This is a genomic window from Brevibacillus sp. Leaf182 (genome assembly GCF_001423865.2).
GTDB classification, from domain to species: domain Bacteria; phylum Bacillota; class Bacilli; order Brevibacillales; family Brevibacillaceae; genus Brevibacillus; species Brevibacillus brevis_C.
On sequence record NZ_LMPN02000020.1, the window covers coordinates 170352 to 227478 of the forward strand.

Annotated in this window: 58 protein-coding genes, 1 pseudogene and 2 riboswitches (2 of these 61 only partly in view); of the genes and pseudogenes, 17 read left to right on the plus strand and 42 right to left on the minus strand. The window is 48.0% G+C overall.

Annotated elements, in window-relative coordinates:
- The 3 genes and pseudogenes from thiO to ASG16_RS11335 form a co-directional block, all read right to left on the minus strand.
- Nucleotides 1-713, minus strand: the 5' portion of a protein-coding gene (thiO, locus tag ASG16_RS11325; protein WP_056490484.1) for a glycine oxidase ThiO. It extends 391 nt beyond the left edge of the window; the window shows 713 of its 1104 coding nt (coding positions 1-713); its start codon is at nucleotides 711-713; the stop codon falls past the left edge of the window.
- Between the two features lie 622 nt (nucleotides 714-1335).
- Nucleotides 1336-1452, minus strand: a riboswitch (TPP riboswitch).
- Nucleotides 1453-1515: 63 nt separating this feature from the next.
- Entirely contained in the window at nucleotides 1516-1761 is a 246-nt protein-coding gene (locus ASG16_RS31625; protein ID WP_370444396.1) for an excisionase family DNA-binding protein, read from the minus strand.
- Nucleotides 1756-3105, minus strand: a pseudogene (locus tag ASG16_RS11335) (glucose-6-phosphate isomerase); the annotation flags it as partial. The gene ASG16_RS31625 and the pseudogene ASG16_RS11335, both read right to left, overlap by 6 nt.
- A gap of 210 nt (nucleotides 3106-3315) precedes the next feature.
- On the opposite strand from ASG16_RS11335, the gene ASG16_RS11340 reads away from it, so the two are divergent.
- The 3 genes from ASG16_RS11340 to ASG16_RS11350 are packed head-to-tail and all read left to right on the plus strand — an operon-like array spanning nucleotide 3316 to nucleotide 6523.
- Nucleotides 3316-4593: an efflux RND transporter periplasmic adaptor subunit gene (locus ASG16_RS11340; protein WP_056490492.1), complete on the plus strand. Its 1278-nt coding sequence runs from the start codon at nucleotides 3316-3318 to the stop codon at nucleotides 4591-4593.
- Between the two features lie 26 nt (nucleotides 4594-4619).
- The gene (locus ASG16_RS11345) at nucleotides 4620-5339 is read left to right on the plus strand and encodes an ABC transporter ATP-binding protein (protein WP_007724719.1); all 720 of its coding nucleotides are present in this window, start codon (nucleotides 4620-4622) and stop codon (nucleotides 5337-5339) included.
- Nucleotides 5336-6523 carry an ABC transporter permease gene (locus ASG16_RS11350; RefSeq protein WP_056490495.1) on the plus strand — a complete coding sequence of 396 codons (1188 nt, stop codon included), beginning with the start codon at nucleotides 5336-5338 and terminating at the stop codon, nucleotides 6521-6523. The genes ASG16_RS11345 and ASG16_RS11350 overlap by 4 nt, the downstream gene beginning before the upstream one ends.
- 95 nt (nucleotides 6524-6618) lie before the next feature.
- Here ASG16_RS11350 and ASG16_RS30890 read toward each other — a convergent pair whose 3' ends face one another.
- Genes ASG16_RS30890 through ASG16_RS11355 form a run of 3 tightly spaced genes read right to left on the minus strand, consistent with a single transcriptional unit; the run spans nucleotide 6619 to nucleotide 7262 of the window.
- Nucleotides 6619-6795, minus strand: coding sequence for a hypothetical protein (locus ASG16_RS30890; protein ID WP_173628144.1), 177 nt, complete (start codon nucleotides 6793-6795; stop codon nucleotides 6619-6621).
- 48 nt (nucleotides 6796-6843) lie between these two features.
- Nucleotides 6844-6990 carry a hypothetical protein gene (locus ASG16_RS30895; RefSeq protein ID WP_007724729.1) on the minus strand — a complete coding sequence of 49 codons (147 nt, stop codon included), beginning with the start codon at nucleotides 6988-6990 and terminating at the stop codon, nucleotides 6844-6846.
- A complete protein-coding gene (locus ASG16_RS11355) occupies nucleotides 6990-7262 on the minus strand; it encodes a DUF3886 domain-containing protein (RefSeq protein ID WP_056490498.1) in 273 nt (90 codons plus the stop codon). The genes ASG16_RS30895 and ASG16_RS11355 overlap by 1 nt, the downstream gene beginning before the upstream one ends.
- A gap of 97 nt (nucleotides 7263-7359) precedes the next feature.
- Here ASG16_RS11355 and sspK point away from each other — a divergent pair, with 97 nt between their 5' ends.
- Complete coding sequence (sspK, locus tag ASG16_RS11360; RefSeq protein ID WP_007724732.1) at nucleotides 7360-7491, plus strand: small acid-soluble spore protein K; 132 nt, start codon at nucleotides 7360-7362, stop codon at nucleotides 7489-7491.
- Between the two features lie 22 nt (nucleotides 7492-7513).
- Here the strand turns inward: sspK and ASG16_RS11365 are convergent, their stop codons facing one another.
- Nucleotides 7514-8350: a glycosyltransferase family 2 protein gene (locus tag ASG16_RS11365; protein ID WP_056490501.1), complete on the minus strand. Its 837-nt coding sequence runs from the start codon at nucleotides 8348-8350 to the stop codon at nucleotides 7514-7516.
- Nucleotides 8351-8476: 126 nt separating this feature from the next.
- Between ASG16_RS11365 and ASG16_RS11370 the strand changes: the two genes are divergently transcribed.
- The 4 genes from ASG16_RS11370 (at nucleotide 8477) to ASG16_RS11385 (ending at nucleotide 12014) form a co-directional block, all read left to right on the plus strand.
- Nucleotides 8477-8833: a DUF3905 domain-containing protein gene (locus ASG16_RS11370; protein WP_056490504.1), complete on the plus strand. Its 357-nt coding sequence runs from the start codon at nucleotides 8477-8479 to the stop codon at nucleotides 8831-8833.
- Between the two features lie 142 nt (nucleotides 8834-8975).
- Nucleotides 8976-9278, plus strand: a complete 303-nt coding sequence (locus ASG16_RS11375) for an iron-sulfur cluster biosynthesis family protein (RefSeq protein WP_048031301.1) — start codon at nucleotides 8976-8978, stop codon at nucleotides 9276-9278.
- A 68-nt stretch (nucleotides 9279-9346) separates the two neighbouring features.
- On the plus strand, nucleotides 9347-10459 hold the full coding sequence (locus ASG16_RS11380; protein WP_056490508.1) for a site-2 protease family protein: 1113 nt from the start codon (nucleotides 9347-9349) through the stop codon (nucleotides 10457-10459).
- A 217-nt stretch (nucleotides 10460-10676) separates the two neighbouring features.
- Nucleotides 10677-12014, plus strand: a complete 1338-nt coding sequence (locus ASG16_RS11385) for a hemolysin family protein (protein ID WP_048031299.1) — start codon at nucleotides 10677-10679, stop codon at nucleotides 12012-12014.
- A 97-nt stretch (nucleotides 12015-12111) separates the two neighbouring features.
- Here ASG16_RS11385 and ASG16_RS11390 read toward each other — a convergent pair whose 3' ends face one another.
- From ASG16_RS11390 to atoS, 6 genes are all read right to left on the minus strand, one after another.
- Nucleotides 12112-13089, minus strand: a complete 978-nt coding sequence (locus ASG16_RS11390; protein WP_056490511.1) for a cation diffusion facilitator family transporter — start codon at nucleotides 13087-13089, stop codon at nucleotides 12112-12114.
- 146 nt (nucleotides 13090-13235) lie between these two features.
- Nucleotides 13236-13550 carry a DMT family transporter gene (locus ASG16_RS11395; protein ID WP_056490514.1) on the minus strand — a complete coding sequence of 105 codons (315 nt, stop codon included), beginning with the start codon at nucleotides 13548-13550 and terminating at the stop codon, nucleotides 13236-13238.
- Entirely contained in the window at nucleotides 13547-13900 is a 354-nt protein-coding gene (locus ASG16_RS11400; protein WP_048031296.1) for a DMT family transporter, read from the minus strand. Before ASG16_RS11400 ends, ASG16_RS11395 begins: the two co-directional genes overlap by 4 nt.
- Before the next feature lie 144 nt (nucleotides 13901-14044).
- Nucleotides 14045-14147, minus strand: a riboswitch (guanidine-I (ykkC/yxkD leader).
- 78 nt (nucleotides 14148-14225) lie between these two features.
- A complete protein-coding gene (locus ASG16_RS11405; protein ID WP_082517242.1) occupies nucleotides 14226-15548 on the minus strand; it encodes a short-chain fatty acid transporter in 1323 nt (440 codons plus the stop codon).
- Nucleotides 15549-15713: 165 nt separating this feature from the next.
- Complete coding sequence (locus ASG16_RS11410) at nucleotides 15714-17117, minus strand: sigma-54-dependent transcriptional regulator (protein ID WP_056490521.1); 1404 nt, start codon at nucleotides 17115-17117, stop codon at nucleotides 15714-15716.
- A complete protein-coding gene (gene atoS, locus ASG16_RS11415) occupies nucleotides 17117-18940 on the minus strand; it encodes a two-component system sensor histidine kinase AtoS (RefSeq protein ID WP_056490524.1) in 1824 nt (607 codons plus the stop codon). The genes ASG16_RS11410 and atoS overlap by 1 nt, the downstream gene beginning before the upstream one ends.
- 68 nt (nucleotides 18941-19008) lie before the next feature.
- Here atoS and ASG16_RS11420 point away from each other — a divergent pair, with 68 nt between their 5' ends.
- A complete protein-coding gene (locus ASG16_RS11420; RefSeq protein WP_056490526.1) occupies nucleotides 19009-19479 on the plus strand; it encodes a low molecular weight protein-tyrosine-phosphatase in 471 nt (156 codons plus the stop codon).
- Between the two features lie 26 nt (nucleotides 19480-19505).
- On the opposite strand, the gene ASG16_RS11425 is transcribed toward ASG16_RS11420, so the two are convergent.
- From ASG16_RS11425 to ASG16_RS11435, 3 genes are all read right to left on the minus strand, one after another.
- Complete coding sequence (locus tag ASG16_RS11425; protein WP_056490529.1) at nucleotides 19506-20324, minus strand: alpha/beta hydrolase family protein; 819 nt, start codon at nucleotides 20322-20324, stop codon at nucleotides 19506-19508.
- A gap of 106 nt (nucleotides 20325-20430) precedes the next feature.
- Entirely contained in the window at nucleotides 20431-20742 is a 312-nt protein-coding gene (locus ASG16_RS11430; protein WP_056490531.1) for a hypothetical protein, read from the minus strand.
- A gap of 16 nt (nucleotides 20743-20758) precedes the next feature.
- Nucleotides 20759-23092, minus strand: a complete 2334-nt coding sequence (locus ASG16_RS11435) for a hypothetical protein (protein ID WP_056490534.1) — start codon at nucleotides 23090-23092, stop codon at nucleotides 20759-20761.
- Nucleotides 23093-23381: 289 nt separating this feature from the next.
- On the opposite strand from ASG16_RS11435, the gene ASG16_RS11440 reads away from it, so the two are divergent.
- The gene (locus ASG16_RS11440) at nucleotides 23382-23762 is read left to right on the plus strand and encodes a winged helix-turn-helix transcriptional regulator (RefSeq protein WP_056490537.1); all 381 of its coding nucleotides are present in this window, start codon (nucleotides 23382-23384) and stop codon (nucleotides 23760-23762) included.
- A gap of 571 nt (nucleotides 23763-24333) precedes the next feature.
- On the opposite strand, the gene motB is transcribed toward ASG16_RS11440, so the two are convergent.
- The 9 genes from motB to ASG16_RS11490 all read right to left on the minus strand — a co-directional run bounded on the left by motB (nucleotide 24334) and on the right by ASG16_RS11490 (nucleotide 33283).
- Nucleotides 24334-25143 carry a flagellar motor protein MotB gene (gene motB, locus ASG16_RS11450; protein WP_048031288.1) on the minus strand — a complete coding sequence of 270 codons (810 nt, stop codon included), beginning with the start codon at nucleotides 25141-25143 and terminating at the stop codon, nucleotides 24334-24336.
- Nucleotides 25136-25951, minus strand: coding sequence for a flagellar motor stator protein MotA (gene motA / locus ASG16_RS11455; RefSeq protein ID WP_056490543.1), 816 nt, complete (start codon nucleotides 25949-25951; stop codon nucleotides 25136-25138). The genes motB and motA overlap by 8 nt, the downstream gene beginning before the upstream one ends.
- A gap of 91 nt (nucleotides 25952-26042) precedes the next feature.
- The gene (locus ASG16_RS11460) at nucleotides 26043-26774 is read right to left on the minus strand and encodes a ZIP family metal transporter (protein ID WP_048031286.1); all 732 of its coding nucleotides are present in this window, start codon (nucleotides 26772-26774) and stop codon (nucleotides 26043-26045) included.
- A 124-nt stretch (nucleotides 26775-26898) separates the two neighbouring features.
- Nucleotides 26899-27414, minus strand: a complete 516-nt coding sequence (gene def / locus ASG16_RS11465; RefSeq protein ID WP_056490545.1) for a peptide deformylase — start codon at nucleotides 27412-27414, stop codon at nucleotides 26899-26901.
- Nucleotides 27415-27418: 4 nt separating this feature from the next.
- Nucleotides 27419-27661, minus strand: a complete 243-nt coding sequence (locus tag ASG16_RS11470) for a helix-turn-helix domain-containing protein (RefSeq protein WP_048031284.1) — start codon at nucleotides 27659-27661, stop codon at nucleotides 27419-27421.
- Between the two features lie 114 nt (nucleotides 27662-27775).
- Nucleotides 27776-28378: a flavin reductase family protein gene (locus ASG16_RS11475; protein WP_056490548.1), complete on the minus strand. Its 603-nt coding sequence runs from the start codon at nucleotides 28376-28378 to the stop codon at nucleotides 27776-27778.
- Nucleotides 28379-28481: 103 nt separating this feature from the next.
- Entirely contained in the window at nucleotides 28482-29264 is a 783-nt protein-coding gene (locus ASG16_RS11480) for an ankyrin repeat domain-containing protein (protein ID WP_056490551.1), read from the minus strand.
- A 95-nt stretch (nucleotides 29265-29359) separates the two neighbouring features.
- Entirely contained in the window at nucleotides 29360-31378 is a 2019-nt protein-coding gene (locus ASG16_RS11485; protein ID WP_056490554.1) for a hypothetical protein, read from the minus strand.
- Between the two features lie 177 nt (nucleotides 31379-31555).
- The gene (locus ASG16_RS11490) at nucleotides 31556-33283 is read right to left on the minus strand and encodes a methyl-accepting chemotaxis protein (RefSeq protein WP_056490557.1); all 1728 of its coding nucleotides are present in this window, start codon (nucleotides 33281-33283) and stop codon (nucleotides 31556-31558) included.
- Between the two features lie 176 nt (nucleotides 33284-33459).
- On the opposite strand from ASG16_RS11490, the gene solA reads away from it, so the two are divergent.
- Entirely contained in the window at nucleotides 33460-34602 is a 1143-nt protein-coding gene (gene solA, locus ASG16_RS11495; RefSeq protein WP_056490560.1) for an N-methyl-L-tryptophan oxidase, read from the plus strand.
- Between the two features lie 47 nt (nucleotides 34603-34649).
- Here solA and ASG16_RS11500 read toward each other — a convergent pair whose 3' ends face one another.
- The 11 genes from ASG16_RS11500 to ASG16_RS11555 form a co-directional block, all read right to left on the minus strand.
- Nucleotides 34650-35480, minus strand: coding sequence for a protein-glutamine gamma-glutamyltransferase (locus ASG16_RS11500; protein WP_056490563.1), 831 nt, complete (start codon nucleotides 35478-35480; stop codon nucleotides 34650-34652).
- Nucleotides 35481-35863: 383 nt separating this feature from the next.
- Nucleotides 35864-36775 (minus strand): DMT family transporter, encoded by a 912-nt coding sequence (locus tag ASG16_RS11510; RefSeq protein ID WP_056490566.1) that lies wholly within the window; start codon nucleotides 36773-36775, stop codon nucleotides 35864-35866.
- Between the two features lie 98 nt (nucleotides 36776-36873).
- The gene (locus ASG16_RS11515) at nucleotides 36874-37299 is read right to left on the minus strand and encodes a GNAT family acetyltransferase (RefSeq protein WP_056490569.1); all 426 of its coding nucleotides are present in this window, start codon (nucleotides 37297-37299) and stop codon (nucleotides 36874-36876) included.
- Between the two features lie 94 nt (nucleotides 37300-37393).
- Nucleotides 37394-38092 (minus strand): LrgB family protein, encoded by a 699-nt coding sequence (locus ASG16_RS11520; RefSeq protein WP_056490572.1) that lies wholly within the window; start codon nucleotides 38090-38092, stop codon nucleotides 37394-37396.
- A complete protein-coding gene (locus ASG16_RS11525; RefSeq protein ID WP_056490575.1) occupies nucleotides 38070-38459 on the minus strand; it encodes a CidA/LrgA family protein in 390 nt (129 codons plus the stop codon). The genes ASG16_RS11520 and ASG16_RS11525 overlap by 23 nt, the downstream gene beginning before the upstream one ends.
- Nucleotides 38460-38573: 114 nt before the next feature.
- Complete coding sequence (locus ASG16_RS11530) at nucleotides 38574-39470, minus strand: LysR family transcriptional regulator (RefSeq protein WP_056490578.1); 897 nt, start codon at nucleotides 39468-39470, stop codon at nucleotides 38574-38576.
- A 111-nt stretch (nucleotides 39471-39581) separates the two neighbouring features.
- Entirely contained in the window at nucleotides 39582-40694 is a 1113-nt protein-coding gene (locus ASG16_RS11535) for an Ig-like domain-containing protein (protein ID WP_056490581.1), read from the minus strand.
- A 92-nt stretch (nucleotides 40695-40786) separates the two neighbouring features.
- Complete coding sequence (locus tag ASG16_RS11540; RefSeq protein ID WP_235617617.1) at nucleotides 40787-41977, minus strand: ROK family transcriptional regulator; 1191 nt, start codon at nucleotides 41975-41977, stop codon at nucleotides 40787-40789.
- Nucleotides 41978-42109: 132 nt separating this feature from the next.
- On the minus strand, nucleotides 42110-43030 hold the full coding sequence (gene metA / locus ASG16_RS11545) for a homoserine O-acetyltransferase MetA (protein WP_048031272.1): 921 nt from the start codon (nucleotides 43028-43030) through the stop codon (nucleotides 42110-42112).
- A 142-nt stretch (nucleotides 43031-43172) separates the two neighbouring features.
- Nucleotides 43173-44432, minus strand: coding sequence for a Glu/Leu/Phe/Val family dehydrogenase (locus ASG16_RS11550; RefSeq protein WP_056490584.1), 1260 nt, complete (start codon nucleotides 44430-44432; stop codon nucleotides 43173-43175).
- Nucleotides 44433-44630: 198 nt separating this feature from the next.
- The gene (locus tag ASG16_RS11555; protein WP_056490587.1) at nucleotides 44631-46079 is read right to left on the minus strand and encodes a nicotinate phosphoribosyltransferase; all 1449 of its coding nucleotides are present in this window, start codon (nucleotides 46077-46079) and stop codon (nucleotides 44631-44633) included.
- Nucleotides 46080-46224: 145 nt separating this feature from the next.
- Here ASG16_RS11555 and ASG16_RS11560 point away from each other — a divergent pair, with 145 nt between their 5' ends.
- From ASG16_RS11560 to ASG16_RS11575, 4 genes are all read left to right on the plus strand, one after another.
- On the plus strand, nucleotides 46225-46875 hold the full coding sequence (locus ASG16_RS11560; protein ID WP_056490824.1) for an MOSC domain-containing protein: 651 nt from the start codon (nucleotides 46225-46227) through the stop codon (nucleotides 46873-46875).
- Between the two features lie 15 nt (nucleotides 46876-46890).
- A complete protein-coding gene (rluF, locus tag ASG16_RS11565; RefSeq protein WP_056490591.1) occupies nucleotides 46891-47577 on the plus strand; it encodes a 23S rRNA pseudouridine(2604) synthase RluF in 687 nt (228 codons plus the stop codon).
- Nucleotides 47578-47766: 189 nt separating this feature from the next.
- Nucleotides 47767-49035: a threonine synthase gene (thrC, locus tag ASG16_RS11570; protein ID WP_048031268.1), complete on the plus strand. Its 1269-nt coding sequence runs from the start codon at nucleotides 47767-47769 to the stop codon at nucleotides 49033-49035.
- 187 nt (nucleotides 49036-49222) lie between these two features.
- Complete coding sequence (locus ASG16_RS11575) at nucleotides 49223-49423, plus strand: cold-shock protein (protein WP_048031267.1); 201 nt, start codon at nucleotides 49223-49225, stop codon at nucleotides 49421-49423.
- 185 nt (nucleotides 49424-49608) lie between these two features.
- Here ASG16_RS11575 and ASG16_RS11580 read toward each other — a convergent pair whose 3' ends face one another.
- Nucleotides 49609-50268, minus strand: coding sequence for a Crp/Fnr family transcriptional regulator (locus tag ASG16_RS11580; RefSeq protein WP_056490594.1), 660 nt, complete (start codon nucleotides 50266-50268; stop codon nucleotides 49609-49611).
- A gap of 179 nt (nucleotides 50269-50447) precedes the next feature.
- On the opposite strand from ASG16_RS11580, the gene ASG16_RS11585 reads away from it, so the two are divergent.
- The gene (locus ASG16_RS11585) at nucleotides 50448-51161 is read left to right on the plus strand and encodes an alpha/beta fold hydrolase (protein WP_056490597.1); all 714 of its coding nucleotides are present in this window, start codon (nucleotides 50448-50450) and stop codon (nucleotides 51159-51161) included.
- Nucleotides 51162-51210: 49 nt separating this feature from the next.
- Here ASG16_RS11585 and ASG16_RS11590 read toward each other — a convergent pair whose 3' ends face one another.
- Nucleotides 51211-52638, minus strand: a complete 1428-nt coding sequence (locus tag ASG16_RS11590; RefSeq protein WP_056490600.1) for an aminotransferase-like domain-containing protein — start codon at nucleotides 52636-52638, stop codon at nucleotides 51211-51213.
- 111 nt (nucleotides 52639-52749) lie between these two features.
- Here ASG16_RS11590 and ASG16_RS11595 point away from each other — a divergent pair, with 111 nt between their 5' ends.
- Nucleotides 52750-53676, plus strand: coding sequence for a DMT family transporter (locus tag ASG16_RS11595; RefSeq protein WP_056490602.1), 927 nt, complete (start codon nucleotides 52750-52752; stop codon nucleotides 53674-53676).
- A 64-nt stretch (nucleotides 53677-53740) separates the two neighbouring features.
- On the opposite strand, the gene ASG16_RS11600 is transcribed toward ASG16_RS11595, so the two are convergent.
- The 4 genes from ASG16_RS11600 to ASG16_RS11615 form a co-directional block, all read right to left on the minus strand.
- A complete protein-coding gene (locus ASG16_RS11600; RefSeq protein ID WP_056490603.1) occupies nucleotides 53741-54733 on the minus strand; it encodes a hypothetical protein in 993 nt (330 codons plus the stop codon).
- Nucleotides 54714-55286 (minus strand): RNA polymerase sigma factor, encoded by a 573-nt coding sequence (locus ASG16_RS11605; protein WP_056490606.1) that lies wholly within the window; start codon nucleotides 55284-55286, stop codon nucleotides 54714-54716. The genes ASG16_RS11600 and ASG16_RS11605 overlap by 20 nt, the downstream gene beginning before the upstream one ends.
- Before the next feature lie 249 nt (nucleotides 55287-55535).
- On the minus strand, nucleotides 55536-55862 hold the full coding sequence (locus tag ASG16_RS11610) for a DUF1904 family protein (protein ID WP_056490607.1): 327 nt from the start codon (nucleotides 55860-55862) through the stop codon (nucleotides 55536-55538).
- A 73-nt stretch (nucleotides 55863-55935) separates the two neighbouring features.
- Nucleotides 55936-57127: the 3' portion of an ABC transporter ATP-binding protein gene (locus ASG16_RS11615; RefSeq protein ID WP_056490610.1), read on the minus strand. The gene runs 866 nt beyond the window's last position; 1192 of the gene's 2058 nt are visible here — the last part of the coding sequence; the start codon falls outside the window, past its right edge; its stop codon occupies nucleotides 55936-55938.

Sequence of the window (57127 nt, forward strand, 5' to 3'; positions counted from 1 at the left end):
ATACCTACGGACGAGACGGCCGCGATCTGTCCGCGTACAGGGCGAATCGGCACGGAAACACCCAGCATCTCAAGCATCATTCCAACCCACGCTCCCGAGGAAATCACCGTCTGTGTGGCACGCAGTGACCCTGAAGAGGTCTCGATCCCGATCACTTTTCCGCTTTTCACCGCAATGCCGCTCACCACACAGCCAGACAACAGCTTCACTCCTTGCAATTGGCAAGCAGTAGCCAAGGCGCGAAGAAGCATTCGATTGTTGATGTGTCCTTCGTACGGCGAATAGATAGCGGCTTGCACTTGATCGGTCAGAAGCGGCTCTACCTCTTTCACTTGCGCTGTATTCGAGAGCCATTGCACAGCATGTCCCGCTTCTTTTTGCCAACGGTACTTGTCGGCGAGCTGTTGGACTTCCTCCTCATTTAAAGCGACGGTTAGTAACCCCTCCAGGCTTAGCTGTACATCTCCACCAGTCAATTCCTCCAGCTCTGCTACCCATTCCGGGTAAAGCGCAAGTGACTCCATGCCCAAATCGAGCATCGGTCCAGGTGCCGTGAATTCCTTCAAAGGAGCGAGCATTCCGGCTGCGGCCGAAGACGCCTGACCTCCCCATTCACCCTGCTCGACCAAGGTCACGCTCACCCCACGCCGTGACAGCTCGTATGCCAAGCTCAATCCGATAATTCCTCCACCCACTACCAGACAATCACTCATCTTTGTTCTCTCCTCACCATGTTGACTAAAAATGTCTTGTACGTTGCTGTTGTGGCGTGGAGGAAACAGGAGAAAACGCTCAGCTTCTAGGTCCACCCCCTGGGGGATTGACTGCACGACTCCATGCAAAAAGCGAAACCGCGTCCAAAGTAGTCTTTTCAGGATGTGTTTCAGAGGTGGACGCTTAAGTGCGTGTTTCGCTTTTTGCATTGCGTCTCGGTCGGTGTCCCTAAGATCTTCGCTTTTTTCTCCTGTTTCCTCTACGAGCTTTCCGTGTTATCCGATCTTTTAAAACTTTAAAAATGATGAAGAATGCCATCAGTTACGCCAGAGTTTCCAGACGTAGCGACTTGTGGAGTCCTACCGAGCGGAGAAGGGATTCGCGGGCAACAGAAACGCAACCGTGCCCGGGCTACGAAGCGGCTACCACTTTTGCGTTTCCCCGCGAATCCCTTCGGAGCGGGCAGCCTTAGCCCTCAGCAGGACGGAGCCTGGAGCCTAGACTGGAAATATTCTTCTCTTCCACTACAGCCACATGTCCACTTCATAACAAAAAGCCCACCAGTTCCCGAGCAGGAAAAGGTGGGCTACATACGCATAGGTAACAATCAAGCAAAAAAGCGCTGTCTGCCGGCAACCGTATCCCTGCGCCGGCATGATCCGGATCAGGTGCAATGGGTCGATGGTCGATTGCTTCCATCCTCTCAGCCCCGCATGAAGGACTCCCCAAGTTGCTTGTTCATTATGATATTCCTTTGTAAGTATAGTCCTGTTTGCAACCATCTGACAAGCACGTCGCTGGTTAATCCTCATCCTTCACATCGTAGCTCTCCGGAATCGGCTCATGACGCGCGGCCTCCTCGAACTCCTGGAGCTTGCGAATTTCCTCCAGATGATGATTGAATTGCTCTTTGTTGATGATGTATTCATTGCCGTCATGGACAGCACGGATGCGCCCCTGCTTGATTTTTTCCATAATAAACGACTCGGGAAGCTCCAAATAGGCAGCAGTCTCCTCGACGGTCAAATACGTCTTATTCTCGCGCAATCTAGCCTCCAGTTCCGCTTTCTGCCGCTCGTAGCCCGGCTTGCCCAGCAAGGCAAACATATTGGCCTTGTACGCCTCCACCCCTGGCTGATCAAACGGATTGACGCCTAGCAAATAGCCGCTGATTCCGCATGCCTTTTCAAAAAAGTAAATCAGTCCACCGAGATAGTAAGCTGTCGCCTCCGGTATTTCTACAAGCAAATTCGGTACGCCGCCATCCACATGGGCCAGCACCGTTCCCTCGAAAGCTTTTTTATTGACATACCCCATTCGTTTGCCAGTCAAAAAGTTCAATCCATCGACGTCAGCGGGGTCCTCCTGAACAGTCAAATCCACAGTGGGCTTCGTCACAGACACAACGGTCTCGAACAAATGCCTCATGCCGTCCTGTATGTATTGGCCCAACGAATGCAAGTCCGTTGAAAACTCGGCAGAAGCCGGAAAAATCCCTTTGCCATCCTTGCCCTCCGATTCCCCGAAGAGCTGCTTCCACCACTCCGCAAAGTAGCGAAACTGCGGTTCATAGCTGACCAACAGCTCCACTGTCTTGCCTTTTCGATAGAGTACATTGCGAATCGCCGCATACTGATAGCACGGATTATCGCGCAAATCCATGACCATGTAGCGTTCGCGTGCATCTCTGGCCCCCTGCATGAGAGCATCCATGTTCGCCCCGCTTACAGCGATCGGCAACAATCCAACCGCGGTCAGGACTGAATATCGCCCACCGATATCATCTGGAATGACAAAGCACTCATAGCCCTCGTCATCCGCCAGTTTTTTCAGGGCTCCCCGCTGTTTATCGGTCGTAATGTAAATTCGTTTTTTGGCCTCTTCACGTCCGTATTTCTTTTCCAGCCATTCCCGAAAAAGTCGAAACGCGATAGCGGGCTCAGTCGTCGTGCCCGATTTTGAGATGACGTTGATGGACACATTTTTTCCTTCTATTACGTCCATCAGATGAGAGATATAAATCGGACTAATATTGTTGCCCACAAAATAAATCTCCGGAGAATGTCGCTTGGACTTCGGCAGCAAATTGTAGAAGCTGTGGCCTAAAATGTCAAGCACCGCTTTTGCCCCCAGATACGAGCCTCCGATACCAATCACCAAAAGCACATCCGAGCTCGATTGAATCCGGGCTGACGCTTGGCGAATTCGTTCATACTCGTCCCGGTCGTATTGTTCCGGCCAATCGACCCAACCAAGATAATCCTTGCCGGGCCCAGTCCTTGAATGAAGCATTTGATGCGCAATTTCGATCGCTGGAGAAAGCTGCTCCCACTCATGCTGTTTGACAAAGGCTCGAGCGTTGGCGTAATCAAAGCGAATCGTTTTGTTCATAGCTCCCCTCCGAGGAACGTCATCTCATCTTTATCTATGATATCACGGCAATTGGCGGCAAAGAACTTTCCGATAAAACGTATCAAAATGCGTTTAAATATGTCCAAAATGTGAACATTCGGCGTTTTATGTTACCTTTTTCCAGCACTACCGTAAAACCCTTTCGAGCAATGAAATAATATGGTTCTTACCAAAGCAAGGAGAATGAACATGAAAAAACGATGGTGGATCATCGGTTCCGTCGTAGTCCTCCTGGGCATCGGGGGCGTTGCGTTTTCCATGATGGGATCGCAACAAGCTATGGGAATGCCTGTCAACATCGGCGCACCAACGAAATCAGCTTTGGAAAGCAAGGTTTTGACATCAGGACTCGTCACCGTAGAAGACAAGCTCAAACAGTACGCCAACGTCACCGGAACCTTACGTGAGTTTGTCGTCAAAGAAGGCGACAAGGTGAAAAAGGGACAAGTGATCGCAAAAATTGACACGTCTGATGTCGATAGCCGAATCCTCGAGCTGGAAGCGCAAATGGAATTGGCCAAAGCCAACCTCGCCAAGGCACAAATCGGCAACGAGCCGGAAGAAGTCGCACAAGACCAAGAACGCGTTTCCCAAGCCCAGCGTGAATACGATGCGGCCAAGCGAGAATATGATCGGATGAATCAACTATTTACTTCTGGCGCTTCTACTCAGCAAGAGCTGGACAAGTTGAAATCACAAATGGATAGCGCTCTATCTACACTGAATGTCGCCAAGCAACAGCTCGCTCTCAAGCAAAAGGGTCCACGCAAGGAAGACATTGCCGCTCAGCAAGCCCAAATCAACAAGCTGAATGTAGAAAAAGCACAACTGAATAAAGAACGTGTCCAAAGCGTCGTCGTAGCACCTATGGATGGAACCGTCATAGGCGTTGCAGCCGATAACGGTCAATATGTCAACAAGGGGACAGAAATCTTGACCCTTGCCAATCTGAACAATCTGTTGATTGAAGCAGATATTAACGAATCCGATGTCAACAAGCTCAAAATCGGACAGTCTGCCACGATTGAAGGCGTGACACTCGGAAAGAAAAAGCTGAATGCGGAAGTAGCTCGCATCTCTCCAACCGCGACCACTACTGCCACCAAGTCGGGGCAAGGTGAAAAAACACGCGTCAAAGTCACCCTCAAGCCATCTGGAGATCTATCTGCTTTGAAGCCTGGCTTCCATGTGGACATCAACATCTCCGTCGAAAAAATCGATAATGCCATGCAAGTACCAATCGAAGCTATTCAGCAAGATGCTGACGGCAGTACCTTTGTCTGGGTATCTGCTAATGGTGTTGCGAAGAAGCAGAAGGTCGAAACCGGTATGGAAAATGAGTTGTTCACTCACGTCAAGTCTGGACTTAACGGTGATGAGCAAGTGATTTTAGGCCCTGTCGAATCCCTGACTGAAGGGGCACCTGTGATGCCGATGAGTGGCGGCGGCGCACCAATGGGTATGTAACACGTAAAGAAGGAGGTCAGCCGACGATGCTTCATGTAGAAGGCTTGACGAAAGCATACAAGACGGGTGATACCGTACTGCCCATCTTAAAAGGTGTCTCCCTGCTGGTGGAACAAGGCGAATTCGTTGCCATCATGGGGCCATCAGGATCAGGGAAATCGACGTTTATGAACATGCTGGGCTGCCTGGATCGTCCTGATTCGGGTTCGTACATGCTAGACGGCATTGAGGTTAGCAGTCTGAAGGATACGGAGCTCGCTGTTGTTCGCAACCAAAAGATCGGCTTTGTGTTCCAATCGTTTAATCTACTCGCCCGCTCTTCCTCCTTGCACAATGTAGAGCTACCGATGATGTACGCGAATGTCAGCCGCTCAGAACGGCGCAAACGGGCAACAGAAGCACTCAAGCGAGTGGGATTGGCTGAGCGCATGGACCATAAACCAACCCAGCTATCCGGTGGTCAAAAACAGCGTGTAGCGATTGCCAGAGCACTGGTCAATAAGCCAGCCATCCTGTTGGCAGACGAACCGACGGGAAATCTGGACAGCCGCTCCGGAGTAGAAATCATGGCCATGTTTCAGGAGCTGCATGCGCAGGGCGTTACGATCATTCTCGTTACCCACGAATTGGATATCGCGCAGCACGCTGAGCGGATTGTGACTTTCAAGGATGGCGTAATCATTCGCGATGAAAAGGTTACGGAGCGAATATTCTCCAAGCCGTCTGACGAGGTGATTGTCACATGAATTTTATGGAAAGCTTTAACACCGCCGTGGAGGGTATCTGGGCGAACAAAATGCGCTCGATCTTGACCATGCTCGGGATCATCATCGGGATTACCTCCGTCATTGTCGTCACGGCACTGGGTGAAGGCGGACAGAAAGCCATCAACGAAGAGATGGAAAAGTTCGGGCAAAATACGTTTAACGTCTTCATCAATTGGGAGACAAAAGAAGAGATCGCCTCAGAAGATATGACCGTGGAAGATACCGAGGTCCTCGGCAGGATTAGTCCTGCCATCGAATACATCGTACCTTACAACTCCAGCACGATTGATTTGAAGGGACCGAAAAAAGAAGAGCGCGTCAACCTCACTGCCTCCACCGCTGATTATTTTTCGATGCAATCAACCTTGAAGGTGGCAAAAGGGCGACTTTTCAACGAAATCGATGACAAAGAACAACGCGCTGTCATCGTCCTGGAAGAAGCTCTTGCTCAAAAGCTGTTCGGGCAAATGAGCCCGATTGGTCAGCGTGTTCGCTGGGGAAATCAATCTCTCGTCGTAATCGGGACGTACACAGAAGAGAAGTTCAAGTTTGATATGGCAACGAGCTATGGAGCGATTATTCCCATCCGTTACGAAATGAGCTTGCAGGAAGAGCCTTCTGTTCAAATGCTCATGGGAAAAGCGATCGACAAAGCCTCTGTCGACCCAGCCATGCAGCAGGTCAAACAATACTTGAGCCGCAAGCATCAAAAGGAAGACCATTACAGAGTTCGCAGTATGCAAGAATCAATGGATCAGTTTAATCAAATGACGGGCACCTTGACGCTGATCTTCAGTATCATCGCAGGTATCTCCCTCGTGGTGGGCGGCGTCGGCGTTATGAACATCATGCTCGTATCCGTTACAGAGCGTACTCGCGAAATCGGGATTCGCAAAGCCTTAGGGGCACGCCGACGAGATATTTTGATTCAGTTTTTGATTGAATCGGTCATCGTCTGCTTGATCGGTGGATTGATCGGGGTGTTGTTCGGCCTTGGTATTGCTTCGATTATTGCCTATTTTGCACAGTTGCCACCGCTTATGTCCTGGAACAGCGTGTTTATCGCATTCGGCTTCTCCAGTGCCATCGGTATTTTCTTCGGCCTCTATCCGGCCAACAAGGCAGCCAAGCTCGATCCAATTGAAGCACTGCGTTACGAATAATGAAAAATGGCTAGCCATTTTTTCTTTTCTTGAATGGACGTGTAGCCTTTTTAAAAAAACAAGCACCTGTAAGCTCTCTGGCTACAGGTGCTTGTTTATGTTGGCAACGTATCAGTTACCAGCTTCAAAAGAAAAAAAACCGCAATCCCCACGCTCGCGACTGTCCACCAGAGCGGCTTGCTGTCAGCCTTTTGGGCCTTGTAGATCCCGATTAACTTCCAGGTACCCACCGCCACGCACAAGAGGCTAAACAGGAGCAGGATTGTCCCCATGACCTCCCTCCCCTCACTCCTAGCTATATGGGAATGAGAGAGAAAAAATCACTTCTTCGGGTCCTTTTTGCCCAATCGACCGAGGACCATCCGGCCCCGTTCCTTGATGGACTCGTCCTTGATATCTTGTTGGCGCTTTTTCATCAAACCGTTTTTGGAAGTATCCGGTCGGTCCGTTTGCCGTCCATCTCGCATTAGCTGTACTTGCCTCCGGTTTTTTTCTCGTAATCGTCCAAAAGCTCAGCAAAGCTCTTGTTGCGCTCGCGTTCTTCCTGCTCTCGGCGCTTTTGTTCGGCTGCTTCCTTCTCTTTGCGCTCGCCTTCTGTCTTCATGTCTTTTTCAAGCTGCTTGAGTGCTCCAAGCGCATCTGCATTTAGCATATCCTTCAAACTGTTCAATCCGCTTTTCGCGTCTGTCGTAGTTGTTGTCGCTGCTTGACGTTGTGGTTTTCGTTGTTTTTTTGCCATTTGAATTGCCACCCTTTCCCTATCCTCATTCTGTCCTCATTCTCTGGCCCCATCCGGGTCATACTATCTTCATCTTTCACAAAGAGGAGGACATCACATGGTTCGTAACAAAGAAAAAGATTTTGGAAAAACCGCTGAAATCCGAGGACCCAAAGCCCAATCTGAGGCTGTCCGTTCTGACGGCTCCATTAATAGTGAACCACAAGAAAGGCTAAAAGAAAACCGCTAACAAAAAAACCGCCGGGCAGCCATTATGCTCGGCGATTTTTACTGGGTGGCGGGTTTGGATGGCTTACTTTTCGAGTGGCACGCTCCTGCTTCAGCAAGGTGAGCTTCTCGTCAAATTGGAACGAACAGCCGATTTTTAACAATCGTTTGGCAAAGTCTCGCTCCATTTCGATCCGCGGCAACTCCCGAAATGCTCCTGCTCTCCTGGCATCCTCGCGCAGCAGGGAAACATGCTGCGTGGAAAACATCGTCCAGGGCGAACGGTATCGCTCGAGCTTTGCCCCGTATTTTTCCCTGATGCTCATTCGCTTCTGGGTGACGGGACAAGGCAAGCTAATAGGCGCGAACTGTCCGTTTGCAATTTGATTTTCTTCCAGTAATGGTATCGTTTTGACCAACGTATGCGGTCGCTTTATATGTGGATTTTGTTCCAGCCATTTTTGACATTCGATATGCTGACTGGCGCTAAACGGAGGTTCGTACACGGAGTAAATCCTCCTCGTACAAAGCCCCAGCAAAATCATATTCTGTACCCGCTCGTGCGCCTGCTGGTGTACACCGATAAACTCGCGGGGAACCATCATATTACACGCTACAAATACGAGCAATTCACCTTTCGCCTGCTGGATTCCCTTGTTAAACAGGCGGGCGAGCGAAACACGTCTGCGAAAACGTACCACTTGCAAAGAATAATGAGCGGTAAAGCCAGCCAGCTTCTCTGCCAGCCCATCCGTGGAGCCATTATCCAGCACAATCACTTCATATTTTTCAAAATCGGCAAACTGCAAGTTCAGGCTAAACAAGGTATACAGAAGCTGATGAGCTGCATCTCTGACGGGAATGATCACACTCGTTCGCATCCGATCTTCCCCCTTTTTTTAGCATATGCGGCTGGGTCTCATTTGGGCTGGGCGCGAGCTCCCCTCCGAATCGGAATAAGGGGTCAGTGACTGATGCATGCTATGGGATAAAAGGAGGTCCAGATGATGGATAACGATCAGAAAAAGAACGACAAGACGAAGGATATTTCCCTCGATGGGACGCTGCCGCATCAAATCAGTGCTCCTGACTTCAAAAACTCGTCCCGTACGATTCAAAAGCCATTCGTCAATGAGTTCGGAGTCGTCATCGGTGACAGCTTGTACGAGTCCAAGGAATCTCCCTTACACAACTGGAACACAGAAACCGATCCCTCCATCATGGCAGGGGACCAGTGGGTACATCCGACCAATGACATTGGCTGGAACTCGATAGAAAATCGTGAGCTCCTCGAGGATCAAGAAGAACAAGCTGGAGCGCGTTTTATGCACCCGACCTTCGATGTGAGCAAAGGCAAGGACTAATGCCAGCTTTTTCATGCAGCCCGTTCGGCAGAGACATTTCTGACCGGACGGGTGTTTTTGGATTGCGCTTGCACCTTGAGCTTCGGGACACTACTCTGACTTGTGTTACAATGGGAGACAAGTAGCAGAAAGGAGCTAGTCCATGAGTATCACACTTATGATAGAGCCAGCGTTTTCCCTTGCCTATCAACGTTATGCCGGCTTTGTACCGGGAGATACGCTTCGATTGTATGTACGAACAAGCGGCCCCGGGACCGGTGGTATGTTTTATGCAATTGAAAAAGATGAGGCCCTCACCGACGATGCTGTGTTTGAAGTAGAGGGGTTGCGATTTGTCATTCGTCCAACTGATTTCTGGTATTTCGACGGGGGACATCTGAGCTACAATCCGCTCTATGGCGAGTACGGCTTTCACTTCACCAATCCTCGTCTGGATGGCAACTAGAACAGAAACTTCTTTTGGCTTGATTCGTAAGAAGGAATATCTGCCTATATCTTCTGGGAGGAAAAACGATGAAAAAAAGCCGTTCAGTCCTTTTGGCGATCGGTGCTTTCTTACTTGCCAATTTAAAATGGATACTTAGCATACTGAAGTTTTCGAAATTCGGGACCACGATTATATCCATGGGGATTACCTTGTGGGCGTATGCCGTTTTTTACGGATGGAAATTCGCCGTGGCGCTCGTCTATCTGATTTTCGTCCACGAAATGGGCCATGTGATCGCCGCCAAGCGAAAAGGGATCGCGACCTCACCCGCTGTCTTTATTCCTTTTGCAGGAGCCTTCATTGCCATGAAAGACATGCCGCGTGACGCAAAAACAGAGGCGTACTTAGCCTACGGTGGGCCCTTGGCGGGGATGATTGCGTTCTTGCCTGCCCTCCCGCTGTATTGGTATACGCAGGACCCTTTCTGGGGGTTGGTTATCTACCTTGGTGCCATGCTCAATTTATTTAACCTGCTGCCTATCTCCCCGCTGGATGGCGGCCGCATCGTTTCCGTCTTGTCGACGAAAATTTGGTTTTTCGGGTTAGTCGGGCTAGGTGTTATGCTGTTCGCCAACCCTGGACCGATTACTGTGTTCATTTTCATCATCGGCTTGATTACGTGGTACAACCGCCTACGTGGCAGCTATCAGCAAAAGCTCCTACAATATGAGCGCGAAAAGATTGCAGACTTCCAGCAAAGTATAGCCAAATGGCCCGAGCTGGAATCGACATGGGATATTCGCACACAAATGAATGCCGAGGTAAATGCGATCAATCAGGAAGATTTAAAGAAATTTTACGTGCCATTTTTGCAGGACAAACAACGTCTTCAGCGTGATTTCAAGCGCCTCGATAAAGTGTATGTGAACAGAAAATGGGAACTGTTCAGACTGTGGGAACGAGAGCCTGTTTTGTATTACGATTCCGACCCGAACCGACCGATCCCATCGGATACACTTCGTGATGGAGAACGTGCGGCGCAGGAGAGATTAGCCGAACTGGATGAGCAAATGCACCAGCTCACTACGTACTACGATGCACCTGCCTCTACGAAGTGGAAAGTGTTAGCTGCCTATCTCGGTCTAGCTGCTGTACTGTCAGCGTTTTTCGTCTACGCCCAACAAATTCTGCACAGGTAACCGCTTGCACTTTGCGTCGCTTGACAGAAACGGATGCCTATCTGCGGCCTTCTCCGAGCGCAAAAACGTGCGCTACGGTTATCTGAGGGTCGCTCTTTCCGACCAAAAGGGCGTAAAACGCCCCCTACGGTGGTATATCGCTTTTGTGCGTTCCACCCAATCAGAGTAAAATAGAAAATAGTACTTTCATAAAATTCCAGAGAGGATGACTTTTTACTTGGACACCGTCCCGATAGTGCTCAACCTACTGCTTGTTATATTTCTTGTTTTTCTCAACGGCTTTTTCGTAGCCGCAGAGTTCTCACTCGTGAAGGTGCGGCAAACGCGCCTGACACAGATGGTGAATGAAGGTAACAGACGCGCAGTCTATGCCCAAAAAGTAACGCATAAGCTAGACGCCTATCTATCTGCCTGCCAGGTCGGGATTACGCTCGCCTCGCTAGGACTGGGTTGGGTCGGGGAACCGGCCATTGCCCATATGATTGTGGAGCCTTTGCTTGGATCTTCAGGATTGCCTGAGTATGCGATCTCCGCGATTTCTTTTGGTGTAGCCTTTGCGATTATTACATTCCTCCACATTGTCTTGGGTGAGTTGGCTCCGAAATCATTGGCCATTCAAAAAGCAGAAATGACCTCGTTGTGGGTTGCCGCGCCATTGATGTTTTTCTATAAATTGCTTTACCCGGCTATCTGGTTCTTGAACGGAACAGCCAACGCTCTCATGAGACGACTTGGACTCGAAGCCATCTCCGAACATGAAGCAGCGCATACAGAAGAAGAAATTCGTCTTCTGGTTAACCAAAGTCACCAAAGTGGCCATATCGACCAAACCGAATTGGCTCTTGTGGAACAAGTTTTTGACTTCTCCGAAACCGTTGCTCGGGAAACAATGATCCCGCGCATTGATATGGTTTGCTTATATACGACGAATACCTTTGAAGAAAACCTGGAGATTATCCGCTCGCAGCGCCACACGCGTTTTCCGGTTGCAGCCGAGGACAAGGACAACATCATTGGTTTTGTCCATGCGACAGACTTCTACCTTTCTGCGTTACAAGACGGAAGCGTAGAGCTGGACTCGTTGGTTCGCCCTGTCCTGACCGTACCGGAAACCATGGAAATCAGTACGGTATTGCGCCTGATGCAGAAAAACCGTTCGCAGCTCGCGATTGTCATCGACGAATACGGCGGAACAGCCGGTCTCGTAACGATGGAGGATATTCTGGAAGAAATCGTTGGGGATATCCAAGATGAGTTTGACGAGGAAAGACCAGAGATTGAGAAGCTGGACAATGGCCTCTCCGTATCCGGTATGCTCGTGTTGGCTGACTTGAATGACCATCTTCCATTCGAACTCGAATCCGAAGATGTGGACACAATCGGCGGTTGGTTGTACAGCCAGCTAGAAGAAGATATCGCTGTTGGTGCGACAGTAGAATGGGAAAACCACCTGTTCACCGTGAAGCAGATGGATCACCACCGTGTCACACGCGTTCTGATTACGCGTTTGGAAAAAGATGAATCGGAGCAACAAGAACTGTTGACCGTCTCCTAATCATCACACCTTAGCACAAACCAAAGCCCTACACCTGCTTACTTGGCTGGTGCGGGGCTTTTCTGTTTCGCAAGTGAGTTTCTTCGCTCTCGTTCGTCTACGTGGTTCCCTGGCCCGTGAGCTCCTTCCAGTCGTCCACGCCGTTGTCCTCCAAAATTCCCATCGTCACATCGCTAATATCCGGGTCGGTAAGCAAGCTGTCACGAATGCGGTATTTAATATCGTCTGCCACAGCAAGACTCAGTCCTGTCCGCAATTCTACATAACTCTCCACATGGTAAAAACGACCTTCCTGTACAATCCGCATCAGGTTGATGTCCGTCACATCCGGGTCAGCAAAAATGACTTTGGCTACCCGATCCTCGATTTCTTTGGGAGCTGCAATACCAATCAAACCGACCATGTTGTCGTACCCTACCTTGAATGCCACACCTACCATGAGAATTCCGATCAGGATGGTGGCAATCCCGTCCAGCAAGGCAAAGGAAGTAAACGTAGTGACGATAACGGCAATCAGGGCCAGTAACGCACCGAGCGTTGCCACGATGTCTTCGTAAAAGACAAGCCGTGTCGGTGGAGCCGCACGTCCTACATTCCGAAAAGCGGCAGGGATGACAGCAAAGCCCTTCGCTTCCACCCGAGCTTCATGAACGATTTCGAACATGACTTTTACCAGCACGTACCCATCCACGATAACCGCCAGAGACAAAATGATGAAATTCAACCAAAAATGGCTGGATTCTGCGGGTTCGGAAATAAGGTGGAAGCCTTTGATAATGGTTTCGTAGGCCATGATAGTTACAACGATCACCGCGACCATACAGACAATGTTAATGACACGACCAAAGCCTGTTGGGAACCTCGCTGTCGGTTTTTTCTCTGCGAGTACGCTGCCAAAGAAAACGAAGAACTGGTTGACTGCATCGGCTACCGAATGCATTGCCGATGCAAACATGGCTCCACTCCCACTATAGACAGCCGCAAAGCCTTTTGCGATAGCAAGCCCAGTGTTCCCCAAAGCCGCTGTCGCCGAGGACGTATTTCCCTTTTTTAGCGTTGCCCAGAAAGAGCTCATGGTGATGCCATTCCCTCCTTGAACGAGACGATTTTCTTTACTATTCCCTATTCGCAAAGAGTGTTCCTTATGAGAAATGGAACATATACACAAAGAAAAGGCAGACATCCGAAGTGGAATATCTGCCTTTTCTTATAACTGCTACCTTATGCTACTAATTTCAATCCTGCTACTGCTATAATCACCAAGGCGATGCACAAGATTCGCAGCTTGTCTTTCGCTTCCCCATAAAACATCATCCCGACAAGGGCGCTACCTACTGTACCAATCCCTGTCCAAACCGCATAGGCTGTTCCCATCGGGATTTCTCTCATGGCGAAGGACAGGAGGAAGAAGCTGAGGGAAAAACCGCCGATCAGTACCGCAAAGGAACGGAACGAAGGTTTTTGGTTGACCTGTGTGATCCCCATCACGCCTACAACCTCAAACAACCCTGCAAAAATTAAGGATAACCATGTCATGCCACTTCACCCTCCCTCTTCGGCTTCTCTTCATGATCCGGTGTGACCAGCTTCAACCCAAGGATTCCCCCCAGAAGAAGCGCGATCAAGCCCACTTTCGTCCAACTGAACGGTTCTCCAAACAGGACCATTTCGCTAATAACGGTACCAGCCGTACCCAAACCGACGAAGATCGCATAAACCGTACTCGTCGGCAGCTTTTTCCCTGAATAGATCAAAACACCAAAGCTGATAATAATCGCTATGATGGTCAACGCCCATGACCAAAAGCTGTCGGCGTGCTTCAAGCCCGCTACCCACATGACTTCAAATACTGCTGCTACGACAACCATCAACCAATACTTCCCCATGTTCTGGCTCCCTCCTCTTTCTTTTACACGCATGGTAACGGACGTATCCGTTTTTATCGTTCCCCAAAATACATACTCATTCAAGATGGCTCAGGCTTTTTTCCGAATGCAAAAAAAGCCTCGGGTGAATACCATCACAGATATTCCTCCCGGGCTTTTATCCCTCCGTGTACACGACCGTGGTCGTGGGTTTTCTCTCGGTCCTGACCGGTCAGTGACTGACCGCGGAACCCTAGAAAACTCAGTACATATGCAGTTCTTTTCTTGGGGTAACTGTTCTTATCATATCAAAAATCACCGCGTTTGGCAATGACCGTGCGCATCGCTAAAAAAGCAAGAAACCCAAGCTGATAATGGTGCCTGTCACGATTAACATCATCAAGCAGTAGCCCATAATATCCCTCGCACCCAATCCAGCAAGAGCCAGCACAGGTAATGCCCAGAATGGCTGAATCAAGTTCGTCCACGCATCCCCCCAAGCAATGGCCATCGCTACTTTTGCATGGGAAACGCCCAGCTCAGTGGCGACAGGCAGCATAATTGGCCCCTGTACTGCCCATTGCCCTCCACCAGAAGGAATGAAAATGTTCAATAAGCCTGCACTCCAAAACGTGAACAGCGGGAAGGTAGTAGGCGTCGAAATGCTGATAAACCATTGAGAGATACTCGCTGCCAGTCCTGAAGCCGTCATCATCCCGATGATACCTGCATAAAACGGGAACTGGACGACGATCCCTGTCGTGGTTTTCACTGCTTCATTCATGGCATCCAAAAACTTGCGCGGTGTCCCATGAAGGAGTATACCCAGAAACAAGAAGCCCATGATAACGACATCCAAATTCAACTTAAAGCCTTTATCTGCAAAATAGAAAACCAAATAGATAATTCCGAGTGCTGAGACAAGAACCGAGACTAAACGGCTGTTTTCCAGTTTGGAAGCAGGAGTATTGTCGACTGCATAATCAGTTGCAGCCATTTCTTGTTGCGCGATCCCTTCGCCCGCAAATACAATCGTATCTTTTTCAGCAGGCATCATGAATCTGTTCACAATCGGGAGGACAATCATGATTACAGCCACAATGGTCAGATTCATCGGCGAAAACATCGTTTCCGTGGTAGGAATGACACCGATGATATTTTCTAAGCTGTGCTTTTCCGTAGCGATCGTCAAAGGTACAGAGCCAGCAAGCCCTCCGTGCCAGACGACAAATCCGCCATACGCACTGGCGACAAGTAATCGGTAGTCTACCTTTTCCACTTGATTGGCAAGAACGCGTGCCAATAGCGCACTGATCACAAGCCCAAATCCCCAATTGATCCAGATCGCCACACAGGAAACTAATGTGACGAGTACAATCGCTTGACCTGGTGTTTTTGCCAGTGATCCCAAGGCATTCAAGCCACGCTTACAAATATTCGTACTGGCTAGCGTATGACCCGTAATCAGGATCAAGACCATTTGCATCGTAAAGCTCAGCAAGCTCCAGAAGCCGCCTCCCCAATAGTTGACCATTTCCATCGGCGTTTTGCCATTGATGAAGATCCCGGCAACAAACACGAGGAAGGTTAAAATGACTGCAAATAAAAAGGCGTCTGGCAAATAGCGTTGCACCATGCGGACTGAAGCATTCGTTAAGGCTTGAAACACATTTTCATCCCCTTTTCCAAAAGTATTCATGTACTTGTGCTTTTTGATATAGCAAGAGGGATGCCAATCTGTTTTTCAAGGGAAATGAATGCGCTTTCAAAGAATTACTTCGTTATGCTGACTACTTTTTGCACAGTATGTCACTTGTTTGCGCACACCGGGCGATTAGTCTCTTTCATCCACTGCCGAATCCAATCCGTACATTTGCAGCTTGTAGAGCAGTGCCCGCCGTGATATGCCCAGTCTTTTCGCTGTCTGTAGCTTGTTGCCGCGTTCTTTTCGCAAGGCATGGGCAATGGCTTCCTGCTCGACTTGGGCAATGATTTCCCGCATAGTTCGTCCTTCATAGCTGATTTTGCCAAGGCCTTTGGTCTGTTCACTTACCGTGTTTTCCTGAATGGGGGATAAGACATGCTCTTGGCCGATAACTGCTCCTCTGGTCAAAACAACAGCCCGTTCGATCGTATTTTCAAGCTGACGCACATTGCCTGGCCAGTGATAGGCGATCAGAGCTTCTGTGGCAGCAGCGGATAAGCAGAGGTCATGCTTCCCTGCTTCTTTTCCATATTTGGTGAGAAAGTGACGGATAAGCAGTGGAATGTCCTCTTTTCGCTCTCGAAGCGGCGGCATGCGAATCGGAACGACATTGAGCCGGTAGTATAAATCTTCGCGGAAGAGCTCCTGGCGAATTCTTTCCTGCAAGTCACGGTTGGTGGCAGCAATCACGCGAACGTCAACCGATACCGCCTCAATGCCCCCTACCCGAATAAATACGCGATCCTGCAAAAACCGCAGCAGTTTTACCTGCAAAGAAAGGCTCAACTCTCCTACTTCGTCAAGGAACAACGTACCTCCATTCGCAAGCTCCAACAGTCCTTGCTTGCGATGAACGGCACCTGTAAATGCACCTCGTTCATATCCAAATAACTCGCTCTCCAGCAAATTTTCAGGAATCGCTCCGCAATTGACAGGAATGAGCGGTTTATCCGCCCGCAGGCTATTGGCATGGATCGCTCTTGCAATGAGCTCTTTGCCTGTGCCGCTCTCCCCTTCAAGCAAAACAGTGGCTTTAGACATCGCTACTTTTCCTACCAGCTTGTACACGTTTTGCATAGCCGGACTCAGGCCAATCAAGCTGGTTCCGCTTGGATTTGCTTGCTCTTCCTGTATGCCTTGCCCGAATTCGCCTTGCTCAAGCAGCTCTCCCTGTGTAAGTGCATGAGCAACGACTTGTTTGACCTGACCCAAGTCGAATGGCTTTTGCACATAATCAAACGCTCCCAGCTTTATTGCCTCCATGACATCACTGGCCGAACCATAGGCAGTCATCATCACGACTCTCGGGAGTCTTCCCTTTCTCTCGTTCAGACGGCGCAACGTATCCATACCATCTAAATGGGGCATACGCAGATCCAGAAGCATGACTTGCGGGCAAAAGCGTTCGACCTGCTCCAAAGCCTCTACTCCACTGCCAGCCTCCAGGAGCTCGTATCCCATTTTGCGCAGCGTAGTCGACAATGCCTTTCTCACATTGGCCTCGTCGTCTACGATCAGCACTCTGCTCGTCATCACAATCCTCCTTTTACCCGAATCGGCAGTACGACAGTGAAACAGACGCCTTCGGGGGTGTTTTGAGCAAAAATATGTCCGCCATACGCTTGCACGATCCTTTGGGAGATCGCCAGTCCAAGTCCCGTACCTGTTTGCTTCGTCGTGAAAAATGGTTCGAATACAGCCAGTAGGTTTTCTTCCGCGATAGGTGGACCGTCATTCGTTACCTGAACGTGCACATCATTGTCTATATTTTTGACTTCAATTTGGATACGACCTTCCATTGGTTTTGCTTGCAGTGCATTGTGCAGTATATTTAAAAATACCTGTTTTAATAACTCCGGTGAGGACATCACGACCGGAATATCCTCGTCACATACGAGCTGTACAATCCCCCTGCTATAGCCCTCGACATGTTCCAACAGCTTGAGTGTGTGCCGGATTACCTCCTGCACGCGCACAGGTACGTTCGACTCTTCATTGGGACGAGAAAATAACAAGAGCTCGTCAGTAAAACGGTTCAAACGCTCGACTTCCTCCACAATAATCCCTGTGTATTCCCGAGAGTCATGATCTTTTGGCCATTCCTCCTCGATGATCTGGGCGAAGGCTTTGATGGCTGTCAACGGATTGCGTACCTCATGGGCAATACTGGTCGCCCACTCACCTATGACCGCCAGTCGCTCTGCCTGAGCCAGCCTTGACTCCATCCTCCGCCATTGCGTACGATCCTCCAGCACGACGATGGCTCCCAGCACATCATCGGTGCTATTTTTCCAAATGGAAGAGCTGACCTTCAGCCACAGCACGCCTCTATCCGGATGCTGATGGCGCCACATAGCATCTCGGATGGCTCGACCGTTTTGCAGCGTATCCAACAGGATATGAAGGAGAGCCTCACTCTCTGTAAAAACTCCCGTGTAATGCATTCCCTTTGCTCGACTGGACGTGAAGCCAATCATATGTATCGCTGTCTCATTCCAAGCAATCAAATGCCCGCTTTGATCCAACGCGAGGACCCCGCTGTCCATGCTATTCATGATCGTCTCCGTGTGACTACGGCTAGCCTGCAAATCACTCGCCAAATTGTTGATCGCACCTGTAATTTCTCCAGGCTCACCGTCCATTCTCCTCAAACGAAAGGAAAGGTCTTGGCTAAGCAGCTTCAGCCCGGACTTGATCTCTGACAAAATCACTTCAAAGCGATGAACGAGCAAACCGCTGGCTGCTGCTGCGATCATACAGCCAATGCCCAAAATCGCATAAATGCTTTGTCGCATATCCGCGAGTTGTATATCAATCGTAGACATGAGCTCATTCGCCCATGCATAGCCGATCACTTGATTATTGCGAATGAGTGGAACCATGGCATTCATGATGTTTCCGCGTACTTGTTCGCCGATTACTACGTCAATCTGCCGCGTCTGCATGACACTGCGACCCGGATGGTTTTCGCCAATTGATTGTCCTATGTACAAGCTCATTTCATTGCTGGGTCCATACGTCACGATGGAATCGAGGGCTGCGGAATAATAACCGACGCCAATTCCCGAATGCGCCAGAGCAATATGATCTGTAAGCGGTTGCATTTTCTCGTTTAATGCTTGGAGCTTGTCCTCTTTTTCCGCCTTTTCTAATCCAGCTTCAACGATGATCGTGTCAAAATCTTTCGACAGCGCAAAATCCAATTGCTGCGTGATGGCGATTAGCTTTTGTTTCTTTTCCGCCAGTAAAGCCTGCTCTGCCGATTTTACCAACACGATTCCAGTAATGATAATCGGTAAAACAGTGACGACAATGACAGCTACAACAAAACGGATGCGGTACAGATATGTTTTCATTGCAAATGTCCTCCTTATGGTATTCTAACATACAGAAGCATCACACACAGGAAGAGAGGAGCGTACATATGACAACCGTTTTGTTCGTTTGTCTGGGCAATATTTGCCGCTCGCCCATGGCCGAAGCTGTATTTCGCCATCTCGTAGAGGCGGAGGGATTGGCAGGGGAAATCTCCATCGATTCAGCAGGGATCGGTGGCTGGCACGCAGGTGAACCTCCGCACAAAGGTACACAAAAGGTATTGACCGAGAATGGGATTGCGCATGACACACTGCGTGCTCGCCAAATTGTCACACAGGACTTCTCGGAGTACGACTATATCGTCTGCATGGATGAGGAAAATTTGTCCGCACTCAAGCAGATGGCTCCGTCAGGGAAAAAGGTATATCGCCTGCTCGACTTTGCCGCTTCTGCCCAGGAACAAAATGTGGAGGACCCTTACTATACGGGGCGATTCACGTATGTGTATGACTTGGTGAATGCAGGTTGCCACGGGCTGCTGAACGAAATCAAAGCCAATATCGCAAAAAAGGGATAGCCCGTCATCAGGGCCATCCCTTTTTCTTATACGGCGACCGTCTCCTTCTCAAGCAGTCGATTCAACCAGCTCTTCGTACTTGCAATCAAGCGTTTGTAGCTATCTGTCGAGGAAAAGGTATGGTCTCCCCCTACAACTACTTCTGTTTCGCAGCTCCCCCGTCTTCGCAGATGCAGCTCTCGCTCATAATGGAACATGGCATCCACCGCAATGACGTCATCCCGATTGCCATGCAGGATTAATACATCTCCCTCAAACTGCTTGGCTTGACGCAGCGGAAGAGCGGTACCCAGCGACTGGAAAAAGCGCTTCTCCAATCCGTAGCCCAAATGATCCGTTTTGCCGTATGACAGTGCGTCCTTGTATTCTTTCTCCCCCACGATCCGAACGATATCATCAAAGGGGCGTGCTACCGGTGCCCATAGGATGAGCGAGTGGATACGTTTATCCTGGCTCGCTGTCAGGACACTAACTGCACCACCCAAACTATGACCTAAGAGGCACACACGCTCCTGATCTACTTGTTCCAGTGTGAAAACATGGTCGAGAACATCACGTGTTTGTGCAAGCAGGACATCCAATCCACCTGCACCATAATTGCCGTCGCTCTCCCCGCAGCCTCCGTAATCGAAGCGCAATACGCCAAAACCGTGTGAAGCCAGTTCTCTGGCAGCTTTTACAAACAAGCGATTCACTCCAACTCGACTGCCGATAAAGCCATGGCAAATGACAACCAACGGGTACTTCACTCTGGTCTTGCCTGTTATGCATGTAGGTTCATGCAGGGTAGCCGTCAACGAAATCGTGTCGCTAGGTATTTGCAAAATCCGTTCCAAAGAACTCACCTCTTTTAATTTCAGTATTCCGAGTTGTTTACTATGATATAAACCTATTATCACTGATTCATTTTACTGTGTCAAGAAGATCATGCCTGATTGTCACTAGGCCAGGCTAAACAAGTTCTGCAATAACTGCAAAATAGATATTGCCCTCGTACTTGTCATCCCATGAACCAGACCAGTCACGAACTCCTAGTGTTGCCGTCACTGTTACTATATTAGAATTATCAGGTGTGGTCGCATCAACCTTGATGTTAACCATTCCCAGATGCTGATCTTTTTTTGGAGAAAATCCAAAATCAGTACCGGTTAATATAGCCGTTGCTTTCAAAACGTTACTGCCAAATACGATATGTTTTGAAGCAGTTCGTGGACCATCACCAGAATAACTACCAAAGCTAATGAAATCTGTTTTCATTTCCATAATATAAAATCACCTCTTACCGCTCATATATAATTGGATTTTTCACTACGATATGGATTGAAGCAGCACACTCTTGGTTATCCCTATCTACAACCTTTAAAGAAATCGTGTGTGATCCTGGTTGTAATGATCTAACATAAATCTCTTGTCCTACTCCAAGCAGTCCACCAATATCGGAGTACCAATGAAGTTTGGAGGGGTGTACGGATCCAATATCAGGTGAGAACGCATCCCCCATGAAGTGGGTCACTCGACCAAGCCAAACGATCGCTCCAGGAACTGGATTGTTAATATATACCTTGCATGGTCGCTCAGGTACTTGAAATGGTTCGCTTACTGCCATACCCGTTCGAATGCCTTCAGTAGCCAGTACCTGAAACTGGCAAGAACCTCCGCTAGGTAAATGATCAAGATCCACTTCGTATTCGGTTACTTCCATCGAAGGTGCCACAGCCCTCCAGCTCCTTCCCCCGTCGTTACTGTAACGGAGCAGGTAAGAAGCTGCTTTGTTACCGGCTTCCGTTTTCCAAGCTACACGTACTTTTCCGGAAAGTTGTTTCCCCCCTTGTGGCGACAGAATATGTACTTTAGGTGGATCACTTGGAACGTTCACTACGAGCAATTCTTTCTGCTCACAACTTCCACTTTCACCACACGTAAATACAATCTGCACTGTATGTCGGTGAAATGGGACAGGCACGTAAAAATCCAATCGGGCACTGTCAAGATCCTTGTGTGGATCCGTCAAATATATTCTTTTTGCATGCAAGACTTTGTTATGACAGTCGCGTAGCTCTATTGCGTATGGAGTCCATTCTCCCGATTCAATCGCGGGTTGGGACAGATAGTGGAAGCTCGGAAAAACTTCTACTTTTCCTCCGCGGTAAACATGAAACTTTAAAAATAAATGTTCACTCGATGCACCCTTTTTTTCTGGCAGATCCAGTCTATTTTCGGTATGAGAAATAGGCGGAAACTTTTGTTGCAATGCCTTATACGTATAGGGTGACACCCAGCGAGGGTCGCAATAGCCCATGAAATCAAATGTGTATGCCGGATCTTGTACATTCCCCAGTTCATCAATGCCAATTTCACCGATGCTCCCGGAAGGAAGTGCATCATATACTGGATAATTTGGATCAATATTCAGGGGCTTGCCACAGGGAGAGTGCATTCTTCCAAAAGCGTGTCCTATTTCGTGAGCAGCAATTTCACCATTGTAAATAAAGCCAGCTCCTACTCCACTGCGACCACACCCAATGTATTGAGTGGTTGGAACGCCTATAGGTAACAACCCATAGTAAACATCCCCGGTATCTCCCCTCATTTCACTAAGTTTCCCAAGTAGGTCATTCCAACCGTCACCACACCCATCACCAGATTTCTCTGTCAGGTCACCATCGAAATCAATGATGTCAAAGCCTGTAATAAAGACTCGGCACGGATATACTTTCCGAACATAACTGAGCGTACTGCTTAACGCAATTTCATTGGGTGCAGCAAGGTTAGGTTGCTTACCAGTGTACCGAATACCAACTCCTCTTACCCGTAATGGCGACACCTCCGCAAACGTTAGTGTGTTTTGAAATCTCCCGCTAAAATAGCCCGGTTGATTCGGTTGTAACACGTCAAATACCCGAATGCGATAATCAACATTCCCTACGCAGAGAGCACCCGGAATCAAAAAATTCAACGTGTCATCAGGATTTCGGCGGTTGATGGAAGAGTCTGTTTTAGGAACAAGAGGTCCATTTATTGGACTTATGGGAGTCCAGTTTCCACTCCCTGGGAGACGAACTTCCAATAAACCCGAAATCCTCCCAATCACCGGACGTGTTGGATCTGACTGTGTATCTATATAAACACGTAAAACTGTATTCTTCCCAGCAACCAAGCCAATGGAGTTGTCGGGTTGTGCTGTAGCAGGATCAAGATGTAACTGAGAGCGGAAAAATTGAATGGCTTGGTTGTGTTCCACTCCTGTTATAGAAAGATTCGAAGGAACAACTCCCGTTTCTAATTCCGTCAGTAACACAAATTGTATGCTTCCCTCATATAGATCGTCCCAATTATCGCTCCAATCGCGCACACCAAATGTACCTTCGACGATAACAACGTCATCATCTACCCGTGTATCCAGACGAATATTTACATTCCCTAGATGATGGTCACCTATACGAAAACAAGTAAGACCAGTACATATCTCAATAGGTGAGAATCCAAAATTAGTCCCTATTAATCCGGCAACAGCCTGACTTACTGTTTGGTTAAAGTTAAAAACTACCTCTGCTTTTCGTGGCCCTATTCCTTTTATACTAGGAAAACTCAAAGATCCAGTACGAATTTCCATACTTGTTTCCTCCTTTTTTAGAGTATGTCTTACAGTTAATGGAATTTATTCGTTTGTGTTTAAAAATAGCTTTCTTTTGCCCATGTGAAGGGACGCCAAAAAGGTTGCCTGTATCTACTGGCAACCTGAAATGTTCATAAATCATTTGAAAACAGTCCTATTTCAATGCAATGCGGTATAATTGAATGGCTTCAACAAGGCTTATTATGGATGCCATCGTGGAGCAACATAAAAATGTACTTTTTTGATTAAGCCAGTGCACCGAAGATAGGATTGTGAGGAGAAAACTATGTCCGACTTGCGGAAAGAAACCTTGGAAAAAATAAAAAACGGTGATTTCACCTGTTCCAAGGAGCTGACCTTGTCTATGTTCAGCGGAAAGTGGAAAGTCGTGATTCTGTGGCATTTAGGCGTAGAAGGCCCGCATCGCTTTAGCGAGCTGCAACGGCTGTTTCCAAAAATCACACATAAAATGCTGACGAATCAGTTAAAAGAACTAATCGAAGACGGAATTGTTCACCGGGAAGTATACCCGGAGGTTCCCCCGCGCGTGGAGTATTCCATGACGGAGTTGGGGATGACTCTGTTGCCCATTGTGGAAATGATGTATGAGTGGGGCGAAATGCGGATGGGGCAGTTGAAGCTGGCGTTGGGGGAGGCTTCTGTGTAGCTGTTGTGGTGGGGAGGAAACAGGAGAAAACGCTCAGATTCTTGGAACACCTTCGCGGGAGCAGGGGTGCCCGGCTCCGTGAAAAAAAGAGAAACCGCGTCCAAAGTAGATGTTCCAGGGGGCTTCTCAGAGGTGGACGCTAAAGGCAGTTTCTCTTTTTTTCACTGCGCCTCGGTAGGTGTGTCCAAAGATCTTCGCTTATTTCTCCTGTTTCCTCTACGAGCTGTTCGGGATTCCACCTACTTTTTTAAAAAAGTAATAGACCCCGTGAATGCTGCTTTCAAGCTGTAAACACTAGCCGCGTGGGAAGAAGCACATTTCCAGTCCTAGCGCCTCTGGAGCCCTACTTAGCTCTGAAATAAATGGCGGAGGTTTTCTCAGCTTCAACCTCTGAGATTACATCCTCGAAACTCTACTTTTGAAGCGCTCCCGACATTTATTTCAGAGCGGACAGTCTAACCCCTTGTGGGGCGTAGGCCGAAGCGTAGACTGGAAATGGGCTTCTTCCCCTCCACTACAGCTACTATAAATGAAAAAGGATAGCCTCCCGAGGAAGCTATCCTTTTTGTTATTACGGATTCACAGTATTTTTCGGAGGAGAAGCCAGATCACGCAGGATCGCTACCTCTACCCGTCTGTTTTTCGCTCTGCCTTCTGCCGTCGTATTCGGCGCTACCGGATGGTATTCTCCCAAGCCTGTCGCGCTGAACTTCGTCGGGTCTAGGTTCTTGTTTTCCAGAAGCACCTTCAAAAAGTTAACGGAACGTTTGGCACTGAGATCCCAGTTAGATGGGAACTCTGCTCGGCGAATCGGCACATTGTCCGTATGACCGGTTACGGTCACTTTTTTCGGGTGAGGCACCAGCATCGCTGCCATTTCAGACGCAAGCTTTCTCGCTTCCGGTTTCAGATCAGCTTTACCGGAGTCAAACAGCGCATTGTCCAAAATGGTGATCAGCAGTCCTTCTTCGGTGAGCTTCGTCTGGAGCTTGTCCTGCAGCTTGTTTTGCTGAATGTATCCTTCGAGCTGTGTCTGTAGCTTTTTCAAGTCCTCTGTCTCTTTGCGGACCGCTTCTTCCAGACGCTTTTCTTCTTCTGTCTTCTGTTTTTCTGCTTCCTGTGCGCCTTTGTGCAAGGTTTGCTGCTGAAGTTCCGGGTCTAGCGGCACCGGACTGGGGTAGTTCATAACCCCCACACCGCCGTTCATAGCAATGTTGAAGGAGCGAACCATTTGGTCGAACTTCTTCGCATCCATCTCGCTAGAGGCGAACAACACGATAAACAAAGCGAGCAGAAGGGTGAGCAAGTCCGCGTAGGGAATTAGCCAAGACTCGTCCATATGCTCTTCGTGATGAGCATGTCTCTTTGGTCGCTTAGCCATTTACCGCAGCTCCTTCCTCCCTCTTCTCTTCCTTCATTTCTTCTTTCATTTCCGCACGCTCTTGGTACGGGATGTAAACCAGCAGCTTTTGTTCAATCGCAGTCGGGGATACACCTGCTTGAATGGAGAGCAGTCCTTCGACCATGATTTTTTTGATTTCGATTTCTGCTTTTGATTTCCGTTTGAGCTTGGTCGCGAACGGATGCCACAATACATAACCCGTGAAAATACCTAGCAAGGTAGCTACGAACGCAGCCGCAATGGATACACCCAGCGCATCGATATCACTCAAGTTACCCAGGGCGGCAATCAGACCGACAACCGCACCCAATACCCCGAGAGTCGGAGCGTAGCTTCCCGCTTGGCTAAAGACGAGGGCCCCTGCCTGATGGCGCTCTTCAATAGCGTGAATTTCTTCATTCAGAACATCGCGAACAAAATCCGGTTCCCCACCGTCAATGATCATCTTCATGCCGTTACGCAGAAATGGATCTTCAATCTCATCAGAAGTGTTTTCCAGAGCAAGCAATCCTTCACGACGAGCGATGGAAGCCCAGTTCATAAACTGACCGATCAATTCTTTTTTTTCAGGGAGCTTTTCTTCTTTAAAAATTATCTTGAAAAGAGCAGGAATACGTTTGATTTCCGACATAGGAAATGCGTTACAGATAGCAGCAATCGTACCTACGATGATGATCATAAACGCTGCTGGATTCAGTAATGCCATCGGACTCGCATGCTTCAAGATCATCCCGACCACTACTGCAACAATACCTAAAACTATACCTATCAAGGTAGACTTTTCCATCGTGACACTCCCTACTTCCATAATCGAAATCTATCTATATATGGTTTCGGAATTTTTGCTCTCACTTATGAGGCTTTTTGAAAAAAACCGCTCATCCAAACGACTGAACTAGTCCAATCATGACCAAAAGTCCCAGGATGAACGAAAAAGTCGCGGAACGAGCATGACCATCTCCATGGCTTTCGGGGATAAGCTCCTTGTAAACGATAAACAACATCGCGCCTGCGGCAAAGGAAAGCCCGTATGGCACCAGCCCTTGAACCACAGAGGTCAGGTAATAGCCACAGATCCCAGAGACGATTTCGACGGCTCCGGTCATGGTAGCCAATATAAACGCCTTGAGACGACTGACCCTTTGATTAATCAGAAAGAGAGCGACCAGGAAGCCTTCTGGTGCATTTTGCAGACCAATTGCAAAAGAAATCAGGCCACCCAAGCCAGACTGTTCACTCGAATAGCTCACGCCAACGGACAAGCCCTCTGGAATATTGTGCAAGGTAATTGCGGACAAAATCAGCAGCGATTGCGAATCCATCGAAATGTTGATTCTCGTATGCTCCAGATCGATATGCGGGACAATGCTTTCCAACACTGTAAGCATCAATGTTCCGGTAAGCACACCCAAACAAACGATAATAAATGGCGCGCTCTGAAGTGCCTGTGGGATCAGACTGAATGTCGAGGCAGCCACCATAATTCCAGCCGTAAACGCCAGCAATATATCCCGCCATCGATGGGATACCGACTTGAAAAAAAGGATAGGCAAGGCGCCCACACCAGTAGCCATGGCAGAAAGAAAGCTACCTATCAGTAGTTGTTCCATGTATGTTCCTCCACGTAATAATGCCGCTCTTCAGATGATACCATTTAGGTTCACGTAAAAAGATATCCGGAACAAACGGCCTTCTACTATCATATTTCCCGAATGGATACGGTACGCCTTTTTGTTAGGCCTTTTTTGTTAAACGGATCACATCCAGCAAATCGATTTTTTGTCTTGTTTTTTCATGATACAGCCATTTTTCCTGAACATGATCCACAAATAAAATTCCGTCTAAATGGTCGATTTCATGCTGCATACAAACAGCAAGGAACCCGTCTCCAGTAAGGATCATTTCCTCGCCTTGTCTGTTCAACGTCTTTACCTTTACATGCTCGGCTCTCTTTACATTGCCATAGTAACCCGGAAAAGATAAGCAAGCTTCCATTCCGATTTGTTCGCCACTCTTCTCTATGATTTCCGGATTGATGAGCTCAATTAGTCCATCTCCGCAATCCATGACAATCACTCTGCGAAGAATGCCTACTTGTGGTGCGGCAAGGCCAGCACGGCCGTCCGTGGCATATAAGGTTTCAGCCATCTCATCCAGCAGCTTGAACGTTTTTGCATTCAGCTCCTCCACTGGCTTGGCTACTTTGCGTAAGATTGGGTCTCCAAAAGGCAAAATTTGTTTCACTGCCATCTTTTTATGCTCCCTTCACTCTATTAGGCGGTGTATATGCCCACAAGTCATTTGGTGTACACTCCAGCGCTGTACAGAGTGCATCAAGTGTCTCTGCTTTCATTTGTTTGGGTTGACCGGTTAGTAAAGCACTGATGGAGGCTGGAGATAGACTGTAATTTGCTTTCTCTTTCAACAGCCTTGCTAAAGCGGCTCCCGTCCAAACTTCTCTTTCTGCCATTACTTTTCGCAACATCCAGACAAGCATCTTTTCACCCCTCAAAAATTTTGGCATTAACTAATTTTATTAGGCAACACCTAATATACCATATTTTTGCATACAGAAATAAAAAAACGCCAAATCCTTGGCGTTTTTGACGTTCTACGTTTCTGATCGATATGTTTTTCCCAACTGATCACTCAGGCCAAAATAATTGCGGAAGTTGTAAATCAGCGGATTCCATGCTTGAGGGTTCACGTGATGAGCACTTTGGACAATCTGTTTGTCTGCATGGACGTGACGTACTTCTGTCTCCACAATCGCAAACATGTCGGCATATTCCGGAAAACGGATGGTGCGGACGACTGCTTCGAGTTGAAGCGGGCATTCTCCCACTCGCTTTGGACGAACGATAGCAGAATCAACAGGAGTCAGCTTGGCTGCCTGAAACTTATCCGCTTCATAGCGGAAGCCCAGCTCCTTTTTATAGTCGGGTACGGGATTTCGGCCTGTTAGCGGAGCCAATGCTTCCACTTGCTGCCACATCGAGGCATCTGGCAAATTGATGACACACTCCGGCCGCTGACGCAAATTTTCCAATCCATGCGAGCCAAACCCGAGTCCCAGAATGACATAATTCCCCAAAGCCCATGACGATGAAATGGGGCTAATATTCGTTGTTCCATCTTCATTTTCAGTCGTCAACAGGACGACGGGAGTTCCGTAATACAAAATCTTCGGCTGAATGGTCGTATGGCTAGTCATGAACATAGCCTCCTTTGACTAGAATCAATCTTGCTATGACTCATTCTAGTCGAGGATTATTTCCATCGCGCTCGAAGTATGAATGTATGCTTACCTTCACAAATTAGCGTGCTCCTGCTTTTTGCAGGATTTGTACAATCTCGTGATAACCTCGTTCTTTTGCACGATACAGAGGTGTTTTTCCTTCGCTATCCGGGATGTTCACATCAGCGCCGTGGTCGATTAACAGTTGGATCATCTCTTGTTGTTTTTTTCCGCCATCATTCAATACGATTGCTTCCATCAATGCTGTCCATCCCGGATTGTTCACATGGTTGACGTCTACATCCGTCCGGGTAAGAAGCTCCTTTGCTACTTCCACATACCCATGTTCTGCCGCTGGAATCAAAGGTGTTCCTCCAAAGCGGTTATAAATCTTCGTATCTGGACCTGCATCGATAACCAGCTTCAAGATCTCTAGGTATCCTTCTGCTCCCGCATACAAGAACGGATTATCTTGCCGGTCGTCCTGAATATTGATGTCCGCTCCTGCTTCGATGAGGACCTTGACTGTTTCCACATGGTTGCCGTGTGTAGCCGCCATCGCCGCTGTTCTTCCACGATCATCCTGTGCGTTTATCTCAGCCCCTGCTGCCAAGCTAGCCTTGACTTCATCGGTTTTACCCTCTGCTGCGGCAGAGAGCAGTTTTTTATTCAGTTCCTTCACTTCTTCTTGAGAGAGAGTTGGTTTTTTCCCTGGTTGAGACTGTTGCTGCGGTGGCTGTGGTGTTGCTGGTTGTTGTTGCTGCTGTGCAGTCGTTATAGCCGGAGCTGTTGTGGACGGTTCATCCATGCAGCCAGTCAACAGCATTCCGAATGGGATTGCAGTGAGAATGAGTTTGTACATTTCGGCACCTTCCTTCTTGGTATGTCATTGAGATATAGGCCTAAGCCCGGTTGCGTACCGAGCTTAGATTGCCTGTTAAGAGGTTTCGTTCGTGATTATTTTGTCGTGAAGGTCAGTCCTGCCCATTGCCCTACTGGAGTAACGGAATACATGGTGTTTGGCTCTAATTTGCCGCCGTTCATGATCTCAAAGATTCCCGTAGCGCCTTTGCGCGTTGTGACCTTGTATTGGGCAACAAGCTCTGTCCCATCTGGTGCTGTAAGCATGATTTGACGGAAAGCAAACAGTTCATCACGCGGGTCCGTGCTGAGTCTAACCTCCAGCGTAGTTTCGTTTACTTCTTTTACAGAGCGAATCGTAAGCGGGTTGATCGCTTTTGCAGTGAACTTGGCATCCTTAATATCCGCCCAATCAGATGTAACGGTGTATTCTACGCCTGGAATCAGTGTCTCCCCTGCCGGCAAACGGAATTTTGGCTCCTGACGGCCATCTGTGGCTTGTGTAAATGGAACGTACGTCGCTACGATTGGCTCGCCACCCTCTGGCGTGATGTACACTTGTGCCGTTCTCAGAGATGAAATGATCTCATAGCTCTTTCCACGGTAGCGATTGTTTTCATCCAAGACAAAATCCAGACCATTTCGTTTCCCGACATTAGCCGCAATCACATTTTCATAGTCCGTTACGCCAGCGCGCAGGCTTGATTCGATCTCAATCGTATCGTACGCTACCTGACGGGCTTCGACCATGTCTAATCTATCGCTGTTTGTTTCAAAAGAGCCTGCCTCATCGTCTTTGTATGTCAACCTGTAAGTCATGTCGGAAGCCTGAGGCGTCGTTGGAACAAAGTAAGTAGCGGTTGTCCCTGTTTTTAACTGCGGGATATTGCGAATCGTCAAACCGTTATCAAATTGGAAATTTTCCTGTGCTTGCGCAAGTGCCAGATCTTCTGTTACGAGTGGGGCAGAGAAAGTAACTTCCAATGTAATCGGATTGAGCGACTTGATGCTACGTACTTCTGCATTTTCATCTGGTTGGGCATCCGTTGTAACAGACACGTTTCGCGCTGTAGCCCATTCGCCTACTGGTTCCACCTGATAGGTGACATTTGAAGCCAGCTCTTCGCCGTTCATGATTTCAAACGTTCCCGTTGCTCCTTTGCGCGTCGTAAATTTGTATTGGGCAACCAGCTCTGTTCCATCTGGAGCTGTCAACGTGATGCGACGGAGTGGAAAAATCTCTTCGCGCGGATCGCGTCGCAGTGTGACATCGAGTGTTGTTTCACTTGTTGCTTCTACAGACTGGATGGTAAGTGGATCGATATCTTTCGCCGTAAAGCTAGCGTCACGGAAATCAGCCCAGTCAGCGGAAACCGTGTAAGTGACACCCGGCTCAAGCTGCTCTCCCTCTGGCAGACGGAATTTCGGTTCTTGACGACCATCCGTATTCTGGGTGAATGGAACATAAGTAGCAATGATCGGCTCACGGTTTCTTGGTGTCAGAGTTACTTGTGTACCGCGCAAGGAAGAGATGATTTGGTATTCCTTGCCTTTGTAACGGTTGTCCTCATCCAGTTCAAAGTCTAGACCGCCTCGTTTGCCTGCGTACGCTTCGATTACATTCCCGTAATCCGTTACGCGGTCACTCAGGCGCGACTCTAGCTCAATGGTATCATTGTCTACTTGACGTGCCTCTCTCATATTGATTTGTTCTGTGTTGGCTGTGAAAGTGCCTGCTTCCTCGCCTTTGTAGCTGAAAGTATACGTCGTTCCTTCTTCTTGCGGGGTAGTAGGTACGATGTAGGTCGATTTGAATCCAGTTTTTAGCTGTGGAACATTTCGAATGGATAGGTCATTATCAAATTCGAAGTTTTTCTGTGCATTGTTGAGTGCCACTTCTTCAGAGCTGAGCGGCTCTGCAAAGGTGATCTCTAGTGTAATGGCATTCAGAGACTTAATGCTCGTTACCTCAACAGCTTCGCTTTCCTCCTGCTTATCATGAGAGGCTGCTCTCGCTACTGTATCCATGTTCAGAACGTTGAAAGGAACTGCTACCCCTGTTCCAAGCATCGACGCGAGTAAAAGTAGTGAGAGGTGCTTTTTCGTTTTCTTCATACGATCATCTCCTTGTCTACGATGGGGGATCAACCCTCTGAATCTATCGTAGTCGGCAGAGATAAACTCCTACTAAACCTGTTCTTAATGAACTATTTCGGAAAGATTAACTTTTTCTAAAAAAAACAAAAACGCCAATCACTCTGGCGTTTTTGTGTTCGTTTGTACGGTATATGCCTACACCTTAAATCGGCGAATCATGTGCTGTAGCTCTTCTGCCATATTGGAAAGAGCTGTCGCTGACGAAGCGATTTCCTCCATAGATGCGAGCTGCTGCTGTGTAGCAGCGGAAACGTTTTGCGTGCCATCAGCAGTCAAGTCGGAAACCTCGCTGACCAGCTCCATCGCTTGTACAACCTGTTCGGAATGGGCAGACACTTCCTGAGCAGATGCAGAAACGTTGTGTATCTGGTCGGCTACTGTACCAATCGAGTTCTGAATTTGACCGAAAGTTTCGCCCGCACGATGAACGACACGAATCCCTTCTTGTACTTCCCGGGTGCCTGTTTCCATCGATTCGACCGCGACTTTTGTATCTGTCTGAATCGTACTGATCAACTGCGCAATTTTTTGGGCGGACTGAGCTGATTGCTCTGCCAGCTTCCGCACTTCATCTGCTACAACCGCGAACCCACGGCCATGTTCTCCTGCCCGTGCTGCTTCGATCGCTGCATTAAGGGCGAGCAGATTGGTCTGATCCGCAATGCCTGTGATGACCTCGATGATCTCTCCGATTGCTTGAGAATGATTACCCAGACCGTCTACCACGGATGAGAGCTCACGCATGGATGCGTGGATCGCATTCATTTGTTGAACCGCTTCCTGAATCGACTGGTTCCCTTCTCCTGCCATGTTGGCTACTTCGCTCACCATATTGGATGTTTGCTGTGCATTATTTGCGATTTGACGAATTCCTCGTGACATGTCATCAATGGATTTCGCCCCATTCTCTACACTCACTACCTGGCGATCAACGCCTGCTGCCACCTCCTGAACAGTAACAGCAATTTGTTCAGTGGCCCTGCTCGTCTGATCGGCACTTGCCGTCAATTGCTCAGCGGATGCGGCTACCTGCTCAGAAGTTCCTCCTACCTGACGAATGACCGTGGTTAAACTGCTTGTCATCTCATTGAACGAATTCGTCAGATCCAAAATCTCGTCACGAGTTTTGACAACCAATGGCTCTGCTCGCAAATCTCCATCGGCGACTTTCTTCATCTCTTCCATCAAACGCAAAATCGGTTGACGAATGCTAGTAGTCAGTACGACAGCCAGCGCTACACATGCAATGACAGAGATAACCATGATAATAATCATGTCCCGCTTGACTGACTCATACATTTCCGCACTTTCCGTACCGGCGCGTTGTGCTCCCTCACTGTTATACGTCATCATGGCATCCAAATATTTCTTGCGTTCTAAAAACAATTCACTGCCTTTTTTCTTGATGCGATCCAGCTCGGCCATATCTGCATCGGTAGCTGGCCTTCTGATGTCGACCTTTTTGGCGATTGTTACATATTGCGGACTGAATTCCTCATAATTTTTCAGTGCCTGCTTCAATCCTTCAAAATTATTGCGGTCTTCTTCACCGAAAATCGTTTTTTCATAACTGGTCAATAAGCCGTCCATATAAGCAAATTGATCATCGACTTGTTTTGCATACTTGTTCTTGTCATCCATGCTCTCTGACGTAAGCATGGTTTGCGTAACGCCGTAAATGGTTTCCAGTGTCATGTTGATCTTCAAAATATCTTCCAGACCTGGGCGCCAATTCGTATTCATTTCCACCATCTTCTGATTCATCTGTTGCATCTTGGTAATGGTCGTGATCCCCATAAACAGCATAATAACCAGGATCAGCGCGTACGCACTACCTAATTTTTTTCCGATCGTCCATTTCATTTTGTAAACACCACTTTTCTTGACTTATGATGATAGCGTAATCTCCTTTTCCCGCCCAATTGATGGAATAAACCTTATTGCGCACAAAAAAATGGATCTTTACACAAAAATTAAAATCCACAATTCAGAAAACTCCTGTAAGATAGATGAAAATAAAGCGGAATGGAGGACGGTTGATGCAAAACTACGACGTCATTATTGTTGGAGCAGGATCGATGGGAATCGCAGCAGGCTACTATCTGGCGAAGCAGGGCGTGCGTACACTCATGATCGATGCCTTTGATCCCCCACACACGATGGGCAGCCATCATGGGGATACCCGTATCATTCGCCATGCGTATGGAGAAGGAAAACAGTACGTCCCGCTTGCGTTGCGTGCACAACAGTTGTGGTCAGAATTGGAACAAGCATCCGGCATGCCGATTTTCGCCAAAACAGGTGTTTTGAACGCTGGACCCTTGCATTGTCCTTTCCTGAATGAAATTCGGGAGAGCGCCGAGCAGTACTCCCTGCCGTTGGAAGTACTCCGTGCCGATGAGGTCATGCAACGCTGGCCTGGAATCCATCTGCCTGCTGATTACTACGGTTGCCTGGAGCCTGCCTCAGGTGTACTTTATTCCGAAAACGGCATTCGCGCCTATCGGGATCTCGCCCTTGCCCGAGGAGCTACGCTGTTGACGAACACGCCAGTCACGCAGTTGGAACCGGCAGGAAACGGGTTCATCGTGCATACGGAATCTGCCAGCTACCACGGCGATAAAGTCCTTCTATCCGCCGGTGCTTGGAATGGTTCTCTCCTTGACTCATTGGGCTTGTCCATCCCGCTCACGCCTACACGCAAAACGGTCGCCTGGTTTGGTGCAGATGAGAGCCAGTACAGTGCGGATGGCTTTCCCGCTTTCATCTTTCGCCTTCATGACTCCATGTTCTACGGATTTCCCAGCTTGGATGGCAGTGGTGTAAAAATCGGACGCCACGACGGAGGTCAAGTCATCGATCCCGACAAACTGGAACGTACCTTTGGCACCTATTTGTCAGACGAAGGCGATGTTCGCTCTTTTTTGGAAGCGTATATGCCTGGAGCAGCCGGACCATTGCGCCAAGGCAAGGTATGCATTTACACCATGACACCGGATGAGCATTTTGTCATTGACCGTCATCCTGAACATCCACAGCTTGTATTTGCAGCAGGCTTTTCCGGGCACGGTTTTAAATTCGCCAGTGCGATCGGGGAAGCAACCAGCCAACTGCTGGTAGAGGGAGCATCCTCCCTTGACCTGACTATGTTTTCTTGGAAGCGATTTTCTTGTCTAGCATAAGTAAAAAAGCCTCTCGCCGTATTTATAGCAGGAGGCTTTTGTTCGTTTTACCACTCCCAAGTCAAAGAACCGATCTGCGCTGAAATTCGACTGCTCACTTGTATGGGAAGGCCAGAAGCTCTCATGGTGGAACGACCGTTGTCGTAGGGAAACAGGTAGGCGAAACCAGGCCGAGTCGCCTGATTGACCAGATAGGCAGACCTCATGGCTCCCGCTCTTCGTTGTTCATTCAAAAATGCTACCATCTCACTCGCTCGTTTGATCCCCGCACCATGCCCGTAATACAAGCCATTGCCGAGAACTACTGCATTTTCCCCTTGCCACTGCGGTGTCGCGCGATCGTAATCAGGATTGGCAAAATAAATCACATCACCAGGTAAGAAGGTATTTGTCCGTAATGTTTGCAAGTCCAGATCCTGATCGTACCGCCAGTCATATAGCAAGATGTCCGAAAACATTCGCTCAAAATCGGGTAAACGAATGGACTGTAGGACTGCATGATAAATAATAATGACCATCGCCGTAGCGCACTCCGTAGCGTATTTTTGGCCCTCACGAAAAATATTGATAATCCCGCTGGATGGCAGTACTCCCGGTCGCAAGCGGAATCCGCCCTGGTCTGTTCGAATCCAGTATGCTGGATTGGCACGAGATTCTTCAAAAGTAGAAAAGGCCAGGCCGCTTTCGTTCAGTGCCAAGGCAGACCTCACCAGATGATCGCGCATTTTCAGTTCAAATTGCAGGAGTTCAGGAGTCGGATATTCAAATGTTTCATCACTACGTGCCATAATCGCTACCGTTTCACGCTGTACCGGATTTAATCCCCATTCCGCTGCCAACGAGGCGGGATTAGCTGGTCTCCCCGCTATGACGATCATATACAACCTCCCCTTCACACACTGTCCTTCTTATTTGTATGCGGAAGCCCATGTCCGCGTGATCGACTAAAAAACCATGAGTCAACATAGTGGTGGAGAAGAAAAAGCACAGTTCTCTTCGACTCTGACATGCCAGCAGGGGGAATTCACTGGACGTCTCCACTACAAAAAGGGGACCGTCGAGCTAAAGCCACCCTACGGGCGGAAGATTCTCAAGGGAGAAGTGTTCGACAAGCGTGGTCTCCTTTTTGTAGTTCCGACTGGGTAGGCGTTGTCAAGGTCTGCGAGCCCTGTGCTTTTTCTTCTCACTAGCCTTGTGCGTTAATCGGTACCTTCTAACTTAAAAATCCCCCGCCTGTTTGACCAGACGAGGGATTTCCTTTTTAGCCTTGTGCTTGCTTGACTGTATATGGTGTCGGGGTCGAGACGTGCTTTAAGCGTGAGAACATGTAGCATCCGACAATGACGATTACACTTCCGAGTAATTGAATGATAGTCATACGCTCTCCGAGCAAAAGGAATGCGAGAATGGCCGTAAAAATAGGATTGAAATTGAGGAACATACCGGCTGAGGTTGCGCCGACCTTTTGTACACCGATATTCCACAACACCATGCTGACGACAGTCGCCATTACACCAACGTAGAACAGCGACAGCCAAAACGTCCAGTCTGTATCGCTGATCGTAAATGTGGTGACATTGAAGGGCAGCATCAGCGCGACACCGAAAATGCCTGAGTACAGTGTGGACATCATCGGCGAGACCGTCTTCATCGCCCATCGCCCGCATACGGAGTAAATCCCCCACATGGCGACAGCGGCGAGCATCCACAGATCCCCTGTGTTAAAGTGCAATTGGGACAAGTGTGCGAAGTCTCCTTTTGTCATCACTACAAGCACGCCTGCAAACGAGACAAGCATCGCAACAATCTGCAACGGTCGAATTTTATCGCCCATCAGCAAAAAGGAAAAAATCGCGATCGAAACCGGATTCAGCGTGGACAATAGACCGACATTGGTCGCGTCTGTCCGCTCAAGTGCCCAGAACATGAATAAATTAAAAAGTGCTACACCAGTTACTCCCATCACGATCAAAGGAAGAAGCGCTTCTCGCGTTGGAAAAATCCGCTTTTCGCGTATCCAAACAACCGGCAACAAGCAAACAACTGCAATGAGCCAGCGCAAATTGGTCAGCGTCAAGGAAGACGCGTGCCCGATAAGAAATTTACCGACAACAAAATTTCCTCCCCAAAGGAAGCTGGTACAGAGTAATAGGACGATATACAGCGGTCTCATGATGCCTCCTGCCATGTTGAAAGAGTGTGGAGCTTTTTATTTGTTCTCTATCATACACCTTTCGCCAGCATTTCGGCGGTCATGCTACACTTCCATTTTTATCCTTTACCAGTAGTTATCCACTTCTCCATGAAAATCAGTTCGTCACGCTCATACCCAAGCTGATTGTAAAAAGCTTGTACACCATGATTGGTCGGCTCGATCAACAGGTTAATCTTTTCACACCCGATATTCGCCAGCCGCTTTTCCAGCTCATCCATCAGCCTGCTACCTATGTCTTGTCCTTGGAAATCCGGATCGACTGCCAGATGATTCACCCATCCCCGCCGTCCGTCATAGCTGCCCATTAGAGCTGCTATCATCCTGTCCTCCTCATTCATTGCCACCAAGAAAAGCTCTGCGTCTCGCTCCAGCTTTTTACGCAATCCCTCACGTGTATCCGAGCTTGAAAGCTGTAATCCGGCTCGTTGCCATAGCTGAATGACCTCCTCGTATTGTTGCAAGGAGAATGACTCAATTCTCATGTTTAATCACCATCATTGTGTATTTTTATACCTTTAATTTTATTTTTATACAATGATTATAATACAAAAAGGGGCTATCTAACAGCCCCTTCCTTCACACAGCCAGCCACGACATGATCACCGGCAGCAAGGTAAACGCCCATACTACCGTAATCATCGCTCCGGCGATCACAGCCAAAGTCGCACTGCTACCTTCTGTTTCCCCACGCTCAAACGCCTTTACCATCCCCAACGCATGTGCGCCCATTCCGTACATCAAGCCGATGGAAACAGGATGACGGAGCCTCATTCTCTTGATGATTTTGGGAGCCAAAAAAACGCCTGCAAAGCTGGTCAACATACCGAATACTGCCGTCATCGTAGGTAAACCGCCAATCGCCTCGGTTACGCTCACCGCAATCGGCAGGGTAATCGAACGAGGAATGACGCTAATCGCCGCTTCTTTTCCCAATCCGACTAGCATCGTCGTAGATACTCCTGCAATGATGGCAATGAGGGAACCCGTAGCAAGACTCATCAAAATCATCCGGCGATGCGCCATTAGCACCGACCAGTTTCGGTACAGCGGTACTGCAAAGGCTACCGTTACTACGCTCATCAACTCACTAATGAGCGAGGTCGCTTCACTGTATACCTGATAAGGAATGCCTGCGAAAAGCAAAAACAGAATCAAGCCAATCGGCGCCAATATGGCCGGAGAAAACAGCAGAGACGGTCTTTTCTTGTTGAACCGTTTGGCTGCATAGAAGAAAACGAGTGTCAGGAGCACGCTAGACGTTTTCCACAGGATCATGCTGCTTCACCTCTCCACGATTGAACAGTCGCTCAGCAATAACACCTGTCGAAATCATCACAAGCGCACAACCGCTCACGACGACCACAAGCACAAGCAATCCTTTTATGCCTAATAACCATGGATACTCCATCATCCCGACCAGCGATGGTACGAAAAACAGAATCATCTGCGAGAATAACAGAGTCGCTCCTGCTTCCACCCACTGTAGACGAATCAAGCCAGTATATAGACAAATGAACAAAAGCGCGAGTCCGATCAGACTGCCGGGAACAGGAAGGTGAAAAAACGAGGTCACCCATTTCCCAAGCCAGGTGAAGCCGAACAAAAGTAAAACTTGTGCGATGATGGAGAACCATCTTTTCATCGAGACCACCCCAGTTGCTCTACAAAGGTTGTTCAAAAAGTCACTGTTTGAACGAGTTACCTTCATTCTAAGCGTTCTCGATTCCATTCGTACAATACATAAAAATCATCATTTCTATTCCATTTGGTTATGGCTGTACATTTTCTCTACAAACGATATGAACGCCTTTGTCGCATGCGATAAATACCCTTCTTTTCGATAAATCAAGGCATACTGCCAGTCAATCACCGGGTAGGAAATGTTGACGGTGTGCAATTGTCCGTGATTCAAGCGTCTCACGATGGAGCGCGGAATGAGTGATATCCCCAGTTGGGTAGCCACCATCTCTCCGACAAAATCCCATAAAGAGCTCATGTAAGCGACTTTCGGTTCAAAGCCGGACAGCTTGCACGCTTGGCGCACCACATCATGCATCGCGTACTCTTCAGTAAACAAAATGAAAGCCTCGTCCTTGAGCAGTTCCAAGCTCACCTCATCGACTCCCGCGAGCCAATGCTCCCGATGAACGATCGCGACGAGGTCCTCTGCGAGCAAGGGAACCGCCACAAATTTCTCCTGATCCGTTGGAAGAACGGTTAAGGCCACATCGATGCTTCCTTGCTCCATTTGGATTTCAAGCAGCTTGGCGCTGTATTCCTTCATCTCGATATCGATGCCTGGGTACTGCTTTTTAAACAAGGCAATCACATTCGGCAAGAGAAAAGAACCCACCGTTGGCATCATGCCCAGCTTCACCCGACCACGCTCGACATTTCGCAGTTCTGCAATCGAAGACGACATGCCTTCCATCAGTTGCAACACTTTGGTCGCATAGCTGTAGACCATTTCTCCTGCGTCTGTCAGATCCATTTTCCGCTCCGTCCGATCCAGAAGAACTACCTCAAGCTCTTCTTCCAATGCCTTGATCATTTTACTGATAGAAGGCTGAGAGACGTGGAGGGATTGGGCGGCCTTCGTAAAGTTTTTATGTTTGACTACTTCCACAAAGTAATGTAGCTGTCGAATATCCATGATGCCCTCCGTTTTCGTCCAATCAAAAGCGTTAGCTACAGATTACCACAGGCGAGAGTATGCAAAAAAGCCAGGTACGCAGTCGCGCCCTGGCTTTTCCTCTAGCGTGAGTTAGTTCACGGTTACTTGAATTTTTACGACTTTACCATTATATGTAGCCGCAATCGTTGCACGCCCTGCTTTCACAGCCGTGATCTTGCCATCCGCTACAGTCGCTACGGAACTGTTCGTAGAAATCCAGTCTGCATCAACTGTGATATCGACCTTGGCTTTGTCTGTATAGACAGCAGATACCTTCAAGTCTTTAGATTCGCCTACTTTGAGAGCGACCTTTTTCGTGTCAAATTCCAGCTTGGAGATGACAGCAGACTCTACAGGGATCGAGATCGTCTTTCCACCATAAGTTGCTTTGATTCTCGTTTTGCCAGAGCCTACAGTTGTCACGACTCCGTTTTCAACTGTGGCGACTTTTGCATCGTCGGATGTCCACTTGGCTTTGCTTGTAACATCGACTTTTTCTTTGGTAGACAAGGTAGCCAGCAGCGTAACCGACTGGGTAGTGTCTGGACGCAGATACAGCTTTTTCTTATCACTGTCCAGCTTGGAGACGACATCCACCTCTACTGGAATAGATACGCTTTTTCCACCGTACTTCACTTTGAGCTTCGCTGTGCCTGAGCCTACTGCTGTAACCAACCCATTCGTTACTGTTACGATTTCCGTATCATCGCTTTCCCACTCTGCATTGGCAGTTACATCAGTGGTAGACTTGTCAGAGAAGGTTGCTGTTGCGTTTACCTGCTTCGTGCTTCCTACGCTCAGAGCCAGTTTCTTCTGGTCAACAGTGAGCTTGGAAATCACCTCGATCTCAACAGGGACACTCACGCTTTTGCCCCCGAAGCTTGCTTTCACTCTTGTTTTACCGGAGCTAACAGCGGTTACCAAGCCTTTTTCAACGCTTGCGATGTCACTGTCAGAGGAAGTCCACTCTGCTTGCTGCGTGACGTCTTCCGTTGTTTTATCCGTGTATTGCACGCGGACGTTCAACTGCTGTGTCCCCGCTTTTTTCAATTTTACTGTCTTTGTATCAACCACAAGCTTGGAAATCTTCTTCTGCGTACTTGTTGTCGCAGAATTTGCCAATGCCGGTACTTGGCCGACACTGGAAAAGATCAGCCCAACGGTAACAGCCGTAGCGAGCATACCTTTTTGCCAGTTTCTCATGCTCACATCCCTCTCCTTTTCCTTTCTACTTTCCACCATTTTCTATATCGGCTAAACAGCCTTACTTGTTGAATACAAAATGGCAAAGAAAGTCATGATTCTTCTGCCCATGTCCCTGCCAAGGGAGCAAAGTGCTGCATCGCCAAAGCTCCTGCTCCCATCACGATTGCCTCCCCCTTCAATTCGGAAGGAATGACGCGAAATTTCCCTTTGAATGGCTCCCAGATCACTTGATCGCTATGCTCCTCGACCAAGTCAATGATTTCGCGATAATTCTCCACCAAATCACCGCTTACAATCACGGTATCTGGATTGTACATACATACAATATTGTTAATCGTGATGCCGAGGTACAACGCGGTACGAGAGACGATTTCCTTCGCCCAGCGCTCTTCGTTTCTCGCCGCCGCGAACACTTGACGGACATCACTGACATCCTTCACTCGACGCGCTTCCATGATCAAAGAATTTTCGTCTATGTATGTTTGCAGACATCCGCGTTTTCCACACTCGCACAGATTCCCATTCGGATCGAGCGTCGTATGCCCCAGCTCTCCTGCGCTATTGGAGCCCCCGCGAAACACTTCGCCATTGATAATCAACGCAGAACCGATACCCGTGCCAATGCCGATCAAAGCTGTCTTGTTTGACCCTTTGGCAGATCCGTACAAGTACTCCGAGAGGATTTTCACCTTCAAATCGTTGTCGATAACGGTTTTGATTTTCAGCCTTTTTTCAATCAGGCTGGCAAACGCTACGTCCTTCCAGTCCAGCGTAGTGGATAGCTGAACAATCCCTCGCTCATAATTGATCACCCCTGGCATCCCAATGCCGATCCCGACCACTTTTTCTAAAGGAATGCCTGTCTGTTTGAGCATCCCTTCTATCTCGTTACAAATCAGTTCAGCCGTCTCTTCCGGTGTAGAATCCTGTGTTTTATGATCCATCCGGTGCTGTGCAATAATCGCTTCACTAAAGTCCATGATTCCAAAGCTAATGCGCTTTTTTGCCATGTCCACGCCGATTGTATAAATGGCCCCCGGCTCGATGTCGAGCATGATTGCCTTCCTGCCCACACCTGATGAGGTAAGCTCCGTCTCTCGAATCAGTCCTTCTTCGCACAGCTCACTGACAAATCTGCCAATCGAGGTAGCGCTCATCCGCGTAATTTTGGCGATTTCTGCACGCGATATCGGTCTCTGCTTTTTGATAATGTCGAGGATCATTTGCTTGTTATGCTGCTTGGTCACGTCCTGATCTTGCTTCATGATTTTTTTCATCATACAAAACTCCCATCTTGCTTGAATTCCCGGTAGCATTCCTGCGCGATTATTCTCACACTACCTGTCGCCATTTATTACGTCAACTGGGCCAAACAAAAACCATCCGAATCACCTCGGATGGTTGCTACGATGCTATCGCTTGTTGTTGTTCAAATCATACGGTGTCTCTTGGTAAACGTAATAGTTTAACCAGTTGGAAAACATCAAATTCGCATGTGCGCGCCAAGTGACAATAGGCTCGCGACTTGGATCGTCCTTTGGATAGTAATTACGCGGAACAGCAATATCCAAGCCTTTGTTCACATCCCGCTGATACTCATCTTGCAGGGTGGTCGGATCATACTCGGAATGTCCCGTCACAAAAATTTGTCTGCCATCCCTCGTCGCTACGATGTAAACCCCTGCTTCATCAGACTCGGACAAAATCTCCAGTTCAGACACTTGCTCGATGTCTTCCCTTCGATTTTCAGTATGCCTGGAATGCGGAATGTGGAAGTAGTTATCAAATCCACGGAACAGCTTCACATTTTGCTTATTGAGTGTATGAGGGAAGATTCCGAACATTTTTTCTGGCAAAGGATGCTTCGGAACGCCAAAGTGGTGGTAAAGACCCGCTTGTGCTCCCCAACAAATATGCAAGGTCGAAGTGACGTTCTCCATTTTCCAATCGAGGATTTCTGTCAGCTCCTGCCAATACGTGACGTCTGTGAACTCGAGCTGTTCCACTGGCGCTCCGGTGATGATCATGCCATCAAATCGCTGATCACGGATCTCCTCAAACGTTTTATAAAACATCGATAAATGTTCTTCCGACGTATTTTTGGAAGTATGACTGGACATGTGCAAAAGCACGATTTCGACCTGTAGCGGAGTATTCCCCAGGAGGCGGAGCAACTGTGTTTCCGTTGTTTCCTTCACCGGCATGAGGTTGAGAATGACGATCCTGAGCGGTCGTATGTCCTGTGTGAAGGCACGGCTATCCTTCATCACAAAAATATTTTCTTGGGCGAGTATTTCCGTTGCAGGCAATTCGTCGGGCAATTTGATTGGCATAAAGATCCCCCTTTCCATCCTTTGAACACAGGTAGAAAAACAATAATCCGACAAATTCGACAAAAATACTAGCCTTCCTGCCAATCACACAGGGGAAAACGAAAAAATCCCCTTGCAAGCAAGTTGCAAGAGGGCTCTTCCCTTAGATCCAGCCGCGCGCTTCCATCGCCTCCGTGATTCGCAAAAGCGAGATCATATAGGCTCCCGTGCGTAAGTCCACCTTGTATTGATCAGAGAGTTCTTTCACGGCGCGATAGGCGTTAATCATTGTCGTTTGCAGCTTTTCGTTTACCTCAACCTCGGACCAGTAGTAATTCATCAGGTTTTGCACCCACTCGAAATAAGAAACCGTTACGCCACCTGCGTTGGCGAGAATATCGGGAATAACGATAATCCCTTTTTCGCGCAAAATGGCGTCTGCATCCGGTGTAGTTGGTCCGTTTGCTGCTTCTGCGATCCACTTGGCCTGAATGCTGTGGGCATTCGCTGCTGTGATGACATTTTCCAACGCGGCCGGGATCAGAATATCCACTTCCAGCTCCAACAGATGTTCATTGGAGATGACCGTACCACCTGCATACTCCAAAATGGTGGCGTTGTCTTTTAACTGTCCTACCTTTTCGATGTCCAAGCCAGCAGCATCATAAATACCTCCGCGTGAGTCACTGACCGCCACGATTTTGAAGCCCAGCTCTGTTAAAAGCCTCGCTGCTATTCTTCCCGCATTGCCAAAGCCTTGAATCGCAACGGTTGTTTGCTCCGGCTTGCGTCCAGAATCTTTTAATGCCTCTAGTAAGGTAAAGACGCATCCGCGGGCAGTCGCTTCGTTTCTTCCTTTGGAGCCGCCGACACTCAGCGGTTTTCCCGTGATGACTCCCGGAGAATACGCTCCTTTTAATCGACTGTACGTATCCATCATCCACCCCATGATTTGTGGGGTCGTATACACATCGGGTGCAGGTATATCAGTATCTGGTCCGACAATATCAGCAATAGCTTCCATGAAGCCGCGGCTGACTCGTTCCAGCTCATTTTTGCTGAATTCGTGGGGATCACATATGACTCCACCTTTTCCACCGCCATAAGGAAGACCAACCACGCCACATTTGAATGACATCCACATGGAGAGCGCCTTGACTTCATCCATCGTCACATCCGGATGAAAGCGAATCCCTCCCTTGGTCGGTCCTACCGCATCATTATGCTGAGATCGGTAGCCTTCAAAGACACGCACGCTGCCATCATCCATCTTGACAGGAAAACTAACGGCCAATACTCGTTTGGGTCGCTTTAAAATTTCTACAGCATCACTCCGCAATCCCAACAATGCCGCTGCAGCATCAATCTGTTTCTGCACAATTTCGTATGGATTCAGGTTTTCTTTCTCTACAGTATTTAGCATCTCTCTTCCTCCCCAATACTTTTCACATATGTTTTTCTACATCACCTTGGCGCAGAGCTAAAGGATGAATGGAGTAATTATATACGATGCAAGTAAATTCAGACAATTCATTTTCTTTGTTTTCACATTATTGTGTTATTTTTGGCATGCAAATAAAAAACGCCCGATGCATCCTCGCGACACATCAGACGTTTTCACTTATTTTTTCAAATATGCCTTCATCAGCTTTGTTTTCGTCTCCCACATCTCTTCGCTGATGTGCAGACGGTAATGCTCCGGATTCAGCATGCGCAAGTATTCAGGCCAGAACAGCTTGAGCTGCTCGCAATGGTAGCTGCGAATCTCTTGGAGGGTCGGCAGTTCATAGACCAGTTCCCCATTCACAAATACCGGAATGAGCAGCGACTCAGCCTGGTAGTTCTCCAAATGCTTGCTCAAATACGTATGGCTCGGATGGAACAAATGGAGAGGGGCTCCCTCATCGACTGTTGTTTCATGCGGGAAGCACATGTAGTCAGCAATCGCTTTGCCTGTTTCCGGATCAATCAATCGGTACATATCTTTGATGCCCGGCGTAGTGACTTTTTCCGGATTCCCGGAGATTTTGATGGTCGGCTGATATTTTCCGTCCGCGCCTTCACGCGCTACCAGCTTGTATACGCCTCCGAGTGTCGGCTGATCCGCTGCCGTGATGAGCTGCGTTCCTACTCCCCAGCTATTTACGCGTGCTCCCTGTACTTTCAGGTTCATAATTGTGTGCTCATCGAGATCGTTGGAAGCGACAATTTGCACATCGGTCATGCCTGCCTTATCAAGCATTTCGCGTGTCTTGCAAGACAAATACGTCAAGTCGCCGCTGTCCAAGCGCACCGCCGTCAGCTTTTTCCCTTGTTTCTCCAGGCGTTTTCCGACCTTAATTGCATTAGGCACGCCGCTTTTGAGCGTATCGTAAGTGTCGACCAGCAAGGTTACCTGTCCTGGTAGAGCCGCTGCGAAGCGCTCAAATGCTTCCTCTTCGCTCTCAAAGCTCTGTACCCATGAGTGAGCGTGCGTCCCTTTTGTCGGGATGCCAAACATTTTCCCTGCCAGCATGTTCGAGGTCGCGTCGAAGCCAGCCAAATACGCTGCCCGCGTCCCCCACAGCGCAGCATCTGCCTCCTGCGCCCTTCTTGTTCCGAACTCCATGAGAACATCATTGCCCGCAACATTTTTAATCCGCGAAGCTTTGGTCGCAATCAGCGTCTGGTAGTTCATGTAGTTCAACAGGGCCGTCTCAACCAACTGTGCCTCCATGACACGCCCCTCTACACGAATCAGCGGCTCGTTCGGGAAAACCACGGTTCCTTCCTTCACGGAGTAGAGTGAGCCCTTAAAACGAAGCTGGCGCAACTCTTCCAAAAACTTCGGATCGTAGTTCTCCTCCTGCTCACTCAAATACTTGAGATCGCTTTCTTCAAAGCGTAAATTTTTTATATAGGAAACAATTCGTTCCAATCCAGCAGATACAGCGTATCCGTTTCCAAAAGGCAGCTTGCGGAAAAATGCTTCGAAAACGACCTTCTGATTGTGTGTTCCGTTCACCCAATGGGCGTACATCATATTAATTTGATATTTATCTGTGTGTAGTGCCACACCAAATGATTGCATGTCACTGAGGCCTCCTGTGTATTCCTTTCTACCATCATACCAGAAGCGTCCGCTGGTGCCCATCCGCTGTGGAGGATATTAGGGAATGTGGTATAGTATGGGGATAAAAAGAGAAGCAATCGTGCAGGCTGGGAGTGAGCATAAGTTGAACAGAAAAATCGTTACAATTAGTAAAGGTTTGCCTAAAAGTAATATGTACAACGGCAAGGAATATCTCTCCGGCATTTGGAAGGAGGAAGCGGACGAGCTCGTTGTCCGTTCCGAAAAAATTGATGACGACGATATCGCGAATCCAGAGTACCACGGCGGCCCAGACCGCGTCGTCTGTGCGTATCCTTTTGAACATTATGCCCATTGGGAGAAGTTATTCGGCCAACCTCTGACCAATGCGGCATTCGGAGAAAATCTCACACTCGCTGGCATGACCGAAGAGCAGGTCTGCATTGGGGATGTGTATCAATTCGGAGATACCATCCTGCAAGTGACCCAAGGCCGATTTCCTTGCGCGACGATCAACAAGCGCAACAACAATAACCAACTGCTCAAAGCGGTGGTGGAAATGGGCTATACGGGCTATTTCTTCCGTGTCTTGCAGGAAGGGACAATCAAGGCAGACTCCAAGATTTCCCTCATCACTGCACATCCAAAACAAGTAACGGTAGCGTCGATTCACCACTTATACTTCCACGACAAATCACCATCCCAAGAGACGATACAGCGTATGCTTGAGGTGGAGGAATTGGCCCTGCCTTGGCGGAATAAACTACTTGAAAAACTGGAAAAGAAGCAGCAATAGTGAAAGGAACGTCTCATGCGAATTAATAAGTTCATCAGTGAAACCGGCATTTGCTCGCGAAGAGAAGCCGATAAATTAATCGAGGCCAAGCGCGTGACGATCAATGGCCAACTCGCGGAACTGGGAAGTACGGTTGCGTCAGGAGATGATGTGCGCATCGATGGGCAGCCGCTCGGTGTCAAAAAGAAAGATGTCTACATCGCCCTGAACAAGCCTGTCGGAATTACGTGTACCACTGAACTGCACGTCAAAGGCAACATCATCGATTTCGTCAATCACCCGGAGCGGATTTTTCCTATCGGGCGACTGGATAAGGATTCGCAAGGACTCATCCTGTTAACCAATGACGGGGATATCGTAAACAAAATTTTACGTGCCGAGAACAATCATGACAAAGAGTACATCGTCACCGTAGATAAGCCCATCACGGCGAACTTCTTGCACGGAATGGCAAACGGCGTACGCATTCTCGGAACGACCACAAAACCTTGCAAAGTAACCAAAGTCAGCGACCGCGTCTTCAATATCGTGCTGACGCAAGGGCTGAATAGACAAATCAGACGGATGTGCCAGGCTTTTGGTTATCAGGTGCGAAAGCTCGAACGGATACGCATTATGAACATTCCGCTGGGGAATTTGAAATTGGGGCAATGGCGCAATCTGACGGCCAAGGAATTGACTGATCTGAATAAAAGCTTGTGAAATAGGGACGGGTTGGAGTCTGTATAGCGGCTCCTTCCCGTCTTTTGCATTTGTATGCGAATATTTTATTTTTACTGAAAACGATTATTTACACGCTCCTCCTTCTCCGTTTACCATATAAAAAACCATACGAGAGAAAAGAGGTGGAGAGATTCTCCCCGCACACTTTTAGGGGCGAATCTTGCGAGGATGAAACTGGTTTGTGTCGATTGCAGCAAGGAAGTGCCTGCCCATTTATTTGACTATCAATGCACATGTGGTGGCTTGTTTGACATTATTCACGATACGTCGACCATCGATACCGAACAGCTAAAGCGCGTCTTTCACGAGCGGCTGTCAGAGCGTATGACACCTTATGCGAGCGGAGTATGGCGCTACAAAGAACTGATTTTCCCCGAGCTTCCTGAAGAGTACATCACGACCAAGTACGAAGGAAATACAGGACTGTACGCATCTGCACTCATCCAATCGTATGTAGGAAGCAACAGCAAGGTATGGCTAAAGGCACAAAGCGAGAATCCGAGTGGTTCATTCAAAGACAACGGGATGACTGTCGCCGTATCACACGGTCGTTCATTAGGCTATCAACGCTTCACCTGCACATCAACTGGCAATACCTCATCCTCTCTCGCCATGTATGCTGCACTCGCTCATGGCGAATCGTACGTGTTTGTCCCGAACAAAAACATTTCCTTGAATAAAGTCATGCAAACACTCGCCTACGGAGCAAAGGTCATCAGCTTTGATGGCACTTACGATGATGGCATCCGCTTTTACGAGCAATACAGCAAAGAGCTCGGCCTCTATATCTGCAATTCGATCAATCCATTCCGCATTGAAGGGCAGAAGAGTATCGTGTACGAAATCGCCCAGTACCTCAATTGGAACCTCCCCGATTGGGTGGTCATCCCTGGCGGAGCGCTAAGCAATGTGACGGCTCTCGGAAAAGGCTTGCAGGATTTGAAAAATCTCGGCTTTATCGAAAAGGTTCCTAGGGTGGCGCTCGTACAGGCGGAAGGTGCTAGCCCATTCCATCGAATGGTCGCAGGCGGGTACACCGAACTGACACCTGAACCCAATCCATATACACGTGCCTCTGCGCTCAACATCGGCAATCCGCCTAGCTGGAAAAAAGCGCTTCGTACATTAGAAGAAACGAATGGCGTTACCTGCTCCGTGACTGATCAAGAGATTCTCGACGCCAAAGCATGGGTGGATAAGAGCGGGATCGGCTGCGAGCCTGCCTCTGCTGCTACGGTCGCTGGATTGCGCAAGCTCATCGCAGGACAAGTGATCGATAAGGACGAAACAGCCGTGTGCATTTTGACAGGAAACATGCTGAAGGATACTGATGCACTGCAAGAGTATCATTTAGGGGAATCGGCACAAGCAAGCTATCCGAACAAAATTGTCTCGGCACAACTCACGTTGAAAGAGATTGGCGCCATGCTTTCGTAACAACTCATCTGTATTTTTTTCACTTAATATGCGCGAATAATTTGCTATCCTTTCAATATCCTGTTATGCTAGTAAAGAATTATTTTTGTTCGAAGCAACGGATAGCGTAGATAGCAAATTTTCGTCTAGATGATCCTGAGAGCAAGGATAGTAATATATGTGTGCTACACACTAGGAGGCAATAACAATGGAACAAGGTACAGTAAAATGGTTTAACGCAGAAAAAGGTTTTGGTTTTATTGAGCGCGAAGGTAAAGAAGACGTATTCGTTCACTTCTCTGCTATCCAAGGCGAAGGTTTCAAATCCCTTGACGAAGGTCAAAAAGTTACTTTTGACGTAGAACAAGGCCAACGCGGACCACAAGCTACTAACGTTCAAAAAGTTTAATTTAGCCTTACACAAAAAACAGACTCCTGCATGGGGGTCTGTTTTTTTGTTGTCTGAGTCTGAAACACAAATAAAAAACCCTACTCACGAAAATGGAGTAGGGAATGCTACAGAACAGTAAATGGTAGACTCAGTATAACACAGTACATAGCCCTTCCTAAAATTTTTGTATTTTCAAATACGGATTATTCAACCGCAGGTAGTTTTGAACGTTGAATATTAGTAATTTGCCCCCGCGTTACACGGAGCAGCCCTTCTTTTTCCATTTTCTTTAGTGTCCGGCTAATCACTTCACGAGCAGTCCCCAGCTCAATTGCCAACTGATCATGTGTAATGGCAAGCGAATCATTCTCCACACCTGTATGCTCAATCAAATATTCGGAAATCCGAACCCGAATGGATTTAAAGTGAATGTCGTCAATCAAGTTCGACATGATAATCAATCGACGCGCAAATGATTGAAAAATATACTGGCGAAAGCCTTGATGGTTCTCGATCCATTTCTTATAAATCTTCGTTGGGACGTTCAAGACCATACTCGGCTTCTCCACGCAAGCCGAAGCCTCATACACCGTTTCTCCCAATATGCTAGACGCGATGAGTGGGCAGCACTCGCCAGCCGATAGCCTGTACAATGTAACCTCTCTCCCATCACTGCTCAGTTTGAAAATGCGAACCAGCCCATCCAAGATTAATGGCGCATTCTCCAAAAACTCGCCTTCATCAATGGTAAAGTTGGCTGGAACCGTAGTGATGGAGATTCCCTCCTCTTGCCACTCTTCTGGAGTAAGTGCCGCCAGACTTGGAAAACGTGCAAGGACTTCCGCAATCTGCTCCTTTTGCATATGGACGAAGAACCTCCTGTGAAAAAATAACTTGGTGACAAAGTCACAGATTACCGATACAGATTTTTATTATTATTGCACTCAAGAGGGGACGAAAACAAGAAATAAGATGCGTAACAGAAATTTGATCGGCTTACACTAATGAACAAATATCTTTCAAACAAAGGGGCTGTATGTGGATGAGTACTTATGTTTTGGTTCATGGAGCATGGCAGGGAGAATGGGTATGGGAACTGGTAAAGCCTGAGCTGGAATCATTGGGACACAAGGTTGTAACAATGGACTTACCGGGAAGTGGACAAGATATGACCCCTCCACAAGAAGTAACCTTGGATTTATATGTAGAAAAAGTAGCCAACCTGATTAAGCAGCAAAATGAAAAAGTAATTCTTGTCGGACACAGCATGGGAGGACTCGTCATTACACAAACAGCCGAGCATGTACACGATAAGATCGAGAAACTCGTTTATCTTTGTGCTTTTTTACCGAAAAACGGGGAAAGTCTCGTAGGGAAGTCAGAAGGAGAAAAGGGACCGCAATTTACGTTAAATGAGGAAGACATGACGCTCGTCCCTAAACCTGAGACTGTGGAGCAAACATTTTTCAATGTGGTAGAGGACGATGCATTGCGACTGTCTTCGATGAAGCGTTGCCGTCCACAAGCGCTGGCTCCGTTCACTCAACCAGTGCAAATTACTGAGGAGAAATTCGGAAGTGTCGATCGTATCTATATTGAAACCACTTTAGACAACGCAATTCCAATCGATTTCCAACGCAGAATGAATACAGAAACACCTTGCAGCAAAGTTATTACACTGGAAGCCGATCATGCGCCTTTCTTGTCCAAAACAGAAGAGCTGGTAAATCACCTCGATCAAGTAAGCAAATCATAAAATAACCAAAAAGAAAGGCTGTCGACCATCATGTCGGCAGCCTTTTTCTTCATTCCTTTATATCCAACAGGCGAACCGTACGGATGAGCCTTTGCAATCCATCCCGCAGTTGTTGTTCATTCAAATAAGAATAACTGATGCGTATCCATGAACTTAACTCTCGTTGTGGGTCACAGATCGCGCCGGGCACAAACGTAATCGATTGCTCTATGCATTTGGCCAGAAGACTTTCCATCGGGATGGAATCAGGCAGCTTCACCCATAAATTAAAGCCTCCTGGTGGGCTGGACCACTCCCAGTCGGTCACTGTTAGCTCTTCCTCTATGATATCCCGGCGAATGGCCAATGCAATCCGCAGCTTCGCCAAATGCTGCTGCATTCTTTCGGAGAAGAAGTAATGCAAAAAAATCTTTTGATTCAACAGGGGCGCTCCACTGTCGGACAGTGATTTCGCTTGAATCAAATACTTCATAATAGATGGTCGGCATGCCACAGTCGCAATACTCAGCCCCGGAGCGATGTACTTGCTAAAGCTGCGCAGATAGATGACATAGCCTGCCGTGTCATAAGAAAAAAACGGCAGTGGGGGCTCATCACCAAAGTAAATATCGCGGCACGGATCATCCTCTACGATCAGGCACTGATACTTCGCAGCCAGCTCCACCAGTCTCTTCCGCTGTTCAGCGGGAACCGTATAGCCCGTCGGATTGTGAAAGGTCGGATTGAGATAAAACAGGCGCGGTTTTTCTTTTTGCATCACCAGTTCAACCTGCTCCAAATCATATCCATGCGGCGTAATCTCGATGGGAATCATATTGGCGCCCTGTCTTCTGAAGACATCGATGGCAGGACTGTAAGTTGGTCTTTCCAGCAACACGACATCACGCGGCTTTACAAGGACTCTGGCAACCAAATCAATCGCTTCCTGCGAACCAGATGTAATCATCAGTTCATCGGGTGACAGGTGAAAATGATAACGGCTGACATAATAGCTGCACAGTGCTTCTCGCAGCTCCTGATCTCCCTGTGTGGTTGAGTAGGTCCCCAGCACCTTTGGATACAGATCAAACACTTTCTTCACGTACTCCGAAAAGTAATGATTTGGTAATAAATTCGGTTCGATCAATGCTTTGGAAAATTGATAGGTCGCCTGCACCTGATGAATTTCCGAAAGATGGCTCTTGTGCACATAGGCAGAAACGATTGGATCATCCATCGACTCCACTGGCAGCAGGCTGCTCGGTTGTACATAATACCCCGACTTATCCTTCACATACACGTGGCGGTTTTGCTTTAATAATTGAAATGCTTTAAAAACCGTCAGGCGATGCACATGTAACTCCAAAGCCAACGTTCGAACAGAAGGGAGCTTCTCATGTGCCCTCCACTCTTCGCGTCTGATTCGGTCCAGAAGATATTCATACACTTGCTCGAACAGCTTATCAGAATGGCTGTTTGAAAGAGCCTCCCTTTTCATGCAAGCTCCCCCCTTTCTCCCATGATAATGGATTGATCTTCGCATCTGTTCTATTCGGTTTTATCTGTTCTATTCCCTTTCCGTTATGATGAGGAAAAGGGAGGAATCATAATGGTACTGCTTAATTATGTGGTCATGTGCTTGATATTCGGAACGACCTTTCTGGCAATCAAAGTCGGGATTGATGCGGGGGCGTCGCCGTTTTTCTCTGCTGGTATTCGCTTCTTTTTGGCAGGTGTCATTTTATTTTCATTCATGCTCTGGAAAAAACAGGCGCGTCTCTCGCTGCTGCTCCATAAAGAGATGTTTCTTACCGGAATTGGTTTAACGTTTGGGACATTTGCTCCCTTATATTGGGCGGAGCAGCATATAAGCTCAGGTATTGCCGCGATTTTATCGGCAACAGCACCGCTCATGGTCATGTTGCTTCAGACAGGCATTTCACGGCAAAAGCTCTCTGCCATATCGTGGGCTGGTTGTCTTGTTGGATTTGTCGGTGTCGTCTTGCTGATTTTACCCGGTGCGACGACTATCTCATTCAGCTTCCTGTGGCTCGCTGGGTGCATAGCGGTTTTGTTCGGGCAAATCTTTTATTCTGCTGGTGCAGTTTACTCCCGTAGTGTGATCCAGCGGTTTCAAGATACCTCACCCATCGCTTTGAATGCGGCACAGATGATGTATGGAGGAGCGATGCTGCTTGTCTTATCGTTATTTACGGAGCAAGTGCATATCGAATCGATGCTAACGGCTAATGCGATCCTCTCGCTTCTGTACTTGATCCTCGTTGGTTCCATGATGGGGCACACCATATTCTATTGGCTCGTAGCCAAAACCACCCCTGTGTTTCCATCCACGTGGCTCTATATCTCTCCATTGATTGCCTTAAGTTTGGGCGTCATCCTGTATAATGAGCCACTTTATCTCCTGTCGTTAGCCGGGGGAATTACGATTATTGTTGGGATTATCCTGATTAATATGGATGGCTTGAAGCAGTTGATGGGCAAAAAGGCAAACAAGCTGGGTGACATAAGCAATTAGAGATAGAAGAGGAGTACCACAAGGCAAACTGGCGCTTTGTGGTACTCCTGTATTTTATCTTCGATTATTTGATCTCGTTGATCTGCTTGGCGATATTGATCAGCTCGTCTTTAGATACGACTTCCTCACCAGCACGCACAGAGTATTTCAGTTTGGTCCCATTTTTTACCCAGGTGATCCAATGGAAATTATCGCTATTTTTAGAAGTGTGTGTCGTGAGAACCGCTTCATTGTTGCCAATCATGATTTTTTCGATTGCCTCTGCATTTGTTCCCGCTTTGCCTCCGTCAGCTATTCGTACCTCTACCCTTACACTGCCTTTCTCAGACTTATAGGCGACACTGGTAAAATCGTACTTGTTGCTTGACGGAATTTCTGTAAAGGCGTAATCTTTGTTTTCTTTGATGGCTTTTGCCTTCAGTGCTTCAAGATCCACTTCGTACTCGTAGTTTTCCTCATAGTGTACGTCACCTTCATCGAAACGGAAGCCTCCAGCAAGCTCGGTTGGAAGCGTGAACATCTTCCCTACAACCGGCTCCATCTCCTTCCATGTTTTATAAGTCATCGGCATAGATACCATTGTGATATACGGTTGTTTATATATGGACCAGGTTATGTTCTTTTGGATTTCTTCCTCATCTTTTGTTGGCTTCCAGTATATAGCGACTGAGGTTCCAGGCTTCAAGCCATTAATAATCTCATTATTGACCTCATCCCGATGCTCATCCATTTTCTTCCTCGCTTCTATTTTCGCCTGTTCCTCTGGGGGCATTTGCTGAATCAATCGCTGTTGTTCTTGATCAGTATGCTGCGTTACCTCGTAAACCACTTCGCCCTTCTCATTTTTCAATTGAATCATTTCTACTCCCGCCCATACGGAAGACGCTCCAACCAGCATACCTACAGTAACCAGCAACCCGATTTTCTTTTTCACGACTTTTTCCTCCTTGTTTTCCTTGGCACGAATCGCTGCCATGACTTTATGTTTGACATCGACTTTCGGGACTGGCTTTGCTCTTAGCATGTCATGCATGCCTTTAAACGGATTTTTGTCCATTAGCGGCCACCCCTTCCATCGTTGGCAAATAACGTTTGCACTTTTTCAAAACGCGTTCGAATTGTTTGCGCAGCGACGCAGGCTTTTTGTCCATTAGCTCCGCAATTTCCTCGTACTCTTTTTCCTCTAGCACACGCAAGAAAATGAGTGTGCGTTCTTCCGCGGACAGTCGTTTCCAGATGCGTTCGAGCGGCTCCCCGAAATAGTTGCTGTCGATGCTCTCCTCGACATAATTACGTCCATCCTGATCCCGGTTGTACAAAAAGGGCAACACGCGGCTTAATTTCCTGCGCTTTAGCACATTCGCACAATGGTTATAAGCTATTCGGTACAGCCATGCAGAAAACGACAGCGAGTATGTATACTGGTCAAGATGCTCGTAGGCACGAAACAGGACTTCCTGGACAGCGTCTTCTGCATCTTGACGGTGACCGAGCATGTGATAGCAGTATGTAAAGATCGGTTGTTGATAGTGATCGATAATGAGTTCGTATTGCTCAAGAGAACCGGCTTTTATTTCAATCAGCAGGCGCTCTATCTCTGTTTTTTCCACTGTTTGCCCTCCCCTCACTATGAATAACAATTAAAAACCTTCATTTGTGACACCTATTTTAGAAATTTTTGGCTATAGGAGCAAAAATTCGCTCGAAATAAAAAGAGTGTTCCACCCGTCTCGCACGAAAAACCTCGTACTTACGAAAGGAACACCCTCATTCCATGCTTGTATTCATTTATTTGTCTGTACGCTTGTCGAATGTCTTGATTCTTTCCCGGGAAATCGACAGCACCTGTCGGCTTCTCTTTAGAAATGCTCTCCGTTGGCATAGTAGCTTTCTTTTTGATAAGCGACAAATGCCATTTCCACTTCTGGGATGCCAAGAGATAAGACATGCTTCGTTACAATCTGGGCGAACTGGTCACGAACTTCTTGCCCCCGCTCGAACCATGCTACTTCGATAAAAGGAAACGACTCCACGATCTTCCCGCCAAAAACGCCTGTCGTTTGCAAGCATTCGATCGTAAAATTGTCTGTGCCGCATTGGCAGAGTGCAGCAAGCTCCCCTGCAAGCGATTCGCTAATCGTAGCCATTTGTTCTGCTTGAATGCCTCGAACGATAAGATGTGGCATGATGATCCCTCCTGAAAAGTCCATACTTCTATGCTCTATCTTACCGTTCAAGAGGCAAAAAGAGTAGAAAAAACTAGGTCAGCGCCGGGGCACTTCCTTGCTTGTGTACGGCCTCTTGCACCCGCACTTCTTTGTTCCCTTGCTGCATTTGATACATCTGATAGTACCTGCCTTGCTGCTCCATCAAGTCTTCATGCTTTCCTCGCTCTACAATTGTGCCTCTATCCAGTACGAGAATTTGATCCGCATTTTTGATCGTAGACAGGCGATGAGCAATGATGAAGGTCGTTCTTCCTTTTTTCAACACCTCAAGTGCATTTTGAATAATACCCTCTGTTTCCGTGTCGATGCTGGCAGTCGCTTCATCCAGAATGAGGATAGCCGGGTCAAACGCGAGAGCACGCGCAAATGAAATCAACTGACGCTGTCCGAGGGAAAGCGTGCTGCCCTTCTCGATAACAGGTTCATCGAATCCTTGCGGGAGACTGCGGAATAGTTGGTCTGCCCCTACATCGCACAAGGCTTTCTCCACTTTTTCCGGCGAAATCGACGGATCATCGAGACTCACATTAGAACGAATCGTTCCTGTAAATAAAAACGGGTCCTGTAAAACAATGGCCATGTGCTGGCGAAGCTGCTGCTTGGAAAACGACTGCACATTGCGCCCGTCAATCATAATCGCTCCTCTGTTTACATCATAGAAGCGGAGTAACAGATTGATAATCGAGCTTTTTCCCGAGCCCGTGTGACCAACCAGTGCCACTGTCTCACCTGGCCATGCTTCGAATGAAATGTTTTTCAGCACGTATTGATCGTCTTTGTAGGCAAAAGAAACATCGTCAAAGCGAACATTCCCTTGATAGCAAGGAACTTTTGCAGAATCAACGTCAATGCCCTCTTCATCCAGCAGTTCAAACACTCGCGACGCCGCGACAAGAGATTGCTCCAGGTTCGCCAACTGGTTGACGATCTGTGTCATCGGCTGGAACAAGCGATTGAGATAATCGACGAATGCGTAGAGGACACCCAGCGAGAGCAGTGTACCTATCCCGAGGGATGCCCCGCCGAAATACCAGATGAATAAAACAAACGCGATATTGCGGATGAACTGAACCAGGTTAAACGAAGCGGTCGCATTGAGCCGCAGCATTTTATTTTGGTAGGTGAACAGATCTTCGTTCAGTTCGCCGAATTCCCGCATCGTTTCCTTTTCCCTGCGAAACGCCTGAATAATCGGCATCCCTTGGATCGACTCGTTAATCATC

Excerpts from the sequence above, each read along its gene's own strand:
- ASG16_RS11350 (WP_056490495.1), top strand. The coding sequence starts at position 5,336 with ATGAATTTTATGGAAAGCTTTAACACCGCCGTGGAGGGTATCTGGGCG.
- ASG16_RS11420 (WP_056490526.1), top strand. The coding sequence starts at position 19,009 with ATGACAACCGTTTTGTTCGTTTGTCTGGGCAATATTTGCCGCTCGCCC.
- ASG16_RS11490 (WP_056490557.1), bottom strand. The coding sequence starts at position 33,283 with ATGAAATGGACGATCGGAAAAAAATTAGGTAGTGCGTACGCGCTGATC.
- rluF (WP_056490591.1), top strand. The coding sequence starts at position 46,891 with ATGCGAATTAATAAGTTCATCAGTGAAACCGGCATTTGCTCGCGAAGA.
- def (WP_056490545.1), bottom strand. The coding sequence starts at position 27,414 with ATGGCAGTGAAACAAATTTTGCCTTTTGGAGACCCAATCTTACGCAAA.
- ASG16_RS11600 (WP_056490603.1), bottom strand. The coding sequence starts at position 54,733 with ATGGACAAAAATCCGTTTAAAGGCATGCATGACATGCTAAGAGCAAAG.
- ASG16_RS11585 (WP_056490597.1), top strand. The coding sequence starts at position 50,448 with ATGAGTACTTATGTTTTGGTTCATGGAGCATGGCAGGGAGAATGGGTA.
- ASG16_RS11610 (WP_056490607.1), bottom strand. The coding sequence starts at position 55,862 with ATGCCACATCTTATCGTTCGAGGCATTCAAGCAGAACAAATGGCTACG.
- ASG16_RS11530 (WP_056490578.1), bottom strand. The coding sequence starts at position 39,470 with ATGGATATTCGACAGCTACATTACTTTGTGGAAGTAGTCAAACATAAA.
- thrC (WP_048031268.1), top strand. The coding sequence starts at position 47,767 with ATGAAACTGGTTTGTGTCGATTGCAGCAAGGAAGTGCCTGCCCATTTA.
- ASG16_RS11460 (WP_048031286.1), bottom strand. The coding sequence starts at position 26,774 with ATGGAACAACTACTGATAGGTAGCTTTCTTTCTGCCATGGCTACTGGT.
- ASG16_RS11550 (WP_056490584.1), bottom strand. The coding sequence starts at position 44,432 with ATGCTAAATACTGTAGAGAAAGAAAACCTGAATCCATACGAAATTGTG.
- ASG16_RS11345 (WP_007724719.1), top strand. The coding sequence starts at position 4,620 with ATGCTTCATGTAGAAGGCTTGACGAAAGCATACAAGACGGGTGATACC.
- motB (WP_048031288.1), bottom strand. The coding sequence starts at position 25,143 with ATGGCTAAGCGACCAAAGAGACATGCTCATCACGAAGAGCATATGGAC.
- ASG16_RS11595 (WP_056490602.1), top strand. The coding sequence starts at position 52,750 with ATGGTACTGCTTAATTATGTGGTCATGTGCTTGATATTCGGAACGACC.
- ASG16_RS11525 (WP_056490575.1), bottom strand. The coding sequence starts at position 38,459 with ATGAAAAGATGGTTCTCCATCATCGCACAAGTTTTACTTTTGTTCGGC.
- metA (WP_048031272.1), bottom strand. The coding sequence starts at position 43,030 with ATGCCAATCAAATTGCCCGACGAATTGCCTGCAACGGAAATACTCGCC.
- motA (WP_056490543.1), bottom strand. The coding sequence starts at position 25,951 with ATGGAAAAGTCTACCTTGATAGGTATAGTTTTAGGTATTGTTGCAGTA.
- ASG16_RS11440 (WP_056490537.1), top strand. The coding sequence starts at position 23,382 with ATGTCCGACTTGCGGAAAGAAACCTTGGAAAAAATAAAAAACGGTGAT.
- ASG16_RS11365 (WP_056490501.1), bottom strand. The coding sequence starts at position 8,350 with ATGCGAACGAGTGTGATCATTCCCGTCAGAGATGCAGCTCATCAGCTT.
- atoS (WP_056490524.1), bottom strand. The coding sequence starts at position 18,940 with ATGAAAACATATCTGTACCGCATCCGTTTTGTTGTAGCTGTCATTGTC.
- ASG16_RS11520 (WP_056490572.1), bottom strand. The coding sequence starts at position 38,092 with ATGATCCTGTGGAAAACGTCTAGCGTGCTCCTGACACTCGTTTTCTTC.
- ASG16_RS11375 (WP_048031301.1), top strand. The coding sequence starts at position 8,976 with ATGAGTATCACACTTATGATAGAGCCAGCGTTTTCCCTTGCCTATCAA.
- ASG16_RS11435 (WP_056490534.1), bottom strand. The coding sequence starts at position 23,092 with ATGGAAATTCGTACTGGATCTTTGAGTTTTCCTAGTATAAAAGGAATA.
- ASG16_RS11515 (WP_056490569.1), bottom strand. The coding sequence starts at position 37,299 with ATGAGAATTGAGTCATTCTCCTTGCAACAATACGAGGAGGTCATTCAG.
- ASG16_RS11580 (WP_056490594.1), bottom strand. The coding sequence starts at position 50,268 with ATGCAAAAGGAGCAGATTGCGGAAGTCCTTGCACGTTTTCCAAGTCTG.
- solA (WP_056490560.1), top strand. The coding sequence starts at position 33,460 with ATGCAAAACTACGACGTCATTATTGTTGGAGCAGGATCGATGGGAATC.
- ASG16_RS11395 (WP_056490514.1), bottom strand. The coding sequence starts at position 13,550 with ATGACATGGTTATCCTTAATTTTTGCAGGGTTGTTTGAGGTTGTAGGC.
- ASG16_RS11475 (WP_056490548.1), bottom strand. The coding sequence starts at position 28,378 with ATGACTAGCCATACGACCATTCAGCCGAAGATTTTGTATTACGGAACT.
- ASG16_RS11535 (WP_056490581.1), bottom strand. The coding sequence starts at position 40,694 with ATGAGAAACTGGCAAAAAGGTATGCTCGCTACGGCTGTTACCGTTGGG.
- ASG16_RS11480 (WP_056490551.1), bottom strand. The coding sequence starts at position 29,264 with ATGTACAAACTCATTCTCACTGCAATCCCATTCGGAATGCTGTTGACT.
- ASG16_RS30895 (WP_007724729.1), bottom strand. The coding sequence starts at position 6,990 with ATGCGAGATGGACGGCAAACGGACCGACCGGATACTTCCAAAAACGGT.
- ASG16_RS11500 (WP_056490563.1), bottom strand. The coding sequence starts at position 35,480 with ATGATCGTCATAGCGGGGAGACCAGCTAATCCCGCCTCGTTGGCAGCG.
- ASG16_RS30890 (WP_173628144.1), bottom strand. The coding sequence starts at position 6,795 with ATGGGGACAATCCTGCTCCTGTTTAGCCTCTTGTGCGTGGCGGTGGGT.
- ASG16_RS11485 (WP_056490554.1), bottom strand. The coding sequence starts at position 31,378 with ATGAAGAAAACGAAAAAGCACCTCTCACTACTTTTACTCGCGTCGATG.
- ASG16_RS11380 (WP_056490508.1), top strand. The coding sequence starts at position 9,347 with ATGAAAAAAAGCCGTTCAGTCCTTTTGGCGATCGGTGCTTTCTTACTT.
- ASG16_RS11540 (WP_235617617.1), bottom strand. The coding sequence starts at position 41,977 with ATGATGAAAAAAATCATGAAGCAAGATCAGGACGTGACCAAGCAGCAT.
- ASG16_RS11510 (WP_056490566.1), bottom strand. The coding sequence starts at position 36,775 with ATGAGACCGCTGTATATCGTCCTATTACTCTGTACCAGCTTCCTTTGG.
- ASG16_RS11430 (WP_056490531.1), bottom strand. The coding sequence starts at position 20,742 with ATGGAAATGAAAACAGATTTCATTAGCTTTGGTAGTTATTCTGGTGAT.
- ASG16_RS11555 (WP_056490587.1), bottom strand. The coding sequence starts at position 46,079 with ATGCAATCATTTGGTGTGGCACTACACACAGATAAATATCAAATTAAT.
- ASG16_RS11355 (WP_056490498.1), bottom strand. The coding sequence starts at position 7,262 with ATGGCAAAAAAACAACGAAAACCACAACGTCAAGCAGCGACAACAACT.
- ASG16_RS11370 (WP_056490504.1), top strand. The coding sequence starts at position 8,477 with ATGGATAACGATCAGAAAAAGAACGACAAGACGAAGGATATTTCCCTC.
- ASG16_RS11410 (WP_056490521.1), bottom strand. The coding sequence starts at position 17,117 with ATGACGAGCAGAGTGCTGATCGTAGACGACGAGGCCAATGTGAGAAAG.
- ASG16_RS11340 (WP_056490492.1), top strand. The coding sequence starts at position 3,316 with ATGAAAAAACGATGGTGGATCATCGGTTCCGTCGTAGTCCTCCTGGGC.
- ASG16_RS11390 (WP_056490511.1), bottom strand. The coding sequence starts at position 13,089 with ATGAGCTCTTTCTGGGCAACGCTAAAAAAGGGAAATACGTCCTCGGCG.
- sspK (WP_007724732.1), top strand. The coding sequence starts at position 7,360 with ATGGTTCGTAACAAAGAAAAAGATTTTGGAAAAACCGCTGAAATCCGA.
- ASG16_RS11575 (WP_048031267.1), top strand. The coding sequence starts at position 49,223 with ATGGAACAAGGTACAGTAAAATGGTTTAACGCAGAAAAAGGTTTTGGT.
- ASG16_RS11470 (WP_048031284.1), bottom strand. The coding sequence starts at position 27,661 with ATGCTTGTCTGGATGTTGCGAAAAGTAATGGCAGAAAGAGAAGTTTGG.
- ASG16_RS11590 (WP_056490600.1), bottom strand. The coding sequence starts at position 52,638 with ATGAAAAGGGAGGCTCTTTCAAACAGCCATTCTGATAAGCTGTTCGAG.
- ASG16_RS11400 (WP_048031296.1), bottom strand. The coding sequence starts at position 13,900 with ATGGGGAAGTATTGGTTGATGGTTGTCGTAGCAGCAGTATTTGAAGTC.